Origin of the sequence: Cochlodiniinecator piscidefendens (genome assembly GCF_011326755.1) — a bacterium.
GTDB lineage: Bacteria > Pseudomonadota > Alphaproteobacteria > Rhodobacterales > Rhodobacteraceae > Cochlodiniinecator > Cochlodiniinecator piscidefendens.
Window position 1 is genome coordinate 141,687 of sequence record NZ_JAAOIE010000001.1, and the last position, 56,254, is coordinate 197,940.

Below are 56,254 nucleotides of genomic sequence, written 5' to 3' on the forward strand. Positions count from 1 at the left end.
TTTAGTTCCCCTACTTATACAGGAGGGCATATGAAGTGTGCAATGCTTATCCTTAAAGTGGCAGAAATGCGCGTTCACGCTACGCTAACATACTGTTTACACGAAAGATTAACATGACCTGTGCTATACTGTTAACCAGAAGCAGTGAAAGAGGTCAAAAGATGGAACATTCTGAAACCGAACTGGTGCTTAAAGGATATGGGTTAACCACGGCTGAAATGTATTATCACATGCCGGATTATCCCCATGTTTTAAATAGCTTTATCTGGCAGGAATATGATCTGGCACCGGATCATGAAAAGTTGTTTGAATTTATAGAATTTTGGCATGATGAAATTGAAGGGCTGCTGCATTCGGTGCGGTTTACCCATCGCAAATTGATCCGGCCTGGCGAATGGCGCAATGTGGTCGGGGAATTCATAGTCCATTAAAAAAGGCGCCCCTTGGGCGCCTTTTCGAACGTTATGATTTGGCGCGTTGGACCATGCCAAACAAATCGCGGGGATCATCAGGATCCGCGAGCATATCAAGCTGCTGGAACAGGCCCGTTTCATGCAGTTTATCGCGAACATACCGCAGGGCGGAAAAGTCTTCGGTTGCAAAGCCAACGCCATCAAATAGCGTGATCTGACTGTCGCTGGTCCGCCCCTTGGCTGTGCCGTTTATGACTTGCCACATCTCAGTTACGGCGAAATCTTCGGGCATTTGTTGAATTTCACCCTCAATGCGTGTCTGAGGCGGAAATTCTACAAACACATCCGAACGCAGCAAAATATCTTTGTGCAATTCGGTTTTGCCAGGGCAATCGCCGCCAATCGCGTTAATGTGGACACCAGCCCCAACCATATTGTCCGAGAGGATCGTCGCGCATTGTTTGTCGGCGGTGCAGGTGGTTATGATTTGCGCGCCTTGAATGGCTTCTTCTGGAGTGGCACAGGCCGTTAGGGTGAAACCCCAACCTTGCAAATTGCGCATCGCCTTTTCGGTGGCATTACTGTCTATATCATAGAGACGCAGGTGATCGACCCCGTTCAATGCCTTCATCGCCAGTGCCTGAAATTCAGATTGCGCGCCATTGCCAATCATCGCCATTGTGCGTGCGCCCTTCGGGGCCAAATGCTTTGCTACCATGGCAGAGGTCGCAGCAGTACGCAGCGCGGTCAGAATGGTCATTTCTGACAGCAAAACAGGATAACCAGTGTAAACATCGGCAAGCAGGCCAAACGCAGTAACGGTTTGCAAACCTTCTTTGGTGTTTTTTGGGTGACCGTTGACGTATTTAAAACCGTAAACTTCGCCGTCTGAGGTCGGCATGAGTTCGATCACGCCTTCCTTTGAGTGTGACGCAACGCGGGGCGTTTTATCAAACAGTTCCCAGCGATGAAAATCGGCTTCAACGTATTCTGCGATACCGCGCAACATCGTTTCTATGCCGATGTGATGCACGAGTTGCATCATGTGATCAACGCTGACAAAAGGCACATAGGCCAGATCTGAAGGGGTCGGGGCGCTCATGTGGAACTCCTTTAAAAAGTGCGGGTAGGGCGTTCAAACACGCGACGCCCAAGCAATGATGCTGTTAGGTCAACCATAAGGCTGGCAGTGCGACCGCGTTCATCTAAAAATGGATTTAGCTCAACCAAATCAAGCGAAGTGACAAGGTTGCTATCGTGCAAAATCTCCATCACCAGATGAGCTTCGCGGAAGGTCGCGCCACCGGGAACTGTCGTACCAACGGCAGGCGCGATTTCAGGATCCAGAAAATCAACATCGAGCGAAACGTGCAGTTGACCGTTTGCCTTCGCAACCTTCTCAAGAAACAACCTCAACGGTTTTGCAATGCCATGTTCATCAATCGCGCGCATGTCGTAAGCATGCATTTCGCTTTTGTTCAAAGCTTCGTTTTCTTCGGCATCAACGGAACGCAGGCCAATCAAGCACACGTTTTCTTCGGGGACTGTTGCAGGTAATTCAGGGAAGTTATCAAATCCAGAACGTCCAGTCAGATAACCCAAAGGCGTGCCGTGTAAGTGGCCTGAACCGCTGGTCAGCGGAGTATGATAGTCTGTGTGTGCATCCAACCATAAAACAAATTGAGGGCGGTTGATTTTACGAGCGTGTGCAGCAACCCCAGCAACAGAACCAAGCGAAAGCGAATGATCACCACCCAAGAAGATAGGGAAACCTTCGCCAACGGCTTTTTCGCCCGCGTCACAAAGCGCTTTGGTCCAGCCTATCGTTTCGCTGAGAGCATGGACGCGGTCATTTGGCGCCTTAATTTCACCCATTTCAACAGGCTGGACATTTCCAAGATCTTCGACCGTATGCCCTAGTTCCGCAATCATTTCGGCAATGCCTGCGGTGCGATAGGCATCCGGCCCCATCAGACAGCCTTGGCGGCGTTTTCCGCTATCGACTGGGGCACCTATTAATAGGCAGTTTTGAGGTGTCATGGGGGCTCCGTTTAATATTCAACTCTATTATTTATGCAAATCGGATTTGATTTAAGTGCCAAACTGGTTAAAACGAATGCCATGTGATCAAAACGGAAGGTATTTGACGCGATATGGATGACATGGATCGAAAATTGATCGCAGCGCTGCGTCGCGATTCCCGACAGTCGTTGTCAGAGCTTGCCGCAGTGTTGAACCTTTCACGTACCACCGTACGGTCCCGGATGGAAAAGCTTCAGGAGCGTGGGGTGATTTTGGGCTTTAGTGTTGTTTTAAAAGGCGATTTGCAACGCAATCCCGTTAGAGGTCATACCATGTTGGGTATTGAGGGGCGCGGCACCGATAAAATTGTACATAAACTCTATGGGTTTGCTGCGGTCGAAGCTGTGCATTCTACCAATGGGAAATGGGATTTGATTGTTGAACTGGGGACGAAAACGCTTGAGGAGCTTGATCAAGTTCTCGCTGAAATCCGTAAAATTGAGGGTGTCATGACCAGCGAAACAAATTTGCTGCTGGCCACAAAACCCAGTGGTCGAGCTAGGCGCGTCTAAGTGCGATAACCCAAATGCCAAACAGTGTGAACGACATGATACCGTTCCAAGTTGCCATAGATAGCGCAAGGAAATCCCAAGGAATTTCATCACAACGCACCAGCGGAGCGGTCATGATTTGATTGAGCAATTCATCGGGCGTTAGAGCACCAACAGGGCTAGAGGTGCATGAATTTGGACCTTCCCACCATTTTTGCTCAACACCGGAATGGTAAAAACCAATTGCGCCACTGACGAAAGCGGCTGCAGCACCTAGATACCCCCAGACACGTTGCCCAAAAGCGTAAATCATGACCCCCGCAAATATCGCAATACCGTGCGGCCAGCGTTGCCAAATACATAATTTGCAGGGGGCCATGTCCCCGATATATTGAAAGCCAAAGGCGCTAAAAAGAAGCGCGAATGATCCAGCGGCGGCGATTAAGGCAAGTGTTCTATTCATAGGAACTTCACCACATAAAAGCCGCCAAACAAGATAACCACAAAGAGAATAAACATGAGGCCCAAACGCTTTTCAATGAATTCTCTGATGGGGGCGCCAAATTTCCACAGGAGCGCAGCAACGATAAAGAACCGTAGTCCCCGTGCAATGATTGCTGCAATTGTAAAGATGGTGAGCGACAGTCCAGTCGAGCCCGACAAAATGGTTATCACTTTGAAAGGGAAGGGCGTGATGCCGGCCATCAAGACAGCCCAAGCACCCCATTCGTTATAACGCGCTGCGAATTCGTCAAAATAGGCGTCTTTGCCGTAGAATTCGAGGACGGGGCGGCCCACAGTTTCAAACAAACCAGCACCGATGTAATAGCCCAAAAATGCACCCAACACCGACGCCACCAACGCAACCAGCGCAATGAGCCACGCTTTCGACGGGCGTGCGAGGATCATTGGGATCATCAGAATGTCGGGGGGAATTGGAAAGAACGAACTTTCGGCGAAAGATACAAAGGCCAGCGCCCAAAGCGCATAGCGGCTTTCGGCGAGGGATAAAGTCCAATTATAAAGAGCGCGTAACATGCGCCCAACGAACATGCCCGGCCTATAGGGTCAAGACGATTCCGATTGAGGCATGGCGCTTTTGGCGTGATATTGCGTATGAGACCGTAACAGCACGAGGAAACATTCGTATGAAATGGCAGGGACGACGCAGAAGCCGCAATATCGAAGATCGCCGAGGGCGGGCAGGCCGTACGAGGCGCAGCGCTGGGGGTATTGGCGGTGTAGGATTGATTGTCGTTCTTGTGGTTGGTTACTTCCTTGGTATTGATGTGACACCTTTGCTGAATTCTCAAGGCGGCGCACCTGTTCAGCAAAGTACGAACGACCTGAGCGTTGCCGACCAGCAGGCCGGTGAATTTGTGTCTGTCACACTCGCAGATACCGAAGAAGTCTGGGCCAGCATTTTTGACAGTCAGGTCGGACGTGATTATCAGCCTGCGACCTTGGTTCTGTTTAAAAACGCAACGCAATCTCCGTGTGGTAGCGCCAGTGGTGCGACCGGCCCATTCTACTGCCCCGCAGATCGCAAAGCCTATTTGGACACGGCTTTTTTCACGACGTTGTCGCGTCAGTTAGGGGCTTCGGGTGATTTTGCCGCCGCATATGTCGTGGCCCATGAAATTGCGCATCATGTGCAAAATGAATTGGGAATATTGGGGCAGGCCAACCAAATTCGCCGACAAGTCAGCGAAGTGGAAAGCAATGCAATCTCTGTTAGGATCGAACTTCAGGCAGATTGTTACTCAGGGATCTGGGCGCGTGAAGCGCAAGCACGGTTCGGTTCGATTGAACGCGGTGACTTAGAAGAGGCCGTAAATGCAGCCCGTCAAATTGGGGATGATACGTTGCAACGCAACGCTGGACGTCGCCCAATGCCGCATACTTTTACACACGGAACCTCAGCGCAACGCGCAGCGTGGTTTCAGCGAGGGTATCAAAGTGGTCGCTTAGAAGATTGCGATACGTTTGGTGCGAGCCAGCTATAGATTACATGTTTAGTTTATTGTTTTTGAATGAGAATTCATAAAGTTTCCAAAAAAACAAAAAAACTGCAAAAAGCCTATGGACGTTCCCGAGCACTAACGCTAAACCGTGCTCATCAGTGCCCAAGTGGCGGAATGGTAGACGCAGGGGATTCAAAATCCCCCGCCTTAACGGGCGTGCCGGTTCGAGTCCGGCCTTGGGTACCAATTACATTCCTAAGCCCATGTTTTTAGAAATAAAAACATGGGCTATGGGACCGCACTGGAAGCAGATCGGGCCCACATCACAATCTAAACCCCGAAATTGAATGCATAGCTTCAGTAGCCATAGCCCGTCTTTCTGCGCCTTTTGTGTTGATGGCTGACGTGCTTGGCTCGGTGTGAGATAACACCGACATTATCTGGTGCTCGCAGCACCCTTCTTCCGCCAAAAGTTCTGCCATTGCTTTGCGAACGCGATGCCGTAATCGGTCCACAACACCGGATTCATCGCACCTCATTATTAGCCAATTCCAGTAGCTGTCGGCTGTCTAGAATGGACGAACGTGTTCGTTAAAAAGATAGGTGTCTCCAATTCGAGCTACAGCTTCAATTGCGTCACGCAATGATAGGGCTATGGGAATCTCGACTATGCTACCTCGTTTATTCAGTTGCCATCCAAGCCAAAATAGCATCGTTGGATCTTGCTGCGGTGGATCTTCTTTATACCAACAAGTGGATTAGCACTGGTGTACCTGGAATCACATGCCCACTTGTACATTGATCGGCCAGCTTTCATCATGTTATTTGTCTCCGCTGGTGTAGCTGCACACGCATCTCTAACCCTAACGAAGGCGACGGTAGGGGTATTCAAAGTCATCGCCCCATACTTGTCGTCATTATCGGTTTCATGTTCACATAAGCGCGTCAGAAGGCTTTTTTGCCGAAGGGTCGTTGGTGGTGCTTGGCCTCCAGTCACCATGCGATCAAAATGCAGGAGGTATTTGATGGCGTCGGAGGTCGTTGCTGGTGTCATGGGGACTCGTGGCCGTCCGGTGCAATTGTCAGAGCGTCAAATGATGCGTCGCATGCGGCAATGGGGTGGCAAAAAGATCTCCGCGAGTGCTTTTGAAAGGGATGAAATCGAATGTGCATTTTTCCGTTGGAGATAAGGCGCGCATTGTTGATGGCCCCTTGGAAGGAAGCGAGATCCGCATCGTTGAAATGGATGGGGGATCGGCAACGTCGTTCCTGAAATTGTTGGGTCGTGAGGTCAAAGTGAAAATCGAAACTGAGTTGCTCTCGCTTGTCTTGTTGCCTGTTTGTTAAGTTGGGGGCTGAGTTTGTTAAGCCAAAAGAAAATTTGTTAAGGGGAGTTGACGCTTAACTAAATCCGATGTTAGGCGCGTTGCGTGGATGACCGTAGTCCCTTACCCCGGCAATGCGAGAGGGTGACACTTGGCCCCCAGCAGGTTGATGATGCAATAGCTAATCAGCCACTAAAATTAAGAGATATATTGTAAACAAGCCCGGCGGAAACGTTCGGGCTATTTTTTGTGTGACGTCTCGTAATGCCAGAAACATTCCCTTTTGTTGATCGAAAGAGATATCGATGCTTTACCTTGGTAGCTTCCAATATTTTCCTTCATCACTCGTAACCGTCACAGCGGTTGGGGTTCGATGATCTGGAGGGCGTACACCAGTACGCAGCAGTAGACCTAAGTCATTTAGTAAATTTCGAGATGTCGCGACTTTACTGTGATTGAGCGAAAAAAAGGACGTGTCTATTTCAGAGACGTCGATGGTGTCGATACCTTCTACTACCACTGGTCCGGTCTCGGTAGGAACATCACCAGCTCGTGGATTCCCTTTCCTAATTATTTGTGATATCCGGAGGGCAATGTCGTTTCGAGCAGCATACAATGTTACGCCTTTTCCAAAGCTAACAAAATGATCCGATGTTTCCCGAAAGATCTGAAGATCGAGGTCGGGTGCAGCTAGTATTAATTGCGAAAATTCAGTTTTTGCGGAAGGTTCTATGTACGGGTTTTCTGGAGAGACCAAGTTGCCCAAAGCGACATTGCCCATCGAATGAGCAACAATGTGGATCTTGTCGACCCCCTTAGTATTAGAAATCAAATTCAAAAATTCACTAAAGTGAGGTAACGTTATCCGAGTGCTGTCCATATCGTAAACATAGTCAAACGTCGTCCCACCGCTTGGCCAACTGTAGGCGTATACGGGGCCATCAAAGCCTATATCGAATGCAATTTGCGCTGCTGTGAAGATAGCCGTTTTAAATGAGACGTTGAATCCATGAACAAAAACAAATGCAGTTCGTTCATACTTTTCCGAAACAAGTGCCCTCAATGACCCATTGGTTTTGAAATCTATTTCTGAAAGAAGCTTGTTGCGAGTTTCAGTGAAATGAAACAGGTTGTTTTCAGGAAACTGTAACAAATCATAACCGAACACTCCAAGGTGAAAAGGGCGCTCAATTTTCCCTATTCTATGGTGTATTGGTATATTCACCATTGCTTCTCCGAGAAGTAACTGCCCACTTCGATCAGCTGAAAATATCCGACTTTTCTTCTGATCAAAGTGGGTTTCTCTGTCTGTACCGTACAAGATTGGCATTAATACACTTGGTGAGATAGGTTTCGTGAGGCTTTGATGTCGTTGTTTTTTGTTTAGTTTCGACGCATTGGTTCTACGAATATTTTTTCGACGTAGCGCTCTCTCTTTCGCATCAGTGTCGCCCAAAGTGAGGGCCGCTTTTTTTGAGTAAAGTTTGAGAGTAGTTGTTTTTTCTAGGTCGTTAATGCGAACTATAGGTGTTTCTGGTACTCTGTTTAATTCGCGTTCGTCATTGTTTGACGGTGCAATCTCATCGTTCCCGTCATTGTTTGGCGGTAAGATTTCATCATCATCACCTTCGGGCGGGCTATTTTCGTCTGCACAGGATGAATCCGAGTGGGCGTCTAAAACAGCCAATAGCAAAGCGCTTACAAAGATAACGAAGAAAGCCACTGACTGCGGAGTCAAATGAGAATAAGCGCTTTTTAAAAACTCTAACAAATCGCAGTACCATTCCTAATAACGTAAAACTGTCGAGCGAGCGAACATCAAAAATCGGGGAGGGGCATAAGTCTGTCTGTCAAATCTCGTACGATATTTATCACGAATAAAATTGGTCTATGCAATCTGCAAATTCGAACTGGATTACTAGAACTTCCTTTTTTTCTTTCATTCACCAGAGTAAATGCAGGGAAGTTGGTGTTTAAGGTTGGAGAGACAGACATCAGTGGCCTGAAGCGGTTTGAAAACCAATTTGGCGCTTTGGGTAACGATGGTGCCAGGGTCCAAGTGCACGCGTTAAATCGTGTTGGGGATATGGCGAAAACCCGTGCTGTCAGGGAGATCGCTAGCCAAACTGGATTGACGCAAAAGACGGTTCGAAATTCTGTCTCGAGTGTCAAAGCCAGCGAGAAAAACCTAGAATACCAATTGAGATCTTCTGGGGCGGATATGTCGCTTAAATACTTCAAAGCACGTGAAACCCAAAAGGGGGTCACAGCGTTAGTACGCGGCTCACGAGAACTATTTGAGGGGGCGTTTATCAAAGGTGGTAGCTTCGGCACTGGTCGCGTTGAATTGCGCTTAGGTGGTCATGTGTTTCAGCGAATGGGTGATGATCGGTTGGAAATTGAGAAGGTCACTTCATGCGTTGTTATTCCTCTTGAGATGGTAAAGCCAGAAACGGCAGACGCATTTAATGATCTGGTCGTTGATGTTTTGCCGCGCGGTGTCAGTCATGAAATCAACCGAATACTGAAGGTTTGAAGGCGTAAAATAGCCTTTAGCGGACCCAAAAAATCAAGGGACCGTAGACCCGATTTCCCATCCACGGTGGTGAAAGCCCCCGGGGGTTTCTTCGGGACTCATACTCCCGAAGCGTTGAGGATGTTCTCGTTTTTTCCCGGATGCTCAATTCAAAAAATGATCACGATTTGATCTAACTATGTGTTATATGGTTGTATATAAAGGGAAATTTTAAGAGAAGTGCTGGAGCGGGTGAAGGGAATCGAACCCTCGTATTCAGCTTGGGAAGCTGCTGCTCTACCATTGAGCTACACCCGCATTGAAGGAGCTTTAGCATTGCCGTGTTGGGGTCCGCAAGCGATGTTTCACTGTGCAATGAATTCATCCAAATTCTCAGATGGCGTTAACAATCGAAGCTAGGGAAAAATCATATTCTGAAAGATTCGCGCCGGACAAATCGCATCCAGCGCAACTGTTGCCATTTGCGATTGTAGCGACTTGCGCAGGATCATACGCAAACGCGGGGCTACATATCAAAATTAATAGGGCGGAACTCTGTGCAACAAGTTGCATGTGCAATCCCTTCAACATATCGAAGCGACTTACACATGCTTCACCGATTGTTACAACTTAGCAAGAAATTTCCACCCCATTCAATTACTTGCGGCGACGGCGACGGCGACCGCCACCTTCGTTGTTGTCGTCACCACCACTGTTAAAGTTCAGGTCTGGCAACGTCACTATAGACGCCAAAATCGGGAACGGATCAGACGAATTTGGGATTGCCGAGGCATTTACAAAATGCTCTTGAAACTTTGGTTCAACGGCCGTTTCGATTTTATGAATATCGCGAACAGTTTGTTCAATCTCGGTACGGGCTTTGGTATTGAGCAACGCAATGCGTGCGCCAGTGCCCGCCGCGTTACCGGCTGATGTTACTTTATCCAATTCGCAATCCGGGATCATACCCAGAACCATCGCGTGTTTGGGCGAGATATGAGCACCGAATGCACCAGCCAATACCACGCGATCAACTGTTTCAACTTCGAATTTGTCCATCAACAACCGTGCACCTGAATAAAGCGCGGCTTTGGCCATCTGAATGGCGCGGATGTCTGGGTTGGTCACCGTGATTTTTGGACCACCTTGGGCGGAGCCATCCCAAATGGTGTAGGAATGCGTCCGACCATCCAAGAAGCAACGCTCTGTTCCGGTTTGTTCGGGGGATCCGATCAAGCCTGCCTGATCCAATAGGCCAGAAATACGCATCTCTGCGACAGCTTCGATGATGCCAGAACCACAGATACCCGTGATACCAGTTGTTGCGATAGCGTCGCTGAAGCCGTCTTCATCGGACCAAATTTCAGAACCAATCACCCGGAACCGCGGCTCTTTGGTAACAGGGTCAATTTCAATACGTTCGATCGCGCCAGGCGCAGCACGTTGACCTGAGCTAATCTGTGCGCCTTCAAATGCTGGGCCTGTCGGGGAGGAGCAGGCCAAAACCTTATCTTTGTTTCCAAGCAGGATTTCTGCGTTTGTCCCAACATCCACAACCAACACGAGGTCTTCAGATTTGTCCGGGGCCTCTGACAGCGCAACAGCGGCCGCATCTGCACCAACGTGACCCGCAATACAAGGCAGCAGGTAAACCCGCGCAGCAGGGTGAATTGTCAGGTCAAGCTCATGCGCACGTAGGTTCAATGAATCTGATGTTGCTAATGCAAATGGCGCCTGACCCAGTTCAAACGGATCAATACCTAGGAACAGGTGGTGCATCACCGGGTTGCACACAAAAACTGCGTCCATAATCAGTGCTTTGTCGATTTCCGCCTCTGAAGCGATCTGAACAAATAGTGCGTTCATACCTTCGCGCACGGCATTTGTCATTTCAACATCGCCACCGGCGTTCATCATGGAATAGCTGACCCGGCTCATCAAATCTTCGCCAAAGCGGATTTGCGGGTTCATTAACCCGGAAGAGGCAACAACTTCACCCGATTGTAAGTCGCACAAATGCGCGGCGATGGTGGTTGATCCTAAATCCACGGCAAGGCCATAAATGGATCCCTCGTAGTATCCCGGCCAGAGGTGCATAATACGTGGTGGGTTGTCTGCGTCACCCAAATGTACGGCAACTGTGACCTTCCATTCCCCTTTACGAAGGCACGGCTGAAGGTGCTGCAAGATATTAAGGTCGGTGCGTACACCTTTGATTTCCCACTGAACATCCAAAGCCTCGATCAGGCGTTCCAAGTCTCCAGACGGTTTGTGCATGTCAGGTTCTTCGACCTCAACATAGAACAATTTGACCGACGGGTTCATGGTGATGTCACGGGCTTCGGCGCGTTTGCGTACAACCTGCTTATGCACTTGGCTTTCTGGGGGCACATCGATCACAACATCGCCGTGGACTGTCGCCTGACAGCCAAGACGACGCCCATCGATCAGTCCGCGTTTGTCTTTGTAACGCTGTTCAACTTTGTTCCATTCGGACAGCGCATCATCGGCAACCGTTACACCGTGCTTTGAGAATTCTCCGTAGCTTGGCGTGATCTGGCATTTTGAACAAATACCACGGCCACCACAAACGGAATCCAAATCCACACCCAACTGACGGGCTGCAGTGAGAATAGGGGTGCCAACGGGAAAATTCCCACGTTTGCCAGACGGAGTAAATACCACCAATGGATCAGAGTTTGACATGCGCGCGTCCTTTATATCTTTGGAATCGTTTTAAACTGCTTTGCAAATATCGCAATGACAGAAGGCGTCACCAAAGTGTCATTCTCCGCCACTTGGGGTCAATTCAGCACCCGCAGTTCAAAAGAAAAGGGCAAGGCAACCTAAGCTGCCTTGCCCTTTTTAATTTATTTGATCAGTTGCTTAACCGCGACGACGACGACGGCCGCCACGACCACCTGCTTCGCCATCAGCTGATGGTGGTTTGTTGAATTTGATCCAAGAGGCACCATGTGCATCGTTGTTGGTCAAGAAGTTGGCTGCGCGGATGGCTTCCATTTCTTTACCTGCTTTAGATTTTGTGGAACCCAAGCCAGTGATGGTGGCGAGAATTTCTGGATCAAGATCTTCTGGAACGATAATGCCAGCCGCAGCCAGTTCATCACGCTTTTCCTGAAGTTTCTTTGGACCAACTGGCAGAGCAACAGGGTTCATGATCGCAGAGGTCATGCCCGCAGCCATCGCCATTGGCAAGAAGGCGTTGTTGATGCCGTGACGGTTTGGCAAACCGAATGAGATGTTAGAAGCACCGCACGTGGTGTTCACACCCAACTCTTCACGCAAACGACGTACAAGTGCAAACACCTGCAAACCTGCTGTGCCCATTGCGCCGATTGGCATTACCAGCGGGTCAACAACGATGTCATGTGCGGGAATGCCGAAGTCAGCTGCACGCTCAACGATCTTTTTGGCAACCTCAAAACGAACATCTGGGTCTTCGGAAATGCCAGTATCGTCGTTGGAAATCGCCACAACTGGTACGTTGTATTTCTTAACCAACGGCAAAACGAACTCAAGACGATCTTCTTCGCCTGTTACAGAGTTCAGCAATGGACGACCCTCAGCAGCGATAAGGCCTGCCTCAAGCGCTTCTGGAACCGATGAGTCCACGCAAAGCGGAGTATCGGTCAAGCCTTGAACCAGCTCGATGATTTTTCTCATCAAGGGTGGCTCTGTTTCATTTGGGTTCGGGTTTGAGTTGTAAACAACACCAGCATTGATATCGAGGATATCTGCACCAGCTGCGACTTGCGCGATTGCGTCTTTTTCAACAGTAGAAAAATCGCCTGCTTCGAGTTCTGCCGCGAGTTTTTTACGGCCGGTTGGGTTGATACGCTCACCAATCACGCAGAAGGGTTCGTCAAAGCCAAGAATGGCGGTTTTTGTTTTACTTTCAACAACTGTACGAGTCATGTTGTTCCCTTACTTGGCTTGGTTGGCGGGCACAGCGGAAGAACCGCCATGATTGATCGCCCAGTTTGCATTGGTTTTAATTCCGCCCAATGGGAAGAAGTGGACTTTTTCAATGTTAAAGTCCGGGTTTGCCGCTTTGTGCGCGGCCAATTCGCTGATGATTTCTTCTGGCTCAAATGGCAGCAGTAGCTTGGTGACGTCTTTTGCGCGACGCTGTAGAACACGCAAAGATGCACCAACACCACAAGCGATTGAGAACTTGATCAGTGTTTGTAGTTTAGCAGGGCCAGCGATGCCGATGTGCACCGGAATGTCGATGCCTTGCTCTTTCAAACCATTGGCCCATTCGATGACAGGACCAGATTCAAAACAGAACTGCGTCGCCAGCGCCATTTGCGCGTCGGTGCGTTGACTGAATGCCTGTTTCCAACCCAATGCGTCTAAGACATTTTTTGTAGACCCATCAGGGTCAATGTCTTTGTTGCCTTCTGGGTGGCCAGCAACGTGCAAGCGTTTAAAGCCTGCTTTGTCAAATTGGCCTGTTTCCAGCAACTGCATGGATGAGTGGAAATCGCCGTGAGGTTTATCAACGCCGCCGGCAAGCAAAAGCGCTTGATTGACGTTCGCTTCGCCTTGATAGCGTGCAATCCAGTCAGCTAGCGTTGCTTCGTCTTTGATGATGCGCGCAGGGAAATGGGGCATAACATCGAAGCCTTCGCCTGCAATACGTTTTGCAGTGTCGACCATTTCATCGATTGGCGTGCCTTCGATGTGTGCGATGTAAACGCGTGTGCCAGCTGGCAGAAGATCACGGAAATCTTCAACCTTTGCGGCTGTGCGTGGCATAACCTCAATCGAGTAACCGTTGAGGAAAGCTTCCACTTCGGGTTTAACCTCAACTGGATCGGCTTCTTTTTTCTTACCAAATGGTAGCAATGCCATGATGGCCTCCATTATTCGGCTGGGTTTGTCCAGCCATCGTTGCCGATGAGCACTTTCAGGCGCTCTTGATCATATTCGGAATCAATGCGGTTTGCTTCGTTTGTTGCAATTTCCGCAGGATCGCCTTCAACAGTGAAGGGGGCAGCCTTACGCCATTCAGCTAAGTAAGCATCCGCATCTTTTGCGTTTACTTTCATCGCAGCGCGATCGATGGCTTGTTCAAAGCGCTCTGGCAGCGGCATTTTGTTTCCACGACGGCCTTTGCCTACGATGACCTGCGCTGGAATATCGCGCCAATAAACTATTGTAACGTCTGGCATGGTTGATTCCCTCTTCCCTTTGCCCCGTGTTCTAAAACGAAGGTACGCCTTCACGCGGTCGGTTTTCGACATGACAAGCGCATCCGGCGACTTGCCTGTCGGTTTCACTCATATCCAAGTGCGATTGTGCACTCTAGTGGGGGGAGGGATCATAATATTCATAATAATATGAGACAGACTCAACCGTAAATCTCTGAGAACAGAGAACCGGGCCAATGCCTAATTTAGGGGTCCCTTATAGATACCATTTGTAACAGCCCCATGTGACTGACTGAGAATGTGGAAATTGCGATGCGCGCTATGCGTTCGCAGCTTGCACTTCGATCTTGTCACGGCTACGCTTAGGGCAACTTGAAATGGAGGGCGGCATGACGCCCAAGCGTCCCAATGGTGCGGGCGCGTTCCCTAATGCGGTTGAACCACCCGCGCCGAAACGTCTTGAAAAAGCGAAGCTTTATGCCGCGCTGGATCTGGGCACCAATAGTTGTAGAATGCTGGTTGCCGAACCTTTTGGCAGTCAGTTTAAAGTCGTGGATAGCTTTTCTAAATCGGTGCAACTTGGTGCTGGCTTGGAAAGTTCTGGAAAACTGTCACGGGGATCTATTCAACGCACGATCCAAGCTTTGCGTATCTGCCAAAAGAAGCTCAAACAGCATCGCGTCCAAAAAATGCGCCTTGTTGCGACAGAGGCCTGTCGTCGGGCGCGAAATTCCCGTGACTTTATTCGCCAAGTTAAGCGTGAAACGGGGCTTCAGCTCGAGATCATCCAACCCGAAGAAGAGGCGCGGCTGGCCGTTGTGTCCTGTGGGCCTTTGGTGAACCCTGATACTGAGACCTTATTGGTTGTCGATATTGGCGGGGGGTCGACCGAACTCGTTTGGATTGATTTAACCGAAGTTGCGCCCCATTTGCGGTCTCGTGCTGTTATGCAGCTCCGTCGTGGGTTTGAAAATGGGGAAACAAGCCCGTTCGGCGCGCGTGTTGTGGACTGGATTTCTGTTCCTTTAGGCGTCGCTACTCTGAGAGAGCAATTTGATGATGTCGCAGATGACGCCGCCAGATTTGCGCTGATGAGTTGGTTTTTCGAGGAAAACCTCCAAGAATTCACGCCCTATGGCACCACGCATGGTCAGCATCGGTTTCAGATCATCGGAACCTCTGGTACAGTAACAACGGTCGCTGCGTCCCATCTGGGCTTGCGGCGGTATGATCGAACAAAAATTGACGGTCTCGAAATGACGACGCCGCAGATTGATACGGTCATACAATCATATTTAACGCTGGGGCCAAATGGGCGTCGGCACGACCCGCGCATAGGAAAAGATCGCTCAACTCTGATCATGTCAGGTGCTGCGATTTTACAGGCTTTAATCCGTATCTGGCCCACACAAAGGTTGTCAGTGGCGGATCGCGGCCTACGCGAAGGGTTGCTTTATTCACAAATGAGCCAAGATGGCGTTCTGAGAGACAGGTTAAAAGATGGCTAAACAAACTAGTGGACGGGGCCAACGCGAACTGCGCGTCAAAGTAAAAAGCGCACGCGGACGCAAGCTTAGCTCAACGCTTTGGCTCGAACGGCAGTTAAACGATCCTTACGTTAAACGCGCAACTGCTGAAGGGTATCGCGGACGCGCGGCCTTTAAGATCCTTGAGATTGACGAAAAATTCCGTTTTCTGGTACCGGGCGCGCGTGTGGTTGATCTTGGCTGCGCACCGGGTGGCTGGTGTCAGGTTGCGGTTAAACGCGTCAACGCGATGGGTGAACGCAAAGACAAACGCGTCGGGACCGTTTTGGGTATTGATTTGCAAGAGATGGAAGCCATCCCCGGCACCACGCTTTATCAACAAGACTTCATGGAAGATGATGCCGACATCAAAGTCAAAGAATGGCTGGGGGGGCGTGCAGATGTTGTGATGTCTGATATGGCGGCTTCTAGTTCAGGTCACAAACAAACAGATCACTTGCGCATTATTGCGCTCTGCGAAACGGCAGCGTATTTCGCCTTTGATGTACTCGAAGAGGGCGGAACATTTGTTGCAAAGGTTCTTGCTGGTGGTGCTGAGGGCGATTTGCAAAGGTTGCTTAAACAGAAGTTCGACAAGGTTCATCATATCAAACCTCCGTCAAGCCGCTCTGACAGTTCAGAAAAGTTCGTGGTTGCAACCGGGTTTCGCGGATAAAAACAATACCGCGTTCTAGGGTTTTATGGGCGCGGTATGTTGAATGACTTGCACAATGTCATCCAAAGTTATGTTTGGATAGTGTTCGCGCATCCCTGACAGCATGATTTTGTCAGGCCATTCTTCAGATTTATCCAACCAGGCAGCGGCCTTTGAGAGAGGCATGTCATCACATCGGGTGACATGCACAACTGCTGTTTTCGTTGGATCACCCTCGCAAATATACAACATCGAGCCGGGTGCAATACGTGCTTCACGCCAACGGATTGTCGCTGTTTTCTGTCCTGATAGAATATCAGGGAACAATCGTTCAACAACTTTCAGGTTTTGCATTTCTGAACCTTATCAGTGTTATGCGGCTTCTTCTTCAGGTTGAAAGGCGAGCCAAATCAACGCACCGCCTGCCAACACAAGGAAAGGCACCATTGCGAGGTTCACAGACGCCCAACCGGTTTCTACGCTACCACCAGAACAATTCATCAATCCACCCGATGCCAAAGACGCAAGCGTCACGCACCCAAACACGATCATATCGTTCATGCCTTGAACGCGGCCACGTTCCTCGACCGTGTGGGCGCTGGTCAGCATTGCTGTTGCACCGATAAAGCCAAAATTCCAGCCAACACCCAACAAGATCAAAGCGACATAAAAGTTTTCAAGGGCAACACCGCTTAGCGCGACAACACCAGCAGCACCAAGGATCATCAAACCACTGGCGACAATCTTCCGCGCTCCAAAGCGGGCGATCAGATGGCCGGTGAAAAACGATGGAATGAACATAGCAAGTACGTGACTTGAAACGACATTCGCCGCTGTATCGCGTTCAAACCCGCAACCGACGACGGCCAATGGGGTTGAGGTCATAACGAGGTTCATCAATGCGTATGACACCATCGCACAAATGATTGCGACTGCGATACGCGGCGTTTTCAATAACTCCAACCGGCTGCGCCCTTTGGGGGCGTCTGCGGCGGGGGCTTCGGGGGTGGGGATGTCGAGCAGTAGGAAAAATGCGGAACCTACGATATTTAAAACGATAACAGCGATGTAGGAACCCAAGAACAGCAAAGGAAATACTTCATCCGTTGCTTTGACCAGCTGGGGGCCGATGATTGCTGAGGCCAATCCGCCGGCCATCACATAAGAAATCGCTTTGGGGCGGAAGTCGTCTGATGCTGTATCTGCGGCGGCAAAACGGTAAAAACCCTGTGCAGACATATATCCGCCGGTGATAAATGAACCGAGCAAAAAGATGCTAAAGGATTGAATGTAAATCCCATAGGCGCAGATGGTCGACCCAATAGCCCCGCATGACGCACCAATAAAGAAACCAACACGCCGTCCTTTGGTTTGCATAATGTTTGCAAGGGGTTGGGCTGCGGTCATTGAGCCAATCACGATCATCGAAATCGGCAAAGTGGCAAAACAAATATTGCTGGTTAGCGATTGCCCCACCAAACCACCGATGGTGAAAATCAGTGGCATTTGCGCCCCTAAGATCGCCTGTGCAAACACAAGGATCAGGACGTTACGTTTCGCGCGGTGGTGGAGTTGTGCATCTGTCATAGCGCAAGGGTTAACCGGGTTTTACCATTTGGAAAAGCCCTAGATTGTACCCGTTTTGTATGTAGATATTCGTATGCCAGTTTTGTTGGACGTCTTCAGAAATAGGGCTAGAGGCCCTTATTTCATTGAAAAATGGACGTATGACAACTGTGCACAAAGTGTATGACAAACGTATGTCTCTTGTGCATACGATTTTCAAAATGCGACTATTTGCGTCTGTTAAGACTGTTTTTCGATCAAATGCGCGAAAGACCCTGCAACCGAACCCTGAATGAGCCCCATGTCGGGCAGGGCGGTGCCTTCGGCATCTGTGGCATGAAACAAGGCGCGGCCTTCGGCCTTAAGCGTTGTGGCGTAGTGAAATTCATGGGCGTTATAGGCCCCTTGAAACGGGCCTTCGGTTGCCGAGAGGTGACGATACCCGAGATGCAGTTTCCGTTTGGCAAAACTGGTTTCAAGCGCCAGCAGGCCAAGCATTGCGTGGCGGTGGCCGTCTTTATCAATGATGCCATCGCCCAATGTCATGTAGCCACCACATTCACCGTAGATTTGAACGCTGTTTTTTGCAGCACGACGCATAGAGGACATAAAGGTTTGCGCCGCAGATAGTCGTCCGGCGTGCAGTTCTGGATAGCCGCCGGGCAGATAGATGAAATCGGCGTCTGGTACAGCGTCGTCATGCAGTGGCGAGAAAAAAGAAATCTCAGCCCCAGCGGCACGCCAGTCGGCTGATAGATGCGGATAGGCAAAGGCAAACGCGCGGTCCTGCGCAATTGCGATGCGTTGGGCCGGTGGGTTTGGCGCCGCGACGGTTGGGGCCTGCCCGATGGAAGCAGCCTGTGCCACGAGGGCCTCTAAATCAATTGCGTCAGAGATCAATTCACCTGCGCGCGATAAAAACGCATCAAGGTCTGGACGTTCTTCGGCCTGAACCAACCCCAAGTGGCGTGAAGGCTGCACCAAATCATATTGACGGTACAACGCGCCAAGAATGGGAATATCGAATGGGCCCAGCGCAGTGCGCAGCATTTTTTCATGCCTTGGACTGCCGACATTATTCAGAATGATGCCTTTGATCTGAACATCTGGATCATGCGCGGCAAATCCCGCCACCAAAGGGGCTATGGATTGCGCGGTTTTTGCGGCGTCAACGACCAGCACGACAGGCAGTGACAATTGACGCGCCAGATCGGCACAGGCCCCACGACCCACCGGCGGCGCACCATCAAACAGGCCCATCGCGCCCTCAATGATCAACAGGCCTTCGCCGTTGACCAGCGATGCGATGCGTTCAGGCGACATCGCCCAAGCATCCAAGTTCAGGCAGGTTTCACCACAGGCCGCTTCGTGAAAGCGTGGGTCAATATAGTCCGGGCCGGATTTTGCACCGCGCACCGAATGCCCCCGATCGCGCAATGCGCGCAGAAGACCCAATGTCACTGTGGTTTTCCCTGAGCCAGAGCCGGGGGCCGCGATAATCAGGCCCCGGTTCATGCTCATGCGCTTTCGGCGGGGCGGCCCCGGCCAAGCGGATCAAGGTGGCGGGGTTCTTTGCCCTCGGCCAATGCCTGCCAATCCAGCGCCTGACGCATGAGGACAGAACGGCCTACGCAAATGATGCAGGGTGGTTGCATGCCATGTTTTGCGACATCGTCAACAACTGTCCCGAGGGTGGTTTCCAACACGCGCTGGTTTTCGGTTGTCGCCTCGGCCACGACCGCAACAGGTTCATCTGCACCACGCCCAGCACCCATAAGATCAGAGGCAATACGCGCAATGTGCTTCATGCCCATATAAATCACGATGACTTGGGACCCTTTGGCAATGGCACCCCAATCCAGCGACGACGGAGTTTCGCCGGATTGATCATGACCGGTCACAAAGGTTACGGATTGATTGACGTCGCGATGCGTTACGGGAATGCCAGCGTAGGCCAGTCCACCGATCCCGGCAGAGATACCTGGGATAATACGGAAGGGCACACCGTGTTGCACGAGTGTTTGTGCCTCTTCGCCGCCACGTCCAAAGACAAACGGATCACCGCCCTTAAGGCGCAACACGCGTTTGCCTTCGCGGGCAAGATCGACAAGGCGCAGGGAAATATCGCGTTGCTTGGCTGAGGGTTTACCACCGCGTTTGCCAGCGTAGATTACTTCGGCGTCGGGATGGACCCAATCCATGATGGATTGTTGGACCAGGGCATCAAACACAACGACATCGGCCTGACGCAATGCGTTCAGCGCATGGAGGGTCAGCAGGCCGGCATCACCGGGGCCTGCGCCACAGAGCCACACCCAACCCTTTTCCAAAGTTGGCCAATTGCCCTTAGCGAGCGGCGGAAGATCATAAGACTCAGTCATGGGGTCCTTATGCACCCAAAATATTCCCGGCAACAAGACAGAGGCGACGTCGAATGACGGATTGGCGGCAAGAATTTCTGCGCCTATAGTCCGCCACATGGAAAAGAAACCGATTTCAGAATTGCGGCGCGGCTGGACCACCGGTGCTTGTGCGACCGCAGCGACCAAAGCAGCGCTTAAGGCGCTGTGGGGCGAAGGCTTTGCCGATAAGGTGCGCCTGACGCTGCCGCGCGGTGAACGGCCGGAGTTTGACGTTGTGGAAACGGCGATGGGCGATGGCTGGGCTGAGGCTGGAATCGTCAAAGACGCGGGGGATGATCCTGATGTGACACATCAAGCGTTGATCAAGGCGCGTGTGCGTGTTGTTCCGGGTGGTGTAACATTCAAGGCCGGGCAGGGCGTTGGGATGGTCACCCGCCCCGGCTTGCCAATTGCGGTGGGTGAACCAGCGATCAACCCTGTCCCGCGCCAAATGATGACACAGGTGGTTGAAGAAGTGGCCGCGCGGTTGGGCCATGCGCCGAATGTCGAAATCACGGTGATCATCCCTAAGGGGGAAGAACTGGCGTTGAAGACGTGGAATCCCCGGCTTGGTATTTTGGGCGGGCTCTCTGTTTTGGGTACAACAGGCGTTGTACGCCCGTTTAGCTGTGCAGCTTGGATCGCGTCGATACATCGTGGCGTTGATGTTGCCCGCGCTGAGGGCATGGGGCATGTGTCTGGTTGCACCGGGGCCACCAGCGAAAAGGTGGTTCAATCGTTATACGGGCTTCCGGATCATGCGATGTTGGATATGGGCGATTTTTCGGGCGGGTTACTGAAATATCTGCGTAAGCACCCCGTGCCCCATGTCACAATTGGCGGTGGCATTGGAAAACTAACCAAATTAGCCCAAGGCGCAGTGGATCTGCATTCTGGACGGTCGCAAGTTGATTTTTCTGTTTTATCTGAATGGTCTGAAGCAGCGGGTTTACCTGTTGTGCGCGATGCAAACACTGCGTTACAGGCTTATGAAATTGCAGGAAAACCATTGGCTGAAATTATTGCGCGACGCGCCCACCAACGGGTCTTAGATCAATTGAAAGAAGCACCCGTGTCGGCTGACGTTGTTATTATCGATCGCAAAGGGACAATCCTAGCACGGGCAGGAGACACGCCTACATGAAAGTATTGCTTTTGGCAGGCACCACACAGGCCCGTAGTTTGGCAAAAATGCTGTCAGAGGTCGAAGACCTAGAGGCGCTGGCTTCGCTTGCTGGCGCAACACGCGATCCAAATGCACTAGTCGTGCCGATGCGCAGCGGCGGATTCGGTGGTTCCGACGGGTTTCGCGGGTTTCTAGATGACTTCAAACCCGATGTCGTTGTGGATGCTACGCATCCTTTTGCGGCCTATATCAGTCAACGCACCTATGATATTTGCCTCAGTCGTTCGATCCCATATCTGCAAATCCTAAGATCAGGCTGGACAGCCGGCCCAAAGGATCATTGGCATATGATCGGACATGAATCGGATTGTGAAAAACTGATCCCTATTGGTGCAACCGTATTTTTGGCCACAGGTCGGCAGACCTTGATGCAGTTTTCGGGGCTAACCGACCGGAAAATCATCTGTCGCCAGATTGATCCACCTGACACAGAGTTTCCGTTTGAGGGTGGTTCTTTCCTTGTGGGACGTCCACCGTTTTCAGTTGAAGATGAACGCGCGTTATTTCAGCGGTTAAATGTGGATTGGTTGGTCGTCAAAAATGCAGGCGGCAAGGCGAGCCGCACCAAATTAGATGCAGCGCGTGAACTTGGTATTCAGGTGGCAATGATCAAACGCCCCAAGCCACCCGCCGGTGATAAGGTTGATAGTGCCGAAGCGGCCTTTGAATGGATCATGACGCACAAATGAACGAACGGATAATCACATCTGACGCTTGTGTGGCCGAGGGCGCAGCAGCTTTGGCTCAAATGGAGCCGCGTTTTGCTTGGGCACTTGATCAAATGGGACCGTTGCCGTTGCGTTTGCGTGGCGACGGATTTCCCGCATTGCTGAGTGCAATTGTTGGCCAACAGATTTCGACATCAGCAGCGGCGGCCATATGGTCATGGCTAGAGACAGCCAAGTTGACCGGCCCGCGCAAGGCCAAATGGGCCAGTGACGATGACCTGCGCGCATGTGGGCTATCCACCCCAAAAATTCGATACGTGCGCGCGCTAAGTGACGCAAAAATAAATTACAAAGCGTTGCGCGATATGCCAACAGAGGATGTTTTGAAAACGCTGGTGGCGGTGCCGGGTATCGGGCCTTGGACCGCTGAGATTTACGTCATGTTTTCGCTTGGGCGGGCAGATGTGTTTCCGCCAGGAGATTTAGCGTTGCAAGAAGCGGCACGCATATTATTTGATCTCCCGGAACGGCCCAAAGAACGCGCATTTCGCGAAATGTCGCTGGCGTGGGCCCCCTGGAGATCAGTTGCAGCACGCATATTATGGGCCTACTACCGTGTGGCCAAAGACCGGGAAGGAATAAGATGACAAACGAACTCACGAACCATCGACGCGCCGCCGCTTCGGGAACAACCAAAAGCGTGGTGGTGTTTTTACACGGGTATGGTGCCGATGGGGCAGATTTATTGGGGCTCGCTGATCCTTTGTCACCGCATATGCCCGACACCGTATTTTTGGCTCCGGATGCGCCGCAACCCTGTTCAGGTGCACCGATGGGCCGGCAGTGGTTTCCGATCCCTTGGATCGATGGTTCAAGCGAAGAAGAGTCGATGAATGGCCTTGAAAACGCGATGGATGATCTGAACGCATATCTGGATAAAGTGATCGAAGATGAAGGCGTAAGCGCTGATAATATAGTAATTTTTGGGTTTTCTCAGGGCACTATGACCGCGCTGCATGTTATCCCACGTCGCGCAGATAGCTTTGCCGGGATTGTTGCGTTTTCAGGCCGGTTGCTAGAGCCAGAATATTTGGCAAAAGAAGCCGTTTCCAAACCTCCGGTTCTGTTGGTGCATGGGGATCAGGATGATGTGGTTCCGCCGCAATCTCTGAACGAGGCAGCCGAAGCATTGGGCGCCGCTGAGTTTGATGTGTATTCGCATATCATGCGCGGAACGGGCCACGGTATTGCGCCCGATGGATTAAGCGTTGCGCTGACCTTTATGCGCCAACAGCTGCGCATTTCTTAATCACCTTTTTTGAAACGGTTTATAAAGAGCGCGGCACTTGCTGCGCTCTTTTGTTATTTTCGTCATGAAAATGTGATGCAAATCCCCCATGAATTACCTGCCCGCTACAAAATGCAGGGGTTGTCAGGTGAAAATCACCAGATATAGTTAAAGTACTGGAGGGGCGGGTCGTCCCGCCCCGGTGATCTGGGATGTTATTCGAGATCAAGCAGGGAGCGGATGGAGTGTTACCAATGGATGGCGATTTCAGAACAGAGTTTACAAGAGAGCCCGCGCGCCTAAAGCAGCACCCGGCTTTGGTTTTGAACGCGGATTATCGCCCGTTGTCCTATTACCCACTTTCATTATGGCCTTGGCAAGAAGCCATAAAGGCGGCCTATTTGGATCGTGTGGATATTATCGCGGAATATGATTGTACCGTACGATCCCCCAGTGTTGAAATCCGGGTTCCTTCGGTTGTCGTGCTAAAAGATTACATCAAACCCAAACGCCGTATTGCTTTTACCCGGTTTAACTTATTTCTACGCGACGAATTTCAATGCCAATATTGCGGATCAAAAGGGGATCTCACCTTTGATCATGTGGTTCCGCGGGCGGCAGGTGGGCGTACAAGCTGGGAAAATGTTGTCGCAGCATGTTCGCCATGTAATCTGCGCAAAGGGTCAAAATCATTGCGCAACGCACGCATGTCTTTGGCCAAAATTCCGCGTCAGCCCGGATCGGATGAACTGCGTAACATGGGCCGTAAATTTCCACCAAATTTCCTGCATGAAAGTTGGATGGACTTTTTGTATTGGGACACAGAGCTTGATGCTTGACCTTGGTTGCTAAGATGCCTCAAATGGCAAAGCTTTTTGAGGTAAGAATATGACCAAGCACAACGGAACCAATGATGTCGCCCTGATGGGGATTCCGCTTGATACGCATTCCAGTTACTTACAAGGCCCTGCATTTGGTCCTGCGCGTATTCGCGAAGCGCTGATCAATGGCGCCGCGAATTTAACTGCTGAAGACGGTACAGATTTAGGAACTGAAACGCGCTGGAAAGACAGCGGTGATCTGGAGGTTTTTGAAATGCGTGGTGCGGCCGCGATTGATAAAATCTACGAAGGTACCAAAGAACGGTTGGACAATGGGTTGCGTTTACTTTCGCTGGGTGGGGACCATTCTGTCGCCAACCCGGTAATACAGGCCCACGCCGACCATTATGAAGGTCTAAATGTACTGCACATTGATGCGCACCCCGACCTTTATGACACCCAAGATATTGGTCATTTCGGGCATGGTTGCCCGTTTGCACGGCTGATGGAAACCGGAAAAGTTAAACGGCTGGTGCAAGTCGGAATTCGGACTTTAAACAAACATCAGCGCGAACAGGCTGAACGCTTTGGGGTAGAGATTACTGATATGCGCAGCTGGCACAGTGATTGGACCGTTAAATTTGATGGTCCGGTCTATATGTCATTGGACCTAGACGCGCTTGATCCTGCGTTTGCACCGGGGGTTTCACATTTTGAACCTGGCGGATTATCAACACGTGAAGTGTTGGGGTTGATCAATCGGTTCGAAGGGCGTTTGATTGGTGCGGATATTGTTGAATTAAACCCTCATCGCGATCCTTATGGTATGACGGCAATGGTCGCGGCAAAATTTGTAAAAGACATTGCCGCCCGTTTGCTGCGTACCGCCTAAAATTCAGTAAAAAACAGTCTTGCGTTGAGCTTTGTTCGCGGGATGCTAGACTTGCGCTTAAACTCAGGATATGACCTGAGACAATAGAAATGTTACCGCTAACATAAATTATTTGGCGGAATTACAGGGGGCCAAAATGGTTTCACGCGTTATCCCGGTCGATAATTTTGATTTGGTTATCTTTGGGGGCACCGGCGATCTGGCGCGCCGTAAAATTCTACCGGGTTTGTATCGGCGCTTTGTTGCGGGGCAAATACCCGACGAAACCCGCATCATTGGCGCGGCGCGTTCTGAACATGATGACGATGATTATCGGCATTTTGTGCAAGATGCCGTGTGTGAATTTGTTGCCTCAAAAAAGCATGACCAAGAACAAATCAACGCGTTCTTAAAACTGTTTTTCTACGTGAAAACGGATGCCTTGGGCGAAGAAGGTTGGGACAAAATAGCGTCGATGATGAAGCCTGACGTCATCCGCGTATTCTATTTTTCTGTTGGCCCACGTCTGTTTAGCCCAATTGCAGAACGTCTGCACCGTTTTGAAATTGCACAGGATGACAGCCGCATTGTGGTTGAAAAACCCTTTGGCCGTGATTTGGAAACAGCACGCGCTCTGAACCAAGAGCTTGCATCGCATTTCGACGAGCATCAGATTTTCCGCATTGACCATTATCTGGGCAAAGAGACAGTACAAAACCTGATGGCGGTGCGATTTGGCAATATTCTGTTTGAACCGTTATGGAACAGCCAGTACGTCGACCATATTCAGATTACAGTCGCTGAAACTGTCGGCGTTGGCGGCCGTGGTGGGTATTACGATAAATCTGGTGCCATCCGCGATATGGTGCAAAACCACCTTATGCAATTGTTGTGCCTGATTGCGATGGAGCCACCAAGCCAGTTCGAACATGACGCGGTGCGTGATGAAAAGCTAAAGGTGATCCGCGCGTTGGATCCGGTTGAACGTGATGAAATCGTGCGCGGGCAATATGGGGCAGGGGACGACAGCAGTTCCTACCTTGAGGATTCTGAAAACCCTGAGAGCACCACTGAGAGTTTTATCGCGATGAAGGTGCAGGTTTCCAATTGGCGTTGGAAAGGCACCCCGATTTATCTTCGCACGGGTAAACGGTTGCGCGCGCGGGCCTCTGAAATCGCGGTTGTGTTCAAAGACCCGCCACATTCGATTTTTGGCCAGCAGGACGGACGGCGTGGCAATGTTCTCGTTATCCGGTTGCAGCCGGATGAGGGCATGAATCTGCGGGTGACCATCAAAGAACCTGGCCCCGGTGGAATGCGCCTGATCGAGGTGCCACTCGATATGTCCTTTGCCGAAGCGTTGGGCGAAGATGGCGCAGACTTCCCAGATGCTTATGAACGATTGATCATGGATGTCGTGCGCGGCAATCAAACCTTGTTTATGCGCGGCGATGAGGTCGAAGCAGCCTGGGCTTGGACTGATCCTATTATCGAGGCTTGGCAGGAACGCGGTGATAAACCCATCACCTATGACACCGGAAGTTCAGGCCCGGATGATGCATTGGCACTGTTGCACCGCGACGGGCGCCGCTGGCGGGAGATTAAGTAAATGAACATTGTCGAATACGCTGATCGCGAAATGATGATGATGGATTTGGCAACCATTCTCGCTGATGAAATAAAGTCGCAACTTCACCATGAAGATCGCGTGACTTTGGCGGTTCCCGGCGGAACCACGCCGGGGCCGATTTTTGACGGCCTAAGCGCGGTTGATCTAGGCTGGGATCGTGTTGATGTTATGCTAACCGATGAACGTTGGGTGTCTGAAACATCAGAGCGTTCAAACACCCGGCTGCTGCAAAATCGATTGCTGACAGGATACGCGCAGGCCGCAAATCTAATACCATTATACGAGACAGCTGACACCCCTGAGGAGGCATTGCCAAATCTGCGCAAAAACCTGTCTCCGCATTTGCCCATCAACGTTCTTTTACTTGGTATGGGGGCCGATATGCATACCGCATCTCTGTTCCCCGGTGCCGATCGTTTGGAAGAGGCTTTCGACCCATTGGCACCTGTTTTGCTCCCAATGCGGGCTGACGGTGCTGATGAACCGCGGATTACCCTCACGGTACCAGCACTGCAAAGCGCAATGACAACGCACATTGTGATCGCAGGTCAAGAAAAACGCGAAGCGATTAAAGTTGCATCAAAAACCAAAGATTTCAAACAGGCACCGATTGCTGCTTTTTTGAACAACGCTACAATACATTGGGCAGATGAATGATCACTTGGAACCTATTGAAAGAAAAACATAAAGATATTCAAGATAGAGCTATAAACAGTCTATTTGACGATACCCGCGCGCAGTCATTTTCAATCGATGCGTTGGATATGCTCTTTGATTACTCCAAAACCAATATCGACGATGATGTTCGCGATCTATTGCTCGATCTTGCACAACCCGTTGTTGCAAAACGTGCGGCGATGTTTGCTGGGGAAAAGATCAACGATACAGAAAAGCGCGCCGTTCTCCATACGGCTTTGCGTAATATTGGTGGTGACCCAATTGTTGTTGATGGCGAAAATGTCATGCCAGACGTCGAAGCAACATTCGAACGCATGGTGCAATTTAGTGAAACTGTGCGCGATGGCAGTTTTAAAGGGCAGGGTGGCCCGATTACCGATGTGGTGAATATTGGTATTGGTGGATCTGATTTAGGGCCAGCGATGGCTGTGTTGGCATTGGCACCATATCATTCGGGGCCAAGGTGTCATTTTGTTTCGAATGTGGACGGCGCGCATATTGCTGATACCTTAAGGGACCTCAATCCTGAGACGACTTTGATCATAGTCGCATCAAAAACCTTCACCACCATTGAAACAATCACCAACGCAAAAGCGGCGCGCGATTGGATGGCACGTTCGGTTGAAAACCCTGGCACACAATTTGTAGCGTTGTCCTCAGCATTAGATAAAACGGCAGATTTCGGGATTGCGGAAGAACGCGTTTTTGGTTTTGAAGATTGGGTTGGGGGCCGGTATTCTGTTTGGGGTCCAATCGGCCTTTCGCTGATGATCGCAATTGGTGGCGAACAATTCCGGTCATTCCTAAGTGGCGCAAAGTCAATGGACGACCATTTTAGAACAGCGGATTTTGCAGAAAACATGCCAGTGATGTTGGCACTGGTTGGGCTTTGGCACAATCAAATTTGTGGTTATGCATCGCGCGGCGTTATGCCTTATGAACAGAGGCTTAGCAGACTTCCTGCATATTTGCAGCAGCTCGAAATGGAATCCAACGGCAAACGCGTTGGTATGGACGGGGCCGAACTGCCATATCATTCTGGACCGATTGTTTGGGGCGAACCGGGCACCAACGGCCAGCACGCGTTTTACCAACTGATCCACCAAGGCACGCGCGTCATTCCCGTCGAATTTCTTGTTGCAGCACAAGGGCATGAACCTGATCTTGCGTATCAACATCAACTTTTGATGGCGAATTGTTTTGCTCAATCAGAGGCGTTGATGAACGGTCGCGACTTTGAAACCGCGCAAAACTTGATGGCGCAAAAAAGATTCACAGGTGAGGAATTAACACGCCAAGCCAATCACCGTGTTTTTCCCGGAAACCGCCCATCGACAACTTTGGTCTATCCTAAATTGACCCCATCCATGTTGGGTAAACTCATTGCTCTGTATGAACACCGCGTTTTCGTCGAAGGCGCTATCTTGGGGATCAACTCTTTTGATCAATGGGGCGTTGAACTTGGCAAAGAACTTGCCGTTGCGCTGCAACCAATTGTGCAAGGTGATAAAACAGCCACTGACAAAGATGGTTCAACCCAACAATTAATCAAATTTATTCAGGCCCATAGCTGAAACTTTGACCCCGCCATTATGGCGGGGTTTTACTTCTGGCAATGCAGCGGGGAAACGTAGGCATGAACAGCGGTGTTTTGCTATTATGCTGTTAACCTAGCATCCACATACAGAGCACCCCGGCGTGTGTATTCGAGATCGGTATCCACTTTGTATGTTTCGCCGATTTCCGGCATGGCCAAAACACGATCAGCCGGACCGTCTGCCAGAATTTGACCGTCGCGTAAAAGCACCAAGCGATCACAGAATTTCGCTGCCAGATTCAGATCATGTAAAGCTGCCATTACCACGGGTTTACGGCGCGTGGTTTCTAGCTTGATGGAATTCATGATCGACAGCTGATGATGTAGGTCCAACGCACTCGTAGGTTCATCCAATAAGATCACTTCAGGTTGGCGTACCAGCGTTTGCGCCACAGCAACCATTTGGGCCTGACCACCGCTTAAATCTGCGATCCCGCGATCCGCCAGATGACCAAGATTCAGGTCCGCCAGCGTTTTGGCCACCTGATCGAGGTTCTCCGATTTTACCCGCCATCCCGTGGTTTGCTTCAGGGCCAGAAGTACGCTTTCAAACACACTGAGTAAGGCATTACAGCCAAAGGCCTGAGGCATATAGGCGATGTGCTTGGCACGATCCTGACGACGCATATTGGTGATGTCTTCGCCGTTCAGCCAAACTTCACCACTGCGCGCGGCAACCAAGCCACACATGGTCTTAAACAGCGTAGATTTCCCTGAAGCATTTGGCCCGATCAATCCGACAAAACATCCCGGTTTAATATCGGGGATAGAGACATCACTTAGGATCGTACGAGGCCCATAACCGGCAACCAATTGATTTAGGCTTAGAGTCATGAAAGGCGCTCCTTGCGGGTGGAAAGAATGATTGAGACAAAGACCGGCACACCGATCAAAGAAGTAATGATTCCAATGGGATAAATAATCCCTGGGGTGATGGATTTAGAAATCACCGATGTTAATGACAATACCAACGCCCCAACCAATGCTGATAGTGGGATGAAAAAGCGCTGATCTTCGCCGACAAGCAGGCGCGCAATATGTGGGCCTACGAGCCCAACAAAACCAACCGTGCCCACAAAGGATACTGCGGTTGCTGCCAGGAACGATACACATATCAACATCTCTACACGCAGACGGGCGACGTTGACGCCCATGCTCTCTGCTGTTGCTTCGCCCATACGAAGCGCTGTCATGGGCCACGTGCGTAGCAAGCTAAATGGGATGGCTATGCAAAGAAGGATCGTACCAAGCAAGATTTTTTCCCAACTTGCACGAGACAAAGATCCCATCATCCAGAAAACGATGCGAGAAATTTGATCTTCTGATGCCCAATATTGCATCAAAGATAGAAGTGCGGAAAATGTGAAAAAGATAGCGATTCCAAATAGGATCATGGTTTCTGAACCAACACCCTTGAGGCGTGTTGCAAATAGGATAAATCCGCAGGTCAAAAGCGAAAAGACAAAGGCATTTGTCGTGACAAGCAGCCCGCCAATCACAGGCACAACGCTTATTCCCATAACAATCGCCAAAGATGCGCCAAAACTTGCGGCTGCTGAAACGCCCAGCGTAAAGGGCTCAGCCAATGGGTTGTTCAGGATCGTTTGCATTTGCGCACCAGCCACTGCCAAAAGAGCACCAACAAGAACAGCCGTCACAGCCACCGGTAAACGGTAATCCCAGACAATGACTTTCAAACGAACGCCATGCGATAAAGGATCAAGGAACACATCGATGACAGTAGACAGGGGATAATGCCCCGGCCCGGTGGACACATCAATGAGAAAGCTCGCCATCAAAAGCGTCGAGACAATCAAAAGCATCAAACTTCGTCGACTTGTTTGCGAAATATACGCTTTGCGCATAGCGAGGGTATCGTTGGTCTGCACAGTCATCGTTTGTCCTAAAGTTGAAACGGCCCCACCAATCGGGTAGGGCCGAAGATCAAATCAGCTGCCAGATTGCAGAGATCCCCAGAAAACGCCTGAGTAATCGATCGGCAAGAAACGATCGTGAAGTTCAATCATCGTTGCTTCTGGATCGAGATCAGCGAACAGCTCCGGATGTAGCCATTTTGCGAACGCCTGCATTGCGACAAAATGATAAGGGCTGTTGTAGAACTGGTGATACACGGAATGGAAACGACCATTTTGAACCGCTGATAGCTCTGGCCAACCTTCTCGTGCAGCAAGTGCCGTAAGACGTTCTTGAACGGCTGTTTGATCTGCTTCGTAGCCAAATAAAACTGCGGTGGTTGCCGGATTGGCCTCTGACCAGTTTGCTCCAGTACCAATGATCACATCAGGATCGTCGGCAAACAATGCCTCGAGGCTGACGTCCGTTTTGAAACCGGGGAAATGCATTGAACCCCAGTTGCGACCGCCGGCAAGATCAACAAGCCGTCCCAAGTTTGCAGCACCATAAGTTGTGCAGCAACTGTTAGGATTATATCCAGCCGCATTTTCGATAAACACGATCGGACGTTCATCCGCTGGGATACTATTCACACTAGAATAGATCAATTTCATTTGTTCTTGATAGTAATCACTAAAGGCGTCGGCCTCATCGCGTCTGTCAAAAATCCGGCCCAACAATTGAATACTTGGAACAGTGTTGGCTGTTGGATCTTGGCGGAAATCAACAAATACAGTTGCGACTCCAGCTTCGTCCAATTTCTCGATAATGCCGCTTTCTTGGGCTTTGAGGAGATTTCCCAGATTCATGAACACAACTTCTGTGCCTAATGAAATCACTGCTTCCAAATTCCATTCATCTGCATATGGGCTACCAAAGCTGGGAATTTCAGAAATTTCTGGGAAGACGTCCAAATACTGGCGATAAGCATCTGGATCATAGTTGATCATGTCGTCTTTCCATCCAACAACACGTTCAAATGGATTTTCGCTATCAAGCAGCGCTACAGAATAAATCATGCGCCCTTCGCCAAGCACGACGCGCTGCGGATTATGTTCTACTTCGACGGTGCGCCCGGCAACGTCGGTAACGGTAATTGTCTCTGCGGTGGCGATCGTGGCGGACGCGATTATCATCGTCGTTGCTGCGGCAGCGGAGCAAAGACCCCGCGTCAGTTTACTGACATTCATGGGTCTCTCCTGTTTAGAGTTGCGGCATCAGACGGATGCGGCAGGCCTCACACATCATACCTGACTATTATTGTCAACATAATCTGTAGGTGTCAAAAAAATTCAGGTTTCGTAATCATTCAGGCAATACAGAGCGACTGTATTAACAACCAACGCTATCTGTTTTTGAAGACGCTATAAAATTGCGGCAAATCGGGCAGGGTACCTTTGGCCTGAAATGTTCTCGCAGCGCGCTGGCCGATATTTGGCAGATTGGATCCATTTGAGCGCATCTAGGACTTGGCAAGAGATTAGCGCAATATGTTATGCGCAAAGTAAAACACACCTAACGCTCGGTACAGGTTATTCATTTGGTCAGGACAAGTTTGAAACGCTATGTCCTGAGTTATAACGCATCAGGTGTTACAAATCTGGCAGCCCAGTTTTTCAGGCTTTGACAATCCTGTTTCAAAATAGAAGTTTAGTTTTAAAGGGTAGATTCAATTTGAACAGTAATAACTATAATTGATATTATGTAATGTATGTAATTATCTAAAAGTCTTTTCAGCTAACCCTTTTATTTGTTAGCATGAAATACCACTCAAGGAATTCGAAATGACTTCACTGCTAATTTTAAACGGCCCCAATCTAAATCTTCTCGGTAAGCGCCAACCCGAAGTCTACGGTTCTACGACACTGTCTCAAATTGAAAAAATGTGTCATGACAAAGCTTTAGAGCTCAACGTTGAGCTTACATTTGAGCAAAGCAACCATGAAGGTGTATTGATTGATCACATTCACGCTGCTCGTGATACGATCGACGGTATCATTTTGAATGCTGGCGCTTATACGCATACCTCTGTTGCGATTATGGACGCGATTTCATCTGCTGAAGTTCCCGTCATTGAGCTACATCTTTCTAATATTCACGCACGTGAAAAATTCCGCCACCACTCTTTTATTGCCCCAGTTTCTGTTGGGCAGATTTGCGGTTTCGGACCAAATGGCTATTTGCTCGCTTTGGATGCGATGCTTCATTTTCTTGGTGAGGTATGATTGTAGACGATTTAAACCACCTGGTAAGTGCCCATAGTGTCGAAGAAATTTGGCCCTTTTTCTTAGAAAAGATGGCTAACTACGGCTTTGAGCGCATTTTCTATGGATATACAACATTTCGCACAGAGCGGTCTCTGGGTGACATCCGGGATATGATTATCCTAAGCAATCACCATTCCGAGTATTTGGATGCCTTTATTGGAGAACGTAATTTTGAAAACGCTCCCATGGTTCAATGGGCGTTATCTGAAACCGGTTCAAAAAGCTGGAGCTGGATTTCTCAATTAATGGCAGCTGGTGAAATTAGTCCAGAGATGCAACGCGTGATCGAACTTAACATCACCCACGGGGTTGTGTCTGGGTATTCACTTAGCTTTGCCGATGAGCATAATTCAAAGAAAGGTGGGCTCGCCCTTACCGCAAATGCCAGTGTTCCGCAGGCTGAAGTTGATAAGATTTGGGAGCAATATGGAAATGAGATCAATATCTTATCCCAAGTGTTTCATCTAAAAATTATCAACTTTCCGTATTTCGGAGATCAACGAAAGTTGACCCCACGTCAGAGAGAAGTTCTAGCGTGGGTTGGCCAAGGTAAAACCACTCAGGATGTTGCGTGTATATTGGGCCTTACGACTGCTACGATTGAAAAACATCTGCGACTCGCTAGGTTCACTTTAGGTGCTGAAACAACAGCCCACGCGGTGCTAAAGGCATCGATGCAAAACCAAATCTACACATATGATTTCTAAGTTATTTCTAATTTTACCCTAAACTAGCGAAAAGTAAGGAATTCCTGACTAGCCTGACCTAGGGGCAATCTGGCATAGTTGGTAAGTTCCGTGAGTGGTGACTTTAGTCTAGGGACTTCGGTGTTTTGTGAATCGCGCTAATATTAGTGATTTCTAAGGACATCGGCGCCGGTCAATGAGCAATTGCGGCTCATTGGATCGGCATCTGGAATTGTAGGGTCCATCTTCATCCCCAATGTAGGGATCCTTATTTACCAGAAGGCGCATTCTTCGGAGTGCGCCTTTTTTATTTGAACGTTAGATCTCAATAAAAAAGCGCGCCTAAGTTTAGGCGCGCTTTGAATGCTCTTCAAAAAGAATGATTTAGCCCTGAGCGGCTTTTGCAACTTCAGCTGCGAAATCTTCTTCTTTTTTCTCGATGCCTTCACCGACTTCCATGCGAACGAAAGACAGAACTTCGACGCCAGCTTCTTTAGCAGCGGCTTCGACAGTTAGATCTGGGTTCATCACGAAAGACTGACCAAGCAAGGTTACTTCTGAGAAGTATTTTTTCATGCGGCCAACAATCATTTTTTCGATCACGGCTTCTGGTTTACCAGATTCACGCGCTTGTTCGGTCAGAACATTTTTCTCACGCTCAACAAGTGCTGGGTCCAGATCAGCTTCGCCCAAGGACTGTGGATTTGCAGCTGCGATGTGCATTGCGATTTGTTTGCCGATGCCGTTGTCAGCGCCTTTCAGCGCAACCAATACACCGATTTTGCCCATGCCGTCGGTTGCTGCATTGTGTACGTAAGACACAACCGCATCACCTTCAGCAGTCGCCATGCGACGCAAAGACATGTTTTCGCCGATTGTAGCGATTTTATCTGTCAGGGTTTCAGCAACAGTTTTGCCACCAAGATCAGCATTTGCCAAAGCTTCTACATCAGAAACTTTAACCGCAGCGCCTGCGATGTCACGAACCATTGCTTGGAAATCAGCATTTTTACCAACGAAGTCGGTTTCTGAGTTCACTTCAACAGCAACGCCTTTGCCGCCTTCAACTGCAACAGCAACCAAACCTTCAGCCGCGATACGGCCAGATTTTTTAGCAGCTTTAGCAAGACCTTTGGTGCGCAGCCAATCGATTGCTGCTTCCATGTCGCCGTCAGTTTCAGTCAGCGCTTTTTTTGCGTCCATCATGCCTGCGCCAGTTGTGTCGCGCAGTTCTTTCACCAATTTTGCGGTGATCGCCATGTCGGCCTCCTTAGAGTATCTAATAGAAATAGAAAATCGAGGCAGAGCGTCCCTGCCCCGATGACAATTCTGTAAAGCTTAAGCGTTTGCAGCTTCAGCTTCGGCAGCAACTTCTTCTTCAAGAGCTGCTTCCATTTCGCCAAGGTCGATACCAGCAGCGCCCATTTGTGCAGTCATGCCGTCAAGAGCAGCGCGCGCAGCCAAATCAGTGTACAAAGAAATCGCACGTGACGCGTCGTCGTTGCCTGGGATGATGTAATCGATGCCATCAGGAGAACAGTTGGTGTCAACAACAGCTACAACTGGGATACCCAATTTTTTAGCTTCTGCGATTGCCAATGCTTCTTTTTTAACGTCGATAACGAACAGAAGATCAGGCACACCGCCCATGTCAGCGATACCGCCGAGGGATGCTTGCAATTTCTCTTGCTCACGCTCCATGCCGAGACGCTCTTTTTTGGTCAGACCTTCTGCGCCGTTTTCCATTTTCTCGTCGATCGCTTTCAGGCGATTGATTGAGTTGGAAACGGTTTTCCAGTTGGTCAATGTGCCACCCAACCAGCGGTGGTTCATGTAGTACTGCGCGCTTTTCTCAGCAGCTTCCGCAATCGGGCCAGCAGCCTGACGTTTGGTGCCAACGAAAAGAACGCGGCCGCCTTTAGCAACAGTTTCGCGCACAACGTTCAACGCTGCGTCAAGCATCGGAACAGTTTGTGTCAGATCGAAAATGTGGATACCATTGCGATCACCGTAGATAAACGGTGCCATACGTGGGTTCCAGCGTTGTGTTTGGTGACCAAAGTGTACACCAGCTTCCAAAAGCTGGCGAATGTTGAATTCAGGGAGCGCCATGTCCATATTCCTTTTCCGGTTTGCGCCTAAGCGAAGCCTTGAGGGCAGATGCCCAACCGGCGGTCAATTAAGGATGTCTCCCCCAATCAACCAAGCTTCGCCTGTGAAGTGAGGTGGCTATTACAGCAGGTTTCTAAGGGATGCAAGCCCCCTGCCCGTTATCAATTTAGGAACCTGATCCAACTTAAGTTTCTCACCACCATTGTCGAAAGAATACTGTCATGCAACTTCCTAAATTCATTCAAGACTTCTCTTCCATAGAGATACCCTTTCCTGATGATGTCGTGTCAACCAATGTTGTTCGCTCTGACCAAGGCTTGGTTGTCTTTTTCACCTTTCACAAAGATATGCATCTGCCGCCGCATTCTCACAAGGCCCAGTGGGGCAGCGTTATCAATGGGGAAATCGAGTTTACGATCGGTGATGAAACACGCATTTATCGCCCCGGTGACAGTTACAGTATTCCCGAAGGTGTTGTGCATTCCGCCAATATCAAGGCTGGCAGTGTTGTTATTGATGTTTTTGAGGAAGCAGATCGCTATCCGATCCGTACCTGACGTGGCTTTCGGGTTGAAATTTTCTGACCAGCGGGTCAAAGGTCTGATATGACACAAACATCAGATATCCTTTGTATTGGTTCCGTCCTTTGGGACGTGATTGGCCGCACAGCGAGCCACATGCGGGTTGGCTCAGACGTGCCCGGACGCATTACGCGCATTCCTGGCGGCGTCGCGATGAACATCGCTATGACGTTAACCCGGTTTCACTTAACACCGACATTGCTCACTGCAATTGGCCGTGATGAACAAGGCGATGAGTTGATGGAACAAGCCCGACGTATGGGTATGGACCTAAGATTTACCTATCGTTCCGAGGATTTACCAACCGACATTTATATGGCCATCGAAGGTGCAAACGGATTGATCGCCGCCATTGCTGATGCCCATTCGCTTGAGGCGGCAGGCGATAAAATCCTGCGTCCGCTCGAAGATGGCAGTTTGGGCAGTGTGACATCCCCCTACGATGGTCTGGTTGCCTTGGACGGGAACCTAACGATTGAGCTTTTGCGCGAAATCTCCCAAAGCCCTTTGTTTTCCAAAGCAGATTTACGCGTTGCGCCTGCATCCCCCGGCAAGGCCGAACGATTGCTCCCGCTTTTATCACATCCACGTGCCACGCTTTACGTTAATCTCGAAGAGGCGGGTTATCTTTGCAAAGAAGACTTTATAACCGCTGCCGATGGCGCGCGGGGTCTCGTCGCGCGTGGGGCATATAGGGTGTTGGTCACCGATGGCGGAAAAGATGCTGCGATGGCCCAAAACGACACCTTAATCACCCGCAAACCGCCCGAGGTCATGGTCACTCGCGTCACTGGTGCTGGCGATACTTTCATGGCCGCCCATATCGCTGCTGAACATCGCGGTGAAACAGGCGAAACCGCTCTAAAAACTGCGCTAACTGCCGCTGCAAATTACGTTTCCGGAGAAACACCCCTATGACGATCCCGATGAATTTTTCACCCGAAGTTGCTGACGCGCGTGCGAACGGCACCCCTATTGTGGCGCTTGAAAGCACAATTATTTCTCATGGAATGCCCTACCCCCAAAACGTGGAAACCGCTCGTCGGGTTGAGGCAACCGTTCGCGAAAATGGCGCGACCCCCGCGACGATCGCGGTGATCAATGGCGTTTTGCATATCGGCCTGTCGGATGATGAACTCGAAGGATTTGGTCAGGCTGAGGGCATTTTGAAGCTGTCACGCGCTGACATGGCAGCCTGTATTGCGTCAGGTAAAACCGGTGCAACCACTGTCGCTGCGACGATGATCGGTGCCCATTTGGCGGGTATCGGTGTTTTTGCAACGGGTGGTATCGGTGGCGTTCATAAAGGTGCCGAAGAAACCTTTGATATTTCGGCAGATTTGCGTGAACTTGCTGAAACCCCTGTCACGGTTGTTGCAGCAGGTGCCAAGGCGATTTTAGACCTTCCTAAAACGCTTGAAGTGTTGGAAACCCTTGGCGTTCCGGTTATCGCCTTTGGTCAAGACGAATTTCCCGCCTTCTGGTCGCGTTCATCTGGTATGGCAGCGCCATTGCGAATGGACACCGCTGATGAAATTGCCCGCGCCCAATTGATACGTCGCGACATGGGGTTGCCCGGCGGACAGTTGATTGCCAATCCGATCCCCCATGACGCAGAAATATCTGCCGATGAGCTGGCCCCGATTATTGCTCAAGCCATTTCAGAGGCTGACAATCAGGGGATTGGCGCGAAATCAGTAACGCCGTTTTTACTCGGCCGTATTTTTGAGCTCACCAACGGTAAGTCATTGGAGTCCAATATTTCCCTGGTTCTTAACAATGCCAAACTCGCGGCTAAAATTGCCGTCGCGATGGGGAAATGATCAACAGGGCTTGTTGTTCTGTTTTGTCGCACTTAGGTTAACGCGGGTGAAGTTCAGGAAAGCGTAATGACACAGAAAAACGACGATCAGGTAGAGCGGCGCAAAGCCAGCATGTTTGCCGGTTTCCGAGCGAGTTTTCTAACTGGCCTCGTTGTTATTGCACCGATTTTTCTGACGGCTTGGTTGATCTGGACTGTTGTTGGCTGGATCGACAGCTGGGTTTTACCGCTCGTGCCACAAAATATGATGCCAGAACAATATATCGGCATTAACTTACGCGGCGTCGGCGTTATTATTTTTCTGCTGTTCACCATCATTGTTGGCTGGATGGCAAAAGGCATCATGGGCCGATCTTTACTGAACATTGGCGAAGGTCTGGTTGACCGAATGCCTGTGGTAAGGTCGGTCTACAACGGGTTGAAACAAATAGCAGAAACTGTTTTTTCGCAAGCGGACAATAGTTTTGAAAAAGCCTGTTTGGTTGAATACCCACGCAAAGGAATTTGGGCGATTGCCTTTATTTCGACTCCAGCAAAAGGCGAGATCGATGCAAAGATTATGACGGGCGAACAAGTCATGTCGGTATTTTTGCCAACAACCCCTAATCCAACATCAGGTTTTTTGTTGTTCGTGCCAAAAGCTGATGTAATCGAGCTGGACATGAGCGTCGAAGACGCCGCCAAGCTGGTGATTTCTGCTGGGCTTGTTTATCCGAACAGCAAAGATCCGACGCAGCCTGTTGATGCGTTGATCGGGAAGTAATTAACAAAAATAAATAGTATCGCTGCGACGTATGGCTTTTGTGCATACGATTTATACACACATACCATTTGTTAACTTTTGCTGCGCTCTAGGCCAAATTCATATTTGCAGAATTCCCGGTACTGTAGCGTCACATCACCATTCGAAAATGTAAGGATGCCCAGGTTAGGTGCTTCTGCGGCAGGCGCAAAACTGTCCCAATCCCATGCGGGAACCGGCGGCGGGGCCTGATACAAGGTTGAGCGCATCACAGCAAATGGGATACCGCGCACTGTTCCACATATGGGCCGATGAACGTGACCCAGAAACAGATGTTTTACATTTTGATGTTTTGATAGCAGATCCAAAAAGGCATCGCCATTTTCCATATTGTCAGGATCTAACATCGGCAACCTTAAGGCCATCGGAGGATGGTGCAGGAAAAGATAGGCTGGGCTGTCTTTGTATTCGGCCAACATATGATCAAGCCACTGCATACGCTTGGTGCAAAACTCGCCTGCATCTGAACCGGGTCTTTGTGAATCCAAACACATAAAAACGCCTGCTTCGGTCGGCACCGCGTATTGAATAAATTCATTCATCCCAACACCAGGCAGATCAAAGACCTGCCGCAGAAGTGTTTTGTCGTCATGGTTTCCTGAGAGCGGGAAATACGGGATCAAAAGTCGATCGAGCTCAGATTTCAGCGCGCGGTAATTCTGTTCTGTCGCCAGATCAACCAAATCACCGGAAATAACGCAAAACATGCTCTGGCTGTGAAATTCATTGATATAGTCTATTGCTGCTCGCAAACGTAGCCTTGGATCATGTCCTTGAATTAAACCCTCAGCAACAAAGTGAAGATCGCTGAGCCAAACGACGTCTTGAGCCAGGGGTTTGGTCACAGGGCTGTCCATCCGCCATCCACGCTGATGGTGGTTCCGGTGATCTGAGTCGCAGCATCTGAGCAAAGGAAAACAGATGTGCCGCCGACCTGTTCCACTGTGGCAAAATCTTTGGAGGGTTGGCGCGTTAGCATCACGTTTTTCACCACCTCTTCGCGGCTCATGTTGTATTCGCGCATGGTGTCGGGAATTTGCGCTTCAACCAATGGGGTTAAAACATACCCCGGGCAAATGGCGTTTGCGGTGATCGGTTCTTGGGCGGTTTCAAGCGCTGTGGTTTTGGTCAAACCAACCACGCCGTGTTTTGCCGCGATATAAGCGGATTTAAAGGGCGACGCCGTGAGACCATGGGCAGAGGCAATATTCACAACCCTGCCCCAACCTGCCGCGCGCATCATCGGCAAAGCCGCAGCTGTGGTGTGAAACGCAGAGCTCAGATTGATTGCGATAATGGCGTCCCATTTGTCCTCAGGGAATTCATCAATTGGCGCGACGTGTTGGATGCCCGCATTATTCACCAGAATATCGCAGCGTCCTGAGTCACTGATCAATTTGCGACAGTCAGAACCTTTGGACATATCCGCCTGAATGTAGCGCGCGTTCACACCATGGTTTTTTGAAATCTCAGCGGCCAATGCATGATCTTCGTCGCGGTTGGTAAACGAATTCAGGACAACATCTGCGCCAGCTTTGGCCAATTCAATCGCAACACCCAGACCGATGCCTGAGTTTGATCCGGTGATAACTGCAGTTTTGCCTGATAGCGTCATGATGTTCTCCGTTCATTTTGGCGGATCATGTCATGCTGCAGTTGCAAAAGGAATGCTAAACTTTGTCCACATGCCAGCCCAAATTGAAGACAAAAAAAACGCCAGCACGAAGCTGGCGTTAAGTTATTGAGGCAGGTTTCATACAGGCAAGAAACCTATCGAGCAGTAAGTCTTTTATACGCAATTCACCGCCAACTTCCAAGTTAAAAGTTTGAACTGTCACAAAACTCTGGTTAGCTTGAATCCCAACGAAATAAGGGAACAGAGGAATTGTTGCCAAAATGAAATCAGATTTTTTCCGGCATTTTCGAAGAATCGGTGCGGTAATTTGCATTTTTGCGAGCGCGGGAATCGCCCACGCAGAAGCCCAACATGGCATAGCTATGTATGGGGATCCCGTGCTTCCACCGGATTTTGTGTCTCTCCCTTATGCCAACCCAGATGCGCCCCAAGGTGGGCAAATTATTTTTGGCGAGGGCGGCGGGTTTGATTCATTGAACCCTTACATCCTCAAAGGGGACGCGCCCTGGGGTATTCGGGTGCATGTTGTCGAAAGCCTGATGGGACGCAATTGGGATGAACCTTTTGCGCTGTACGGGCTATTGGCCGAATCGATAGAGACTGGACCAAGCCGTGAATGGGTGGAGTTTACGCTGCGCGAAGAGGCTGCATTTTCCGATGGTAGCCCGGTAACAGTTGATGATGTGATCTGGTCATTTGAAACTTTGGGCACTGAAGGACATTCGCGGTACCGGAATTCATGGGGCAAAGTTGATCAGATTGAACAGGTTGGCGAACGCAGCCTGCGCATTACCTTTAACACCCCTGATCTTGAACTTGCTTTAATCATGGGATTACGCCCCGTGCTACAGCGCGCCCAATGGGAAGGCATGGATTTTGCCGACAGCGACGGGTTGGATATGTTCCCGATTGGCACTGGTCCCTATGTGATTTCCGATATGGATCCCGGCCGTCAGATTACGTTTACCCGTAACCCCGACTATTGGGGCAATGATCTGCCATTTAACCGTGGTCGCCACAACCTAGATGAAATTCGCTATGATTTCTTTGGTGATGGCGATGTTGCGTTTGAGGCGTTTAAGGCCGGCGAAACCAGCAGCTATCGTGAATTCAACGCCGCCAAATGGGACAATCAATATGATTTCCCTGCCATTCAAAACGGCGATATTGTACAAAGCCTGATCCCGCATCAGCGCCCTTCTGGTATCACCGGGTTTGTTATGAACACACGTAACCCGATTTTTGCCGACTGGCGGGTGCGTGAAGCGTTGATTTTAGCATTCAACTTTGAATTCATCAACGAAACCCTAAATGGTGGAACCGAACCCCGCATCACGTCGTATTTTTCAAATTCTGTTTTGGCGATGTCACATGATGCGGCACAAGGCGGTGTTTTAGACCTGCTGGAACCCTTTGCCGATGATTTACTGCCCGGCACGATTGAGGGGTATTCGCTGCCTCAGTCAGATGGGACTACCCGCAATCGTCGCAATATCCGCGCGGCGATTGGGCTGTTTGAGCAGGCAGGTTGGACAGTGCAAAACGGTATTATGGCAGATGGAAATGGAACGCCTTTCGCCTTTGAAATTCTGTTGCAATCCGGGTCCGGTGAAAACCAATCCATCATTGATATCTACACCTCGGCACTGGGGCGGTTAGGCATTACGCCAACAGTTTCTAGCGTCGATAGCGCGCAGTACCGTGAACGCGCGAACACCTATGATTTTGATATGGCCTATTACCGTCGCGGTCTTTCGCTGTCGCCGGGCAATGAACAGCGCCTTTACTGGGGGTCTGAAGGTATCACCGAACCTGGCACGCGCAATTGGATGGGCATGAACAGCCCTGCAGCTGAGGCAATGATAGACGCGATGCTAAATGCCGAAAGCCAAGTTGATTTTCTGGATGCAACGCGCGCATTGGATCGGATATTAACGGCGGGGCGTTATGTTCTCCCGATCTGGCATAACCCTGTTTCACGCCTAGCCCATGCACGCGAATTGCATTATCCCGATGTCCTGCCCATGTATGGGGATTGGAGCGGATTTCAACCAGATGTCTGGTGGTGGGAGGAATGATGAAGAAGATGTTTATATTGGCGGTTGCAGGGTTAATGACCCTGTCCGCCTGCGCTACAGTCGAAGGGTTGGGGCGTGACATATCCGGTGGCGCAAGGCGCGTATCCGAAGTGTTCTAAATGAAAAAGGCCCTCAATTTTGAGGGCCTTTTTTAATCTGAATACTATGACCGTGATTAAGCTAGTGACGTGACCCACAGAATAAGCGCGTCTTCGGGACTCGTTGAAACAACGTTATGACCCATTGAGGCATCATAGTAGGCTGTGTCGCCACGTTTCATCGCGACGGGTTCGTAAAATTCCGTATACAGCAGGATTTCCCCAGTCAGCACATAAAGAAACTCTTCGCCGTCATGGCGGACCCAACCGTCGAATTCCTCAATAGAACGCGCACGCACTTGGGCGCGGTAGGGCAGCATTTGCTTTTTAGAAAGCGTTGTCGCCAGCAACTCATGTTCATATGTGGCGGTCGCATGCTCTTGGCCTTCGCTAACGCGCGTGATGGCCATGCGCCCGTTGATTTGGGCTTTTGATGGCGGTGTAAACAATTGCGGCACTGAAATTTCCAAACCGTCTGCCAGCTTTTTCAATGCCTCATATGTGGGCGACATTTGGCTGTTTTCGATTTTAGATAGCGTTGAACGCGCAAGCCCGGCCTGACCGGCCGCTTGTTCTAGCGTCCAATTGCGTGCTTTGCGCAGTTCGCGCACGCGTTCGCCCAGATGCAATGGTTCAACATGGGCCTCACCGCCGCTTTCGCGGGCGATACGAATAATGCTGGGTTGTTCGTGCTTTTCCATAAACTCCGTATAAGCCTAAGCCACACAGGCTTGCAACTCTTGTGTGTGCGACGTAGCACTTTGTCTATGCAATCGATTTTCGACAATGGTGCGCCGACGCCCTGCCCCAATCCGTTCAACATGGCCGCCTATGTGTTGAGCCATGGAAGCACACACACGCCCGATCACCCTGCATTAGAAATATTGCACTCTGATCGGGTCGATAGCTGGAGCTATTTAGCGCTTGAACAAGCGGTGCGCGGCATTGCCTCTGGGTTATTGGCAGAGGGTTTAACCGCCGGTGATCGGGTTTTGATGCGTTTGGAAAACTCTGTCGGATTTCCACTAACCTATCTCGCGTGCATCGCGGTTGATCTCATCCCAGTTCCAACGGCAGCGCAGCTCACGGCGCCTGAGGTTGCTAAAATGATAGCAGAGCTGTCGCCAAGCCTGATCATAAAGTCTGATGGCGTGGCCTGCCCTGAAACTGCTTGCCCAGTTCTGTCAGAAAAACAGGTTTTGGAAATGCAGTCCTTGCCGCCAGCGCATTACGTCATGGGCGATCCTGAACGTCTGGCCTATATTATTTATACCTCTGGTACGTCTGGAACCCCACGCGCCGTCTGTCATGCCCACCGTGCAATTTGGGCCCGACGTATGATGTGGGACGGATGGTATGGGCTGCGACCCTCCGATCGTTTGTTACATGCTGGGGCGTTTAACTGGACCTATACACTCGGCACAGGTTTGATGGACCCATGGACAATGGGGGCAACGGCGCTCATCCCAGCGCCGGGCACACAACCGACAGATCTCCCCCGATTGATCAGAGATCATTCGGCTACTATTTTTGCAGCTGCACCGGGGGTTTGCCGCCAGATATTAAAGCAGATCCAGCCCTTGGATGCCCCAGCCTTGCGCCATGGTCTGTCCGCTGGAGAAAAACTACCTGAACGCACACGGCTGGCTTGGGAAGAGCTTAGTGGCACATCCATTTACGAAGCCTTTGGCATGTCCGAATGTTCTACATTTCTATCAGGATCGCCATCCCGGCCTGCGCCAGAGGGCAGCTCAGGGTATGCGCAAAACGGACGGCGCATCGCGGTGTTGGGGGATGATCATCATCCAGTGCCATTCGGTGTGCCGGGTATACTTGCCAATTCAAAGCGCGATCCCGGGCTGATGTTGGGGTATTGGGAGGCCGAAGACGAAACCAATGCTAAATTTTCTGGCGAATGGTTTTTAACTGGCGACACCGTTTGCATGGCTGCAGATGGTGCGATTACCTATTTAGGTCGTTCCGATGACATGATGAACGCGGGGGGATTTCGGGTGTCTCCGCTCGAAGTGGAAGCTGTCATCAATCAGCACCCAGAAATCCAAGAATGCGCCGCTGCCGAAGTGAGCATCAAAGCTGATACCACTGTTATTACTGTATTTTATGTCGCCGAGCACGAGATAGCGCAGCATCTTTTGAATGATTTTGTGATCACTCATTTGGCACGCTACAAAACGCCCCGGTTGTTTGTACGCGTTTCGGAATTACACAAAGGCGCAAATGGAAAACTGCTCCGCAAAACAATGCGAAGCAATTATGAAAACGCCCAGATCAGTTGATGGCGCCTGACGTGGTTTCAACACCTCTAAGCTGATTGAAAATGGTTTCGTTCTTCAGAAATGGCGCGTCAAACAGGACCAGCACCAGAACAAGCCCAGCAAAAATCAAAACTGTACCAAACCAAAGACCAAGGACCGCCATCAAAATGATGTTAAAGCGCGGCTCCAAAAATCTGAACAACTGCTCTGCAAAACTTGCACCATCTGCTTCGTTGCTTTGATCATCGCTATCTGAAATCAGATCTGGCTTTTGCTCAGAGCTTTGATTTCTTCCGAAGAGCTTTTGATACAAAAATTTTAGCAGCAACATTCTACAAGCCTTTCTCAACTAACCGCGCGTGAATAGAGAATCCATACGCTCATTCCCTATGCCGCATAATGCGCAACAATTTTTTTAAATCCAATGGTTTCAGTTAGATGGGTGGTGATATTAAATCTAATAAATTTGATATTCAAAAAAGTTTGATATCAAATAAAATTGAATATCTATTATATTTGAGTGAATTTTATCGGCTTTTTTGAAGGTTTGAATTTAACAGGTAACGAAAAGTTATCATTCACCCCTGCTCCATTTCAGTTTTTTTGAACTTGCGCTCAAGCCTCAATATGAAACACTCCGCTGATCGCTGAGGCGATCAATCACCGATTCATTCAACGAAAAACGAGAGCCCTCATGGTCAAGCTAGATATTCTGTCCGACCCAATTTGCCCGTGGTGTTACATCGGCAAGACTTATCTCGATCGGGCTCTTGAGGCGCATCCTGAGCATGATTTCTTGATCGAATGGCACCCTTTTCAACTGAATCACAACATGCCCGAAGGTGGCATGGACCGCCGTCAATATCTGGAAACTAAATTCGGGGGCCAAAAAGGCGCAATTCAAGCCTATATGCCCGTCGTTGAAAATGCCAAAGAAGCTGGACTGAGCATCAATTTCGAAGGCATTGAGACCACCCCGAACACGCTAAACGCCCACCGCGTCATTCATTGGGCTGGGCTTGAAGGAAAACAAACCCCAATGGTCAGCGCGATGTTCAAGGCCTATTTCACAGAAGGGCTGGACATTGGTGACGCTGAGGTGTTGAACAGGTTGGCAGAAGGCATCGGCATGGAAGCCGGCCTCGTTGCGCGCCTCTTGGCGACCGACGAAGATAAGCAATTAATGCATGATCGTGACGCCCACGCCCGAGAACGTGGTGTGCGGTCCGTGCCGACGTTTATTGTGAACAACCAATACGCGATTTCGGGCGCGCAAAAACCCGATATGTGGGCAAATGTGATTGCTGAAATCGCCCAAAGCCAACAAGACGAAGATACAGACGAATAGACATTAGGGGCATCACCTTTGCCTCTCAATACATTGTAAAGAGAACAAAAAATGCCCCGCAAGTTACCCTTTTATGAATTCATCGCATTGATGGCGATGCTTTTTGCAACGATCGCATTTTCGATCGATGCAATGTTACCTGCTTTACCTGAAATCGGAATGCAACTGTCCCCCGAGGATTTAAACCGGGCACAATTGGTCATCACCGCTTTTGTCTTCGGAATGGGGCTAGGTACGTTTTTTACTGGTCCATTGTCAGACAGCTTTGGACGCAAACCTGTTTTGCTAACAGGTTCATTTTTATACGCAATTGGCGCTATTTGGGCATGGTATGCCCAAAGCATCGAAGGACTATTAATGGCCCGCGCATTACAAGGCCTCGGCGTATCCGGACCGCGCGTTGTCGCGATGGCGATCATTCGCGACCTTTATGCCGGTCGCCAAATGGCCAAGCTCATGTCCTTTGTTATGGTTGTTTTTTCACTGGTCCCTGCGATTGCGCCATCTCTGGGCGCTGTTATCATTCATCTATTTGAATGGCGCGCCATTTTCCTCGCATTTGTATTGTTTGCAGCGATCACAGGTTTCTGGCTGTTCATCAGACAAGACGAAACATTGCCCGTGGATGCGCGCATTCCATTTTCGGTCAAAAACATCAAATCCGCCCTGCGCGAAATTTCGCAAAATCAAATGTTTGTCACGACTGTCGCCGTACAAACCCTTTGTTTTGCTTTGCTGATGGCTACAATTTCATCAACGCAGCAGATCTATGACATCACCTTTGATGAAGGCGTACGGTTCCCACTTTGGTTCGGTGCGACGGCAATCCTGTCATCTTCTGCAGGGTTCCTCAATGCAGCGCTGGTTGAGCGGCTGGGAATGCGGTTTTTAATCAGTGCCTCTTTGACAGGCTTGATCGCCTTTAGCCTTCTGGCTTTAGGTCTGAACGTTATGAACCTCATGTCGCAAGATGTTGCATTTTATGTCTATTTTCTTTGGACGACGGGCATCTTCTTTTCGACAGGTATGACGTTGGGAAACCTGAACACACTGGCAATGGAACCTATGGGTCACATCGCAGGCATTGCCGCATCAACTATCGGAGCGGTTTCAACAGTGCTTGGCGTGATGATCGCGGTACCTATTGGATTGGCCTTTAACGGTACACCCGTTCCGCTGATTGTTGGGGTGTTATTTTGCGCTGGCCTTGGGCGGTTGATCATGATGCGCGTCGCTCGGTTAGAGCGGGTGAATGATACGGCATAACGTAAATGTGAGGTGCAGATTTTGACCAACTGATCCAAACAATACGTTGTATTTACAAGGAGAAGACAAATGCTAATGCCACGCGAAAAGACGCCTGATCTGTCCCTACCTCAATTAGGGGGCGGGCGCTTTGATTTGGCGACCGATGGATCAGAACGCGGAACCGTTGTATGTTTTTATCGCGGTCTTCATTGCCCGCTCTGTGCGACGTATCTCAAAGAGCTAGAGCGGCTTACACCCGATTTCGCAGAGCGCGGCGTCAAAACCATCGCGATTAGTTCTGACGGCCACGAGCGCACAGAAAAAATGGCTGAGAATATTGGCGCTGTTAACCTTCGCTTTGGGTATGATCTATCCCTCAGCAATGCGCGGGAATGGGGGCTCTATATTTCTGCATCACGTGGCAAAACGTCGATTGGCATCGAAGAGCCAGCGTTGTTTTCCGAACCCGGCCTTTTTGTCGTGAACCCAGATCAAACGCTTTACTATATGTCCGTTCAGACAATGCCGTTTGTACGCCCACATTTTCGCGAACTCTTGGGGGCTATTGATTTTGCAATTGATAAAAGCTACCCCGCACGCGGTGAGTACAAAGGCGAAGTATAAGTAAATTCAATAAGAAAAGGGCCTCTTCTAATGTTAGAGGCCCTTTTTTTATCCCTTGGTCAGAACATAGAGTGCGGCCAATGCAACGACAGTCGCGCATATAACCAAGATGGAACCAAAACCTTTTACTCTTATTTTTTTATTATCCCAGGTAGCGTCCACCTCGTGAGTGTCTTTTGGGTCTGAAGACATTTTCCCCTCCGAGTCGGTTAATCGTCCCTTAAAATTAGAGTTCCACTCTCATTCTGTCATGCCCAACAAGTTGCGCTGCAAATTTGCAAACTCGCAAGATGGAGCGCCCCGTAGAAAGTTTTCCCTAATTTTCCGCACTGCAGAAAAAGCAGGTTTATCTGAAGGGATTTCTTCAGGCATTCATTTTGCCCGCTTTTTTTCTGCTGCGACCTTCTCGGCCAGAGCTTTCGCAATGGCAAAGGCCCCTTTGATTTTGTCGTTGTCTTTAGGCCAGTCCCGCAAGATCGTGATCTTATTGCCTTTGATCTTGGCGTTTGCGCCTTCCTCTTGAATAAACTCAACCAACCCAGCGGGAGATGCAAACTTATCGTTGTGGAATTGGATTGTTCCGCCTTTGGGGCCACCATCCAGTTTGGCAATCCCTGCCCTTTTGCACATCGCCTTGATACGAACAACAAGCAGCAAGGTATTGACCTCTTTCGGTAACTTACCAAATCTATCGATCAATTCCGCAGCGAACCCTTCGAGTTCAACCTTGGTCGTCAGACCAGACAAACGACGATAGAGCCCAAGGCGAACATCAAGATCAGGCACAAAGGTTTCTGGGATCAAAACCGGGACCCCAAGGTTAATTTGCGGCGCCCATTGGTCATTGTCATCCGTCAGGCCAGAGGCTTCGCCAGATTTGATTTTGGCGATCGCCTCTTCCAACATAGATTGATAAAGCTCATAGCCCACTTCACGCATTTGGCCGGATTGTTCTTCGCCAAGTAGGTTCCCCGCACCCCGAATATCAAGGTCCTGAGACGCAAGCGTAAACCCGGCACCAAGGCTGTCGAGGCTCCCCAAAACGCGCAGGCGTTTTTGCGCAGTGGTCGTCAGTGGTGTGCGCGGCTTCGTGGTCAGATAGGCATAAGCGCGGGTTTTTGAACGACCAACGCGCCCACGAATTTGATAGAGCTGCGCAAGGCCAAACATATCCGCCCGGTGCACAATCATCGTATTAGCGGTTGGAATATCTAGGCCGCTTTCGACGATTGTGGTGGCCAATAGCACATCGTATTTACCATCGTAAAACGCGTTCATCCGATCATCAAGCTCCCCAGCCGCAAGTTGACCGTGAGCGGTGATAAAGCTGATTTCGGGCACGTGTTCAGCGAGGAACTCTTCAATTCCTTTCAAGTCTTTAACCCGAGGAACCACATAGAAACTTTGCCCACCACGGTAGTGTTCACGCAGCAGTGCTTCGCGGATGGTTACAGTGTCAAATTCGCTCACGTAGGTACGGATTGCCAAACGATCAACGGGTGGCGTGCCGATGATCGACAAATCCCGAACACCAGACAAAGACATCTGCAAAGTCCGTGGGATAGGCGTCGCTGTTAAGGTTAAAACATGCACATCAGAGCGCAGAGATTTCAGGCGTTCCTTATGGCTAACACCGAAATGCTGTTCCTCATCAATCACCAACATTCCGAGATCTTTGAAGCGAATGCTTTTCGCCAATACGGCGTGGGTACCTATCACGATATCAACAGTGCCACGGGCCAGTTCATCGCGGGTTTGGTTGGCGTCTTTGGTGCTCACAAAACGTGAGAGTTGCCGCACATTAACCGGAAAGCCGCGAAACCGCTCTGCAAAGCTTTTGTAGTGTTGCCGCGCTAGTAATGTGGTTGGGGCCACGATGGCCACCTGCACGCCCGAAAGCGCCGCAACGAAAGCCGCGCGCATTGCCACTTCGGTTTTACCGAAACCAACGTCACCACATACGAGCCGATCCATTGGCTGCCCAGAGGCCATATCGCCTAGTACATCTTCGATTGCGTTCAACTGATCATCAGTTTCCTGATACGGAAAACGGGCGCAGAAGCTTTCCCAAATCCCGTGAGACGGTTCCATGATCTGACCTTTGCGCAGCGCACGTTCGGCGGCAATGCGGATCAGTTTATCAGCGACCTGACGTATACGTTCTTTCAGCTTGGCCTTTTTGGCCTGCCATGCCCCACCGCCAAGCTTATCCAAAAGCCCGGCCTCATGACCGAATTTTGACAGCAGTTCAATGTTTTCAACCGGAAGATACAGGCGATCTCCACCCGCGTATTCTAGCGCAATGCATTCATGCGGCGCACCCATCGCAGTGATGGTTTCAAGCCCGTTGTATTTACCAACCCCGTGATCCACATGAACAATTAAATCACCCGGCGACAGGCTTTGGTGCTCGGTCAGGAAATTCTCAGCGCGCTTGCGCCGCTTCGGTGCCCGAATGAGCCGATCCCCTAAAACATCCTGTTCTGAAATAACGGTTAGACCGTTTGCCTCAAACCCATGTTCTAGCGCCCATACCGTTAGATAAACGTCACCTTTTGAATCGGCGACATCACGGTAGTCATTGATCAAAGTTACATTGGTCAGGCCTTCGTCTTCCATCAGGCCCTGTAAACGTTCACGCGCACCTTCTGAATAGCTTGAGATCACCACCTGACCATCGGCACGCTTTGCTTGAACGTGATCTTTCAACGCACCAAAAAGACTAACGTTTTCCAATTGGCGCTCAGGCGAAAAGTTGCGCCCGATTTTGCCGCCTGCATCTATCACACCGGGGCCGACGCCTTGCTTTAACGGCGCAAGCGATATGACGCGATGATCGGCCAGACTTTTGACCCAAGCCTCATCATCCAAATACAAAAGCGCGGGTGGTACAGGTTTATACACTGTATCCATCCGGGTTTTATGACCCATCGCGATTTTGCGGGTTTCGTACTGATCTTTTATGCTGTCCCAACGCGCGAGGCGGCTTGGCGTAACCTGATCATCGACGAATATGCTTGCCCCTGTCAGGTAATCAAACAGGGTTTCTGTGGTCTCGTGAAAAAACGGCAGCCAATGTTCCACGCCCTGATGTTTACGACCCGCACTAACCGCTTCGTACAACGGATCATCTGTGCCAGCCGCGCCAAATTCAACACGGTAATTTTGACGAAACCGCGTGATTGAATCCTCATCCAGAACCACCTCTGATACCGGAGCCAAATCAATGACAGACAGATTTTCTGTGGTACGCTGCGTCGCTGGGTCAAATCGGCGAATACCGTCCAACACATCGCCGAACAAATCCAACCGCACCGGGCCCGTTTCACCGGGTGGGAAAATATCAATGATCCCGCCACGCACGGCAAAATCACCCGGCTCCATCACCGTCGGCGTTTGGCTGAACCCCATATGCGTGAGAAATCCACGCAATGCCTTTTCGTCGATCTGATGATCAACACGCGCGCTGAAGGCTGATTTTTTCAACACGTCGCGCGCAGGAATTTTCTGAGTCGCGGCGTTTAAGGTTGTCAGCAAAATAAAACGATTGGGTAGACCGTGGGCGAGTGCCGCCAAGGTTGCCATACGCGCGGCAGATACGGCTGCATTGGGCGACACCCGGTCATAAGGCAGACAATCCCAACCCGGAAAATCCAAAACCATGACGTCAGGCGCGAAAAAAGCCAAGGCCGCGCGCATCGCCGCCAATCTTTTGTCATCGCGTGCAACATGCACAACAGGCCCGCCAGATTTGGCCAGTTCCTTTGCAAGAACAAAGGCATCATACCCTTCGGGCGCGCCGCCGGCGTTTATGTGTTGCGCTGACATAGTCGTATATTCCTATTTTATCCGCTCAATGCGCCAATATGCAGGTTTTGGTACATGCCCCACATGGAGGTGACAAAAACCGAAATCATCCCAATCACCTGAACCCAAAACCGATGACGCGAAAGCTGACGACACAAATCTTCGCCTTCGATCTCCTGAGCCCTGATCAGACGTGCTGTTGATAAGCTTTGCAAGCCAACAAAGCTCATGGGGAAAGCAATCAGAAAAATCGCCTGCGCAAATTCCACCCAGTAATAGAACGCCAAGATGCCTAGTGAACTGAGGATGAAAAACCCAAATCCCAACAACCAAAGTCCTGACGTGCTGCTGATATACAAAAGTCGGTTGCTATTGATACGCACCATATCTTCGAGGTCTGTCATGGCTTGCTCGCCATTTACTCGGGCGCGCCGCACCATATCAAATGGCACCCCGAGAACCCAATGGCTTGTTGTCGACCAGACAACAGCCAACGCAATCCAAAACCAAAGGTTTGAAAAAGAGCGCAAATCAATAAGTTCAAACACGGATCCCACGAGATGTGTCTCCTGATTGGGAAAATGAGTTTCTTTCTTATGCACGACTTGAGATCGTGCGCAATCCATGCGACCCATGCTTTGCTAGAAAATGAGGTAAAAGATGCGCCCGACCGTCGCCCCCTTCCCCGCAGCCCGCTTACGCCGCACCCGAAAATCAGACGCTTTGCGTGCTTTGACCCGCGAAAATCGGATTTCTTGCGAAGATCTGATTTGGCCCATGTTCGTCTGTGATGGTCAAAATGAACGTCAAACTGTTGGCTCTATGCCGGGTGTTGAACGTAAATCCATTGATCTTATCGTAGAGGCGGCGCGCGAAGCACGGGACCTTGGTATTCCGGCGATCTGTTTATTTCCTTACACCGATGCCAGCCTAAAAACTGAAACTTGCGAAGAAGCGTGGAATCCCGATAATTTATCAAACCGTGCTATTTCTGCCATCAAATCAGCCGTGCCCGAAGTTGCAATCATGACCGATATCGCGCTTGATCCCTATAATGCCAATGGCCACGATGGCATCGTCAGGAATGGGGAGATCGTAAATGATGAAACGGTCGACGCATTGGTCAAAATGGCATTGGCACAAGCTGAAGTCGGGGCAGATATTCTGGGCCCGTCTGACATGATGGATGGCCGCATCGGAGCAATGCGTACTGCGCTTGAGGCAGAAGGCCATTCCAATGTTGCGATCCTGTCTTACACTGCAAAATATGCCTCGGCGTTTTATGGACCTTTCCGCGATGCGGTTGGGGCGTCTGGCGCTTTGAAGGGCGATAAAAAAACCTACCAAATGGATCCTGCCAATAGCAATGAAGCGCTACGCCTCGTTGAACGTGACCTGATGGAAGGCGCTGATATGGTGATGGTCAAGCCCGGCATGCCATATCTGGATATCTGTCGCCGCGTCAAAGACAGCTTTGGCGTGCCGACGTATGCTTACCAAGTTTCAGGTGAATACGCGATGATCAAAGCCGCCGCGCAAAATGGTTGGATTGATGGAGAAAAAGTTATGCTCGAAAGCTTAATGGCCTTCCGGCGCGCGGGTTGTGATGGCGTTTTGACATATTTTGCACCTGAGGTTGCGCGCGCGTTAAACGGTTAAACCTTTACAAAACGTAACAAAATACATCATTTATAGCCAGAATAGGGGTATTTACCCTGTTCTGGCGCTATCCAAATGTGCCATTTTTAAGGCAAACTCCCCCTTAGGGGCCGATTGGCCCCTCATCCAAGCGGTCCCACTAAGAACCGACCGCATGATAATGGGAGCGAAAATGTCTAACACAGTATTACTTGCAATTGACGGCAGCCGGGGCAGCGATCGCGCATTGACCCACGTGCGCAAACGCGCCGAACTGGGTGGTGCTAAAGTTGTGGTGGCCTATGTCATCGAATGGTCCCCCTATTCTTTCAACACGCCCGAAGAAAACGCTGAACGCCATTCTCGTCGTGAAACAGAAATCTCACGCGCAACGACAAGCGTCGTTGAGCCAGCGCTTACCTACCTAACCGAAGGCGGTATTGATGTTGAATCTCTTGTCCGCCATGGCCCTCCGTCTGAAACTTTGATCAAAATAGCGGAAGAAGTCGGTGCAGCGCAGATCGTTATTGGTCGCCGCGGCGAAAGCGGACTGAAATCCTTAATCTTTGGTAGCGTAGCGGGCAATCTGATCCAGACCTCACCGGTCCCGGTCATGGTCGTTCCATAAGCCCATCTTTTGCATTTATTAAAAGGAGTTCGAGATGACTCGGATTTTCTATGCGCTCTTGGCGCTCTTGTTCGTTGCACTTCCGGCACAAGCAGGAATTGACGACACAATCAACGACATCACGGCGCCAATCGCGTCATTCATCGGAACAGTCGTGTTCTTCAAAGTGCCCTTCGCGGGTGCCCAATTGCCGTTGGTTGTTCTTTGGCTGGTCGTGGGTGCGGTGTTCTTTACTGTTTACCTTGGCTTCGTCAACATTCGTGGCTTTAAGCACGCAATCCAATTGGTACGCGGTGATTACGCAGATCCGAACAGCTCTGGCGAAGTTTCTCATTTCCAAGCGCTTGCAACTGCGGTTTCTGGCACAGTGGGCATTGGTAACATCGGTGGCGTTGCCGTTGCGGTGACTGTTGGCGGCGCTGGCGCAACCTTCTGGCTGATTGTTGCTGGCTTCCTTGGGATGTCCACAAAGTTCGTTGAATGTACGCTGGGTGTTAAATACCGGACAGAAAACCCTGATGGGTCTGTTTCTGGTGGTCCAATGTATTACCTGCGCAAAGGTTTCGAAGAACGCGGCATGGCTGGCTTTGGTAAGTTCATGGGGACATTCTACGCTGTCGGTATCTTTATCGGCGCACTTGGCATCGGCAACATGTTCCAATCAAACCAAGCTTATGTTCAGTTGAACACGGTTGCTGGCGGTGCATTGGACGGCTATGGCTGGCTTGTTGGTTTGATCTTGGCTGCTTTGGTTTTTGCTGTGATCATCGGTGGTATTAAGTCCATCGCACGCGTAACAGAAAAAGTCGTTCCATTCATGGCGATCTTTTACTGCTTCTTCGCGATCATTGTGATTTTGATGAACCTCACCTCTATTCCACAGGCAATTGCGAATATCTTTACCGGTGCGTTCACAGGCGAAGGTGTTGCTGGTGGTGCTTTGGGTGCATTGATCATCGGTTTCCAACGTGCTGTATTCTCGAATGAGGCCGGTATTGGTTCTGCTTCCATCGCTCACTCTGCAGTGAAAACAGCTGAACCTGTGACCGAAGGCTATGTATCTCTGCTTGAGCCATTCATTGATACAATTCTGATTTGTACAATCACCGCATTGGTCATTGGCACATCTCAAGTTGCTGATCCGAACTTTGCCAATGGTGCCCAAGGTGTTGCCATGACGTCCGCAGCATTTGAACGTCAACTTAGCTGGTTCCCATTGCCGCTCGCGTTTGCGGCGTTGCTCTTTGCCTTCTCAACTATGATTTCATGGTCATACTACGGGCTGAAGGGCTGGACTTACCTCTTTGGCGAAGGCGAACGCGGTCAGACCATCTACAAACTGATCTTCTGTGCTTTTGTTGCATTGGGTTGTGTTGTGCAGCTTGGTCCGATCTTGGATATCTCTGATGCGCTGGTCTTCTTGATTGCTGTGCCTAACATCCTTGGCCTGTACTTCCTCGCGCCACTGGTGCGTGCGGAAATGAACGCCTACATGGCACGCCTCAAAAGTGGTGAAATCAAAAAGTTCAAAAACTGATCTTTTTATAAACAAATGAACAAACGCCCCGCTAATCGCGGGGCGTTTTGCGTTTGGCAAGCCCCCGCCGAGAAACGCATCATAGGATGACACCTTTGATTAAATAACGTAGACTGCGGCAAAGAGGTCCAAAGAGACCATTCCAGTCAGGCAAAAAGGCAAAACAAATGAGCGGACTTTCCCGTAGAGGTTTTCTAATAAGTGTCGGCGCGACAGGCGCTTTGACGGCGTGTGGCAACGGCATCGGAAGCGACGGCGCTGCAGCAATTGATTCACGCGTATTTGGCACACTGAGCC

57 protein-coding genes and 2 tRNA genes (1 of these 59 running past the window's edge) are annotated in these 56,254 nt (G+C 50.1%); 34 read left to right on the plus strand and 25 right to left on the minus strand.

Features of this window, described 5'->3' with window-relative positions:
• Positions 1 to 161: 161 nt before the first annotated feature.
• Positions 162 to 431, plus strand: a complete 270-nt coding sequence (locus G9C99_RS00725) for an usg protein (protein ID WP_166415542.1) — start codon at positions 162 to 164, stop codon at positions 429 to 431.
• Positions 432 to 462: 31 nt separating this feature from the next.
• On the opposite strand, the gene G9C99_RS00730 is transcribed toward G9C99_RS00725, so the two are convergent.
• Both G9C99_RS00730 and rocF read right to left on the minus strand, forming a co-directional pair.
• On the minus strand, positions 463 to 1,515 hold the full coding sequence (locus G9C99_RS00730; RefSeq protein WP_166415543.1) for an ornithine cyclodeaminase: 1,053 nt from the start codon (positions 1,513 to 1,515) through the stop codon (positions 463 to 465).
• A gap of 11 nt (positions 1,516 to 1,526) precedes the next feature.
• On the minus strand, positions 1,527 to 2,453 hold the full coding sequence (rocF, locus tag G9C99_RS00735) for an arginase (RefSeq protein ID WP_166415544.1): 927 nt from the start codon (positions 2,451 to 2,453) through the stop codon (positions 1,527 to 1,529).
• A gap of 113 nt (positions 2,454 to 2,566) precedes the next feature.
• Here rocF and G9C99_RS00740 point away from each other — a divergent pair, with 113 nt between their 5' ends.
• Positions 2,567 to 3,007, plus strand: a complete 441-nt coding sequence (locus G9C99_RS00740; RefSeq protein ID WP_166415545.1) for an Lrp/AsnC family transcriptional regulator — start codon at positions 2,567 to 2,569, stop codon at positions 3,005 to 3,007.
• Here G9C99_RS00740 and G9C99_RS00745 read toward each other — a convergent pair.
• On the minus strand, positions 2,994 to 3,449 hold the full coding sequence (locus G9C99_RS00745) for a disulfide bond formation protein B (protein WP_166415546.1): 456 nt from the start codon (positions 3,447 to 3,449) through the stop codon (positions 2,994 to 2,996). The genes G9C99_RS00740 and G9C99_RS00745 overlap by 14 nt on opposite strands.
• Entirely contained in the window at positions 3,446 to 4,024 is a 579-nt protein-coding gene (locus G9C99_RS00750; protein ID WP_166415547.1) for a YqaA family protein, read from the minus strand. The genes G9C99_RS00745 and G9C99_RS00750 overlap by 4 nt, the downstream gene beginning before the upstream one ends.
• 110 nt (positions 4,025 to 4,134) lie before the next feature.
• Between G9C99_RS00750 and ypfJ the strand changes: the two genes are divergently transcribed.
• The 4 genes from ypfJ (at position 4,135) to G9C99_RS00765 (ending at position 6,297) form a co-directional block, all read left to right on the plus strand.
• A complete protein-coding gene (gene ypfJ, locus G9C99_RS00755) occupies positions 4,135 to 4,992 on the plus strand; it encodes a KPN_02809 family neutral zinc metallopeptidase (RefSeq protein ID WP_166415548.1) in 858 nt (285 codons plus the stop codon).
• 118 nt (positions 4,993 to 5,110) lie between these two features.
• A tRNA-Leu gene (locus G9C99_RS00760) sits at positions 5,111 to 5,196 on the plus strand.
• Between the two features lie 779 nt (positions 5,197 to 5,975).
• Positions 5,976 to 6,140: a hypothetical protein gene (locus G9C99_RS18335; protein ID WP_205859807.1), complete on the plus strand. Its 165-nt coding sequence runs from the start codon at positions 5,976 to 5,978 to the stop codon at positions 6,138 to 6,140.
• Entirely contained in the window at positions 6,118 to 6,297 is a 180-nt protein-coding gene (locus G9C99_RS00765) for a transcription termination/antitermination protein NusG (protein ID WP_205859808.1), read from the plus strand. Before G9C99_RS18335 ends, G9C99_RS00765 begins: the two co-directional genes overlap by 23 nt.
• Positions 6,298 to 6,585: 288 nt before the next feature.
• Here the strand turns inward: G9C99_RS00765 and G9C99_RS00770 are convergent, their stop codons facing one another.
• Positions 6,586 to 8,046 carry an alpha/beta hydrolase gene (locus tag G9C99_RS00770; RefSeq protein WP_166415550.1) on the minus strand — a complete coding sequence of 487 codons (1,461 nt, stop codon included), beginning with the start codon at positions 8,044 to 8,046 and terminating at the stop codon, positions 6,586 to 6,588.
• A gap of 198 nt (positions 8,047 to 8,244) precedes the next feature.
• On the opposite strand from G9C99_RS00770, the gene G9C99_RS00775 reads away from it, so the two are divergent.
• A complete protein-coding gene (locus G9C99_RS00775; RefSeq protein WP_166415551.1) occupies positions 8,245 to 8,811 on the plus strand; it encodes a phage tail protein in 567 nt (188 codons plus the stop codon).
• A 223-nt stretch (positions 8,812 to 9,034) separates the two neighbouring features.
• On the opposite strand, the gene G9C99_RS00780 is transcribed toward G9C99_RS00775, so the two are convergent.
• The 5 genes from G9C99_RS00780 to G9C99_RS00800 all read right to left on the minus strand — a co-directional run bounded on the left by G9C99_RS00780 (position 9,035) and on the right by G9C99_RS00800 (position 13,988).
• Positions 9,035 to 9,108, minus strand: a tRNA-Gly gene (locus G9C99_RS00780).
• A gap of 339 nt (positions 9,109 to 9,447) precedes the next feature.
• Entirely contained in the window at positions 9,448 to 11,496 is a 2,049-nt protein-coding gene (locus tag G9C99_RS00785; protein WP_166415552.1) for an ASKHA domain-containing protein, read from the minus strand.
• A gap of 180 nt (positions 11,497 to 11,676) precedes the next feature.
• Positions 11,677 to 12,726 (minus strand): methyltetrahydrofolate cobalamin methyltransferase, encoded by a 1,050-nt coding sequence (locus tag G9C99_RS00790; RefSeq protein ID WP_166415553.1) that lies wholly within the window; start codon positions 12,724 to 12,726, stop codon positions 11,677 to 11,679.
• A gap of 9 nt (positions 12,727 to 12,735) precedes the next feature.
• Positions 12,736 to 13,668, minus strand: a complete 933-nt coding sequence (locus G9C99_RS00795) for a methylenetetrahydrofolate reductase (protein ID WP_166415554.1) — start codon at positions 13,666 to 13,668, stop codon at positions 12,736 to 12,738.
• Positions 13,669 to 13,679: 11 nt separating this feature from the next.
• Positions 13,680 to 13,988 carry a virulence factor gene (locus tag G9C99_RS00800; RefSeq protein WP_166415555.1) on the minus strand — a complete coding sequence of 103 codons (309 nt, stop codon included), beginning with the start codon at positions 13,986 to 13,988 and terminating at the stop codon, positions 13,680 to 13,682.
• A 368-nt stretch (positions 13,989 to 14,356) separates the two neighbouring features.
• Here G9C99_RS00800 and G9C99_RS00805 point away from each other — a divergent pair, with 368 nt between their 5' ends.
• Positions 14,357 to 15,475: a Ppx/GppA phosphatase family protein gene (locus tag G9C99_RS00805; protein WP_166415556.1), complete on the plus strand. Its 1,119-nt coding sequence runs from the start codon at positions 14,357 to 14,359 to the stop codon at positions 15,473 to 15,475.
• A complete protein-coding gene (locus G9C99_RS00810) occupies positions 15,468 to 16,169 on the plus strand; it encodes an RlmE family RNA methyltransferase (protein ID WP_166415557.1) in 702 nt (233 codons plus the stop codon). The genes G9C99_RS00805 and G9C99_RS00810 overlap by 8 nt, the downstream gene beginning before the upstream one ends.
• A gap of 15 nt (positions 16,170 to 16,184) precedes the next feature.
• On the opposite strand, the gene G9C99_RS00815 is transcribed toward G9C99_RS00810, so the two are convergent.
• The 4 genes from G9C99_RS00815 to cobA all read right to left on the minus strand — a co-directional run bounded on the left by G9C99_RS00815 (position 16,185) and on the right by cobA (position 20,095).
• Positions 16,185 to 16,502, minus strand: coding sequence for an ASCH domain-containing protein (locus G9C99_RS00815; protein WP_166415558.1), 318 nt, complete (start codon positions 16,500 to 16,502; stop codon positions 16,185 to 16,187).
• A gap of 18 nt (positions 16,503 to 16,520) precedes the next feature.
• A complete protein-coding gene (locus G9C99_RS00820; RefSeq protein ID WP_166415559.1) occupies positions 16,521 to 17,735 on the minus strand; it encodes an MFS transporter in 1,215 nt (404 codons plus the stop codon).
• A 219-nt stretch (positions 17,736 to 17,954) separates the two neighbouring features.
• Positions 17,955 to 19,229: a cobyrinate a,c-diamide synthase gene (locus G9C99_RS00825; protein WP_166415560.1), complete on the minus strand. Its 1,275-nt coding sequence runs from the start codon at positions 19,227 to 19,229 to the stop codon at positions 17,955 to 17,957.
• 2 nt (positions 19,230 to 19,231) lie between these two features.
• Entirely contained in the window at positions 19,232 to 20,095 is an 864-nt protein-coding gene (cobA, locus tag G9C99_RS00830) for a uroporphyrinogen-III C-methyltransferase (RefSeq protein WP_166415561.1), read from the minus strand.
• Positions 20,096 to 20,192: 97 nt separating this feature from the next.
• Between cobA and G9C99_RS00835 the strand changes: the two genes are divergently transcribed.
• The 9 genes from G9C99_RS00835 (at position 20,193) to pgi (ending at position 28,832) form a co-directional block, all read left to right on the plus strand.
• Entirely contained in the window at positions 20,193 to 21,260 is a 1,068-nt protein-coding gene (locus tag G9C99_RS00835; RefSeq protein WP_166416269.1) for a cobalt-precorrin-5B (C(1))-methyltransferase, read from the plus strand.
• Positions 21,257 to 21,991, plus strand: coding sequence for a cobalt-precorrin-6A reductase (locus G9C99_RS00840; RefSeq protein WP_166415562.1), 735 nt, complete (start codon positions 21,257 to 21,259; stop codon positions 21,989 to 21,991). The genes G9C99_RS00835 and G9C99_RS00840 overlap by 4 nt, the downstream gene beginning before the upstream one ends.
• Positions 21,988 to 22,617, plus strand: a complete 630-nt coding sequence (locus G9C99_RS00845; RefSeq protein WP_166415563.1) for a DNA-3-methyladenine glycosylase family protein — start codon at positions 21,988 to 21,990, stop codon at positions 22,615 to 22,617. The genes G9C99_RS00840 and G9C99_RS00845 overlap by 4 nt, the downstream gene beginning before the upstream one ends.
• The gene (locus G9C99_RS00850; RefSeq protein ID WP_166415564.1) at positions 22,614 to 23,279 is read left to right on the plus strand and encodes an alpha/beta hydrolase; all 666 of its coding nucleotides are present in this window, start codon (positions 22,614 to 22,616) and stop codon (positions 23,277 to 23,279) included. The genes G9C99_RS00845 and G9C99_RS00850 overlap by 4 nt, the downstream gene beginning before the upstream one ends.
• 233 nt (positions 23,280 to 23,512) lie before the next feature.
• Positions 23,513 to 24,097, plus strand: coding sequence for an HNH endonuclease (locus tag G9C99_RS00855; RefSeq protein WP_166415565.1), 585 nt, complete (start codon positions 23,513 to 23,515; stop codon positions 24,095 to 24,097).
• 49 nt (positions 24,098 to 24,146) lie between these two features.
• The gene (gene speB / locus G9C99_RS00860; RefSeq protein ID WP_166415566.1) at positions 24,147 to 24,971 is read left to right on the plus strand and encodes an agmatinase; all 825 of its coding nucleotides are present in this window, start codon (positions 24,147 to 24,149) and stop codon (positions 24,969 to 24,971) included.
• A gap of 136 nt (positions 24,972 to 25,107) precedes the next feature.
• Entirely contained in the window at positions 25,108 to 26,559 is a 1,452-nt protein-coding gene (zwf, locus tag G9C99_RS00865; protein WP_166415567.1) for a glucose-6-phosphate dehydrogenase, read from the plus strand.
• Positions 26,560 to 27,237: a 6-phosphogluconolactonase gene (gene pgl, locus G9C99_RS00870; protein WP_166415568.1), complete on the plus strand. Its 678-nt coding sequence runs from the start codon at positions 26,560 to 26,562 to the stop codon at positions 27,235 to 27,237. It begins immediately after the preceding gene.
• Positions 27,234 to 28,832: a glucose-6-phosphate isomerase gene (gene pgi / locus G9C99_RS00875; RefSeq protein WP_166415569.1), complete on the plus strand. Its 1,599-nt coding sequence runs from the start codon at positions 27,234 to 27,236 to the stop codon at positions 28,830 to 28,832. The genes pgl and pgi overlap by 4 nt, the downstream gene beginning before the upstream one ends.
• Before the next feature lie 83 nt (positions 28,833 to 28,915).
• Here the strand turns inward: pgi and G9C99_RS00880 are convergent, their stop codons facing one another.
• The 3 genes from G9C99_RS00880 to G9C99_RS00890 are packed head-to-tail and all read right to left on the minus strand — an operon-like array spanning position 28,916 to position 31,959.
• Positions 28,916 to 29,689 (minus strand): ABC transporter ATP-binding protein, encoded by a 774-nt coding sequence (locus G9C99_RS00880; protein ID WP_166415570.1) that lies wholly within the window; start codon positions 29,687 to 29,689, stop codon positions 28,916 to 28,918.
• Positions 29,686 to 30,750, minus strand: coding sequence for a FecCD family ABC transporter permease (locus tag G9C99_RS00885; protein WP_166415571.1), 1,065 nt, complete (start codon positions 30,748 to 30,750; stop codon positions 29,686 to 29,688). Before G9C99_RS00885 ends, G9C99_RS00880 begins: the two co-directional genes overlap by 4 nt.
• Positions 30,751 to 30,804: 54 nt before the next feature.
• A complete protein-coding gene (locus G9C99_RS00890) occupies positions 30,805 to 31,959 on the minus strand; it encodes an ABC transporter substrate-binding protein (RefSeq protein ID WP_166415572.1) in 1,155 nt (384 codons plus the stop codon).
• 594 nt (positions 31,960 to 32,553) lie between these two features.
• On the opposite strand from G9C99_RS00890, the gene aroQ reads away from it, so the two are divergent.
• On the plus strand, positions 32,554 to 32,994 hold the full coding sequence (gene aroQ / locus G9C99_RS00895) for a type II 3-dehydroquinate dehydratase (protein WP_166415573.1): 441 nt from the start codon (positions 32,554 to 32,556) through the stop codon (positions 32,992 to 32,994).
• Complete coding sequence (locus G9C99_RS00900; RefSeq protein ID WP_166415574.1) at positions 32,991 to 33,743, plus strand: LuxR family transcriptional regulator; 753 nt, start codon at positions 32,991 to 32,993, stop codon at positions 33,741 to 33,743. Before aroQ ends, G9C99_RS00900 begins: the two co-directional genes overlap by 4 nt.
• Before the next feature lie 363 nt (positions 33,744 to 34,106).
• On the opposite strand, the gene tsf is transcribed toward G9C99_RS00900, so the two are convergent.
• A complete protein-coding gene (tsf, locus tag G9C99_RS00905) occupies positions 34,107 to 34,982 on the minus strand; it encodes a translation elongation factor Ts (protein WP_166415575.1) in 876 nt (291 codons plus the stop codon).
• Positions 34,983 to 35,060: 78 nt separating this feature from the next.
• A complete protein-coding gene (gene rpsB / locus G9C99_RS00910) occupies positions 35,061 to 35,834 on the minus strand; it encodes a 30S ribosomal protein S2 (RefSeq protein WP_166415576.1) in 774 nt (257 codons plus the stop codon).
• 221 nt (positions 35,835 to 36,055) lie between these two features.
• On the opposite strand from rpsB, the gene G9C99_RS00915 reads away from it, so the two are divergent.
• The 4 genes from G9C99_RS00915 to G9C99_RS00930 all read left to right on the plus strand — a co-directional run bounded on the left by G9C99_RS00915 (position 36,056) and on the right by G9C99_RS00930 (position 39,000).
• Positions 36,056 to 36,391, plus strand: coding sequence for a cupin domain-containing protein (locus G9C99_RS00915; protein WP_166415577.1), 336 nt, complete (start codon positions 36,056 to 36,058; stop codon positions 36,389 to 36,391).
• A gap of 48 nt (positions 36,392 to 36,439) precedes the next feature.
• Positions 36,440 to 37,333, plus strand: coding sequence for a PfkB family carbohydrate kinase (locus tag G9C99_RS00920; protein ID WP_166415578.1), 894 nt, complete (start codon positions 36,440 to 36,442; stop codon positions 37,331 to 37,333).
• A complete protein-coding gene (locus G9C99_RS00925) occupies positions 37,330 to 38,238 on the plus strand; it encodes a pseudouridine-5'-phosphate glycosidase (RefSeq protein WP_166415579.1) in 909 nt (302 codons plus the stop codon). Before G9C99_RS00920 ends, G9C99_RS00925 begins: the two co-directional genes overlap by 4 nt.
• Positions 38,239 to 38,304: 66 nt before the next feature.
• Positions 38,305 to 39,000 (plus strand): DUF502 domain-containing protein, encoded by a 696-nt coding sequence (locus G9C99_RS00930; protein WP_166415580.1) that lies wholly within the window; start codon positions 38,305 to 38,307, stop codon positions 38,998 to 39,000.
• Positions 39,001 to 39,071: 71 nt separating this feature from the next.
• Here the strand turns inward: G9C99_RS00930 and G9C99_RS00935 are convergent, their stop codons facing one another.
• Together G9C99_RS00935 and G9C99_RS00940 are read right to left on the minus strand one after the other, a co-directional pair.
• Positions 39,072 to 39,884 carry a phosphodiesterase gene (locus G9C99_RS00935; RefSeq protein ID WP_331459953.1) on the minus strand — a complete coding sequence of 271 codons (813 nt, stop codon included), beginning with the start codon at positions 39,882 to 39,884 and terminating at the stop codon, positions 39,072 to 39,074.
• Positions 39,881 to 40,654 (minus strand): 3-hydroxybutyrate dehydrogenase, encoded by a 774-nt coding sequence (locus tag G9C99_RS00940; RefSeq protein ID WP_166415582.1) that lies wholly within the window; start codon positions 40,652 to 40,654, stop codon positions 39,881 to 39,883. Before G9C99_RS00940 ends, G9C99_RS00935 begins: the two co-directional genes overlap by 4 nt.
• A 281-nt stretch (positions 40,655 to 40,935) precedes the next feature.
• Between G9C99_RS00940 and G9C99_RS00945 the strand changes: the two genes are divergently transcribed.
• Positions 40,936 to 42,753, plus strand: a complete 1,818-nt coding sequence (locus G9C99_RS00945; RefSeq protein ID WP_166415583.1) for an extracellular solute-binding protein — start codon at positions 40,936 to 40,938, stop codon at positions 42,751 to 42,753.
• On the plus strand, positions 42,753 to 42,872 hold the full coding sequence (locus tag G9C99_RS00950) for an entericidin EcnA/B family protein (RefSeq protein ID WP_166415584.1): 120 nt from the start codon (positions 42,753 to 42,755) through the stop codon (positions 42,870 to 42,872). Before G9C99_RS00945 ends, G9C99_RS00950 begins: the two co-directional genes overlap by 1 nt.
• A 56-nt stretch (positions 42,873 to 42,928) precedes the next feature.
• Here G9C99_RS00950 and G9C99_RS00955 read toward each other — a convergent pair whose 3' ends face one another.
• Entirely contained in the window at positions 42,929 to 43,552 is a 624-nt protein-coding gene (locus G9C99_RS00955) for a helix-turn-helix domain-containing protein (RefSeq protein WP_166415585.1), read from the minus strand.
• 66 nt (positions 43,553 to 43,618) lie between these two features.
• On the opposite strand from G9C99_RS00955, the gene G9C99_RS00960 reads away from it, so the two are divergent.
• Complete coding sequence (locus tag G9C99_RS00960; protein WP_166415586.1) at positions 43,619 to 45,148, plus strand: class I adenylate-forming enzyme family protein; 1,530 nt, start codon at positions 43,619 to 43,621, stop codon at positions 45,146 to 45,148.
• On the opposite strand, the gene G9C99_RS00965 is transcribed toward G9C99_RS00960, so the two are convergent.
• Positions 45,141 to 45,458 carry a hypothetical protein gene (locus G9C99_RS00965; RefSeq protein WP_166415587.1) on the minus strand — a complete coding sequence of 106 codons (318 nt, stop codon included), beginning with the start codon at positions 45,456 to 45,458 and terminating at the stop codon, positions 45,141 to 45,143. The genes G9C99_RS00960 and G9C99_RS00965 overlap by 8 nt on opposite strands.
• Positions 45,459 to 45,821: 363 nt before the next feature.
• On the opposite strand from G9C99_RS00965, the gene G9C99_RS00970 reads away from it, so the two are divergent.
• The 3 genes from G9C99_RS00970 (at position 45,822) to G9C99_RS00980 (ending at position 48,347) form a co-directional block, all read left to right on the plus strand.
• Positions 45,822 to 46,475, plus strand: a complete 654-nt coding sequence (locus tag G9C99_RS00970) for a DsbA family oxidoreductase (protein WP_166415588.1) — start codon at positions 45,822 to 45,824, stop codon at positions 46,473 to 46,475.
• A 51-nt stretch (positions 46,476 to 46,526) separates the two neighbouring features.
• Positions 46,527 to 47,741, plus strand: coding sequence for a multidrug effflux MFS transporter (locus tag G9C99_RS00975; RefSeq protein ID WP_166415589.1), 1,215 nt, complete (start codon positions 46,527 to 46,529; stop codon positions 47,739 to 47,741).
• Between the two features lie 69 nt (positions 47,742 to 47,810).
• Positions 47,811 to 48,347, plus strand: coding sequence for a peroxiredoxin-like family protein (locus tag G9C99_RS00980; protein WP_166415590.1), 537 nt, complete (start codon positions 47,811 to 47,813; stop codon positions 48,345 to 48,347).
• Between the two features lie 372 nt (positions 48,348 to 48,719).
• Here the strand turns inward: G9C99_RS00980 and mfd are convergent, their stop codons facing one another.
• Entirely contained in the window at positions 48,720 to 52,175 is a 3,456-nt protein-coding gene (mfd, locus tag G9C99_RS00985; RefSeq protein WP_166415591.1) for a transcription-repair coupling factor, read from the minus strand.
• A 17-nt stretch (positions 52,176 to 52,192) separates the two neighbouring features.
• Entirely contained in the window at positions 52,193 to 52,780 is a 588-nt protein-coding gene (locus G9C99_RS00990) for a component of SufBCD complex (protein ID WP_231703937.1), read from the minus strand.
• 34 nt (positions 52,781 to 52,814) lie between these two features.
• Here G9C99_RS00990 and hemB point away from each other — a divergent pair, with 34 nt between their 5' ends.
• The 4 genes from hemB to G9C99_RS01010 form a co-directional block, all read left to right on the plus strand.
• Positions 52,815 to 53,813 (plus strand): porphobilinogen synthase, encoded by a 999-nt coding sequence (gene hemB / locus G9C99_RS00995; RefSeq protein ID WP_166415592.1) that lies wholly within the window; start codon positions 52,815 to 52,817, stop codon positions 53,811 to 53,813.
• A gap of 172 nt (positions 53,814 to 53,985) precedes the next feature.
• Positions 53,986 to 54,420, plus strand: coding sequence for a universal stress protein (locus G9C99_RS01000; protein ID WP_166415593.1), 435 nt, complete (start codon positions 53,986 to 53,988; stop codon positions 54,418 to 54,420).
• Positions 54,421 to 54,454: 34 nt separating this feature from the next.
• A complete protein-coding gene (locus G9C99_RS01005) occupies positions 54,455 to 55,957 on the plus strand; it encodes an alanine/glycine:cation symporter family protein (protein ID WP_166415594.1) in 1,503 nt (500 codons plus the stop codon).
• Between the two features lie 167 nt (positions 55,958 to 56,124).
• Positions 56,125 to 56,254, plus strand: partial view of a lipid-binding SYLF domain-containing protein gene (locus G9C99_RS01010; protein ID WP_166415595.1) — the start only. The gene runs 428 nt beyond the window's last position; the window shows 130 of its 558 coding nt (coding positions 1–130); it begins with the start codon at positions 56,125 to 56,127; its stop codon lies off the right edge, out of view.

What these genes read in the sequence shown, in the direction of transcription:
- G9C99_RS00885 (WP_166415571.1), bottom strand. Translation starts at nt 30,750, where the DNA reads ATGACTGTGCAGACCAACGATACCCTCGCTATGCGCAAAGCGTATATT.
- rpsB (WP_166415576.1), bottom strand. Translation starts at nt 35,834, where the DNA reads ATGGCGCTCCCTGAATTCAACATTCGCCAGCTTTTGGAAGCTGGTGTA.
- hemB (WP_166415592.1), top strand. Translation starts at nt 52,815, where the DNA reads ATGCGCCCGACCGTCGCCCCCTTCCCCGCAGCCCGCTTACGCCGCACC.
- aroQ (WP_166415573.1), top strand. Translation starts at nt 32,554, where the DNA reads ATGACTTCACTGCTAATTTTAAACGGCCCCAATCTAAATCTTCTCGGT.
- G9C99_RS00795 (WP_166415554.1), bottom strand. Translation starts at nt 13,668, where the DNA reads ATGGCATTGCTACCATTTGGTAAGAAAAAAGAAGCCGATCCAGTTGAG.
- G9C99_RS00810 (WP_166415557.1), top strand. Translation starts at nt 15,468, where the DNA reads ATGGCTAAACAAACTAGTGGACGGGGCCAACGCGAACTGCGCGTCAAA.
- G9C99_RS00850 (WP_166415564.1), top strand. Translation starts at nt 22,614, where the DNA reads ATGACAAACGAACTCACGAACCATCGACGCGCCGCCGCTTCGGGAACA.
- G9C99_RS00955 (WP_166415585.1), bottom strand. Translation starts at nt 43,552, where the DNA reads ATGGAAAAGCACGAACAACCCAGCATTATTCGTATCGCCCGCGAAAGC.
- G9C99_RS00940 (WP_166415582.1), bottom strand. Translation starts at nt 40,654, where the DNA reads ATGACGCTATCAGGCAAAACTGCAGTTATCACCGGATCAAACTCAGGC.
- G9C99_RS00945 (WP_166415583.1), top strand. Translation starts at nt 40,936, where the DNA reads ATGAAATCAGATTTTTTCCGGCATTTTCGAAGAATCGGTGCGGTAATT.
- G9C99_RS00815 (WP_166415558.1), bottom strand. Translation starts at nt 16,502, where the DNA reads ATGCAAAACCTGAAAGTTGTTGAACGATTGTTCCCTGATATTCTATCA.
- zwf (WP_166415567.1), top strand. Translation starts at nt 25,108, where the DNA reads ATGGTTTCACGCGTTATCCCGGTCGATAATTTTGATTTGGTTATCTTT.
- G9C99_RS00950 (WP_166415584.1), top strand. Translation starts at nt 42,753, where the DNA reads ATGAAGAAGATGTTTATATTGGCGGTTGCAGGGTTAATGACCCTGTCC.
- G9C99_RS00845 (WP_166415563.1), top strand. Translation starts at nt 21,988, where the DNA reads ATGAACGAACGGATAATCACATCTGACGCTTGTGTGGCCGAGGGCGCA.
- G9C99_RS00805 (WP_166415556.1), top strand. Translation starts at nt 14,357, where the DNA reads ATGACGCCCAAGCGTCCCAATGGTGCGGGCGCGTTCCCTAATGCGGTT.
- cobA (WP_166415561.1), bottom strand. Translation starts at nt 20,095, where the DNA reads ATGACTGAGTCTTATGATCTTCCGCCGCTCGCTAAGGGCAATTGGCCA.
- G9C99_RS00925 (WP_166415579.1), top strand. Translation starts at nt 37,330, where the DNA reads ATGACGATCCCGATGAATTTTTCACCCGAAGTTGCTGACGCGCGTGCG.
- G9C99_RS00840 (WP_166415562.1), top strand. Translation starts at nt 21,257, where the DNA reads ATGAAAGTATTGCTTTTGGCAGGCACCACACAGGCCCGTAGTTTGGCA.
- G9C99_RS00740 (WP_166415545.1), top strand. Translation starts at nt 2,567, where the DNA reads ATGGATGACATGGATCGAAAATTGATCGCAGCGCTGCGTCGCGATTCC.
- G9C99_RS00960 (WP_166415586.1), top strand. Translation starts at nt 43,619, where the DNA reads ATGCAATCGATTTTCGACAATGGTGCGCCGACGCCCTGCCCCAATCCG.
- G9C99_RS00930 (WP_166415580.1), top strand. Translation starts at nt 38,305, where the DNA reads ATGACACAGAAAAACGACGATCAGGTAGAGCGGCGCAAAGCCAGCATG.
- G9C99_RS00855 (WP_166415565.1), top strand. Translation starts at nt 23,513, where the DNA reads ATGGATGGCGATTTCAGAACAGAGTTTACAAGAGAGCCCGCGCGCCTA.
- G9C99_RS00990 (WP_231703937.1), bottom strand. Translation starts at nt 52,780, where the DNA reads ATGGATTGCGCACGATCTCAAGTCGTGCATAAGAAAGAAACTCATTTT.
- G9C99_RS00745 (WP_166415546.1), bottom strand. Translation starts at nt 3,449, where the DNA reads ATGAATAGAACACTTGCCTTAATCGCCGCCGCTGGATCATTCGCGCTT.
- G9C99_RS01005 (WP_166415594.1), top strand. Translation starts at nt 54,455, where the DNA reads ATGACTCGGATTTTCTATGCGCTCTTGGCGCTCTTGTTCGTTGCACTT.
- G9C99_RS00900 (WP_166415574.1), top strand. Translation starts at nt 32,991, where the DNA reads ATGATTGTAGACGATTTAAACCACCTGGTAAGTGCCCATAGTGTCGAA.
- G9C99_RS00835 (WP_166416269.1), top strand. Translation starts at nt 20,193, where the DNA reads ATGGAAAAGAAACCGATTTCAGAATTGCGGCGCGGCTGGACCACCGGT.
- tsf (WP_166415575.1), bottom strand. Translation starts at nt 34,982, where the DNA reads ATGGCGATCACCGCAAAATTGGTGAAAGAACTGCGCGACACAACTGGC.
- rocF (WP_166415544.1), bottom strand. Translation starts at nt 2,453, where the DNA reads ATGACACCTCAAAACTGCCTATTAATAGGTGCCCCAGTCGATAGCGGA.
- G9C99_RS00800 (WP_166415555.1), bottom strand. Translation starts at nt 13,988, where the DNA reads ATGCCAGACGTTACAATAGTTTATTGGCGCGATATTCCAGCGCAGGTC.
- G9C99_RS01000 (WP_166415593.1), top strand. Translation starts at nt 53,986, where the DNA reads ATGTCTAACACAGTATTACTTGCAATTGACGGCAGCCGGGGCAGCGAT.
- G9C99_RS00785 (WP_166415552.1), bottom strand. Translation starts at nt 11,496, where the DNA reads ATGTCAAACTCTGATCCATTGGTGGTATTTACTCCGTCTGGCAAACGT.
- G9C99_RS00915 (WP_166415577.1), top strand. Translation starts at nt 36,056, where the DNA reads ATGCAACTTCCTAAATTCATTCAAGACTTCTCTTCCATAGAGATACCC.
- G9C99_RS00970 (WP_166415588.1), top strand. Translation starts at nt 45,822, where the DNA reads ATGGTCAAGCTAGATATTCTGTCCGACCCAATTTGCCCGTGGTGTTAC.
- G9C99_RS00890 (WP_166415572.1), bottom strand. Translation starts at nt 31,959, where the DNA reads ATGAATGTCAGTAAACTGACGCGGGGTCTTTGCTCCGCTGCCGCAGCA.
- G9C99_RS00980 (WP_166415590.1), top strand. Translation starts at nt 47,811, where the DNA reads ATGCTAATGCCACGCGAAAAGACGCCTGATCTGTCCCTACCTCAATTA.
- G9C99_RS18335 (WP_205859807.1), top strand. Translation starts at nt 5,976, where the DNA reads ATGGCGTCGGAGGTCGTTGCTGGTGTCATGGGGACTCGTGGCCGTCCG.
- G9C99_RS00825 (WP_166415560.1), bottom strand. Translation starts at nt 19,229, where the DNA reads ATGAACCGGGGCCTGATTATCGCGGCCCCCGGCTCTGGCTCAGGGAAA.
- speB (WP_166415566.1), top strand. Translation starts at nt 24,147, where the DNA reads ATGACCAAGCACAACGGAACCAATGATGTCGCCCTGATGGGGATTCCG.
- G9C99_RS00965 (WP_166415587.1), bottom strand. Translation starts at nt 45,458, where the DNA reads ATGTTGCTGCTAAAATTTTTGTATCAAAAGCTCTTCGGAAGAAATCAA.
- G9C99_RS00725 (WP_166415542.1), top strand. Translation starts at nt 162, where the DNA reads ATGGAACATTCTGAAACCGAACTGGTGCTTAAAGGATATGGGTTAACC.
- G9C99_RS00790 (WP_166415553.1), bottom strand. Translation starts at nt 12,726, where the DNA reads ATGACTCGTACAGTTGTTGAAAGTAAAACAAAAACCGCCATTCTTGGC.
- pgl (WP_166415568.1), top strand. Translation starts at nt 26,560, where the DNA reads ATGAACATTGTCGAATACGCTGATCGCGAAATGATGATGATGGATTTG.
- mfd (WP_166415591.1), bottom strand. Translation starts at nt 52,175, where the DNA reads ATGTCAGCGCAACACATAAACGCCGGCGGCGCGCCCGAAGGGTATGAT.
- G9C99_RS00975 (WP_166415589.1), top strand. Translation starts at nt 46,527, where the DNA reads ATGCCCCGCAAGTTACCCTTTTATGAATTCATCGCATTGATGGCGATG.
- G9C99_RS00750 (WP_166415547.1), bottom strand. Translation starts at nt 4,024, where the DNA reads ATGTTACGCGCTCTTTATAATTGGACTTTATCCCTCGCCGAAAGCCGC.
- pgi (WP_166415569.1), top strand. Translation starts at nt 27,234, where the DNA reads ATGATCACTTGGAACCTATTGAAAGAAAAACATAAAGATATTCAAGAT.
- G9C99_RS00730 (WP_166415543.1), bottom strand. Translation starts at nt 1,515, where the DNA reads ATGAGCGCCCCGACCCCTTCAGATCTGGCCTATGTGCCTTTTGTCAGC.
- ypfJ (WP_166415548.1), top strand. Translation starts at nt 4,135, where the DNA reads ATGAAATGGCAGGGACGACGCAGAAGCCGCAATATCGAAGATCGCCGA.
- G9C99_RS00920 (WP_166415578.1), top strand. Translation starts at nt 36,440, where the DNA reads ATGACACAAACATCAGATATCCTTTGTATTGGTTCCGTCCTTTGGGAC.
- G9C99_RS00820 (WP_166415559.1), bottom strand. Translation starts at nt 17,735, where the DNA reads ATGACAGATGCACAACTCCACCACCGCGCGAAACGTAACGTCCTGATC.
- G9C99_RS00880 (WP_166415570.1), bottom strand. Translation starts at nt 29,689, where the DNA reads ATGACTCTAAGCCTAAATCAATTGGTTGCCGGTTATGGGCCTCGTACG.